We start from the raw sequence: 57,671 nt of genomic DNA on the forward strand, positions 1-57,671 counted from the left end.
AAGTCTTTCGCAGAAGAGCTTGAAAAAGAGGTTTCTGAAAATAAAGACAAGAGCAGTATGCCTCCTGAAGTAAAAAGAAGTCTGATTTTCCTTCTGGTCTCGGTATTTTTCTGGTATACAGCGTATAATGCGGTGACTACGGCTTTTTCGCGATTTGTCGGAGAGGTGTGGAATCTTCATAACAATGATTACGCTACATGTCTTCTTGTTGCGACGGTTGCGGCTACATTAAGTTACATTCCGATTGCCTATATATCTGCAAGGATAGGAAGAAAAAAGACCATTCTTGCCGGAATCCTTTTGATGGGGGCAAGTTTCATAATTACAGGTTTTTATCCGCACTTTTCTTTTTCAATAAATGCCTTTTTTGCATTTGTGGGAATAGGCTGGGCGGCCATCAATGTCAATTCTTATCCGATGGTTGTTGAGATGTGCAAGGCGGATGAGATAGGAAAGTATACCGGAATGTATTATACGTTTTCCATGGCGGCGCAGGTATTTACTCCTGTATTTTCGGGATATCTGCTCGAGCATATTTCTTACAAGACGTTGTTCCCTTATTCGTTCATATTCTCGGGACTTGCGTTTGCCACAATGCTTATGGTAAAGCACGGAGATACGAGACCTTGCAAGAAGGGCAGTATTCTTGAGAACTTTGATGTTGATGATTAGTCTGATTGTCAGTGAAATTCTATACTAAATATAATGTTCAAAAATAAGTCACAAAGGGTTCATACCTTTCTGTTGTTTGGCAGATATAATGGTGATTGTTATTTGGGGATAACAGAAAGGAAGGGTGTATGAAATACTTAAAGGAACATTGGCCGGTCTTGTTGGTGGCGGTCACAACAATTTTTTGTATATTTGAATGGTTTGTATCAGGGACAGTAGACGCAGGTGATGTTATCTTCTTCTTTATTTTGTGCTTTGGATTCATAATTCCTGTAAGCTTACTGATAGCATCTGCGTGGTACGGTTATAAGATCAGGAATGCAAAGAAATGGCTTATGTGTTTGGCTTTTTGTATTCCGGGAGTATTACTGCTTATCATAGCGGCAAAATCACTTCTTATCTTTGCTTCATTACCGTTTATCATACCTTCACTTATAGCATCGCTTATTGGTATGGCAATTGGATGTCTTATATGGAAAGCAAGGAATATGGAGAATAATCCTGCATAATATTAGGGCAGCTTCTCGAAAAAAGAGAAGCTGTTCTTTTTTATATCAAATTGCTTTCCTATGATATAAAAAAGCTATTGAAAAAAAGATTGATATGTGCAATATTTAAGTAAAATACAAACGCGCTATATTTGAGTTAAGTTAATTTAATTAAAATATGGATTGAGTTTTTTTGATAAGAACGGAGGGGAATGCAGATGTTTGGCGCGATAGAAGCAGGTGGAACAAAGATGGTTTTGGCAGTTGGGGACAACAAGTCAAATATTGTAGATATTACAGAGATAAAAACGAGAAGTCCGAGGGAAACAATTCCTGAGATTATGGATTTTTTTGGAAATTATGACATTGAAGGCATGGGAATAGGAGCGTTCGGCCCCGTGTGCCTTGACAAAAACTCGGCGAGTTACGGAAAAATTGGGAAAAGCCCGAAACTGGAATGGGTGGGTTTTTCATGGATGGAAGCTTTAGGTAAAGCAGATTATCCGGTGACAATAGATACCGATGTCAATGCGGCATGTCTGGGCGAAGTCAAATATGGAAACGGAAAAGGGCTGAAAAACGTAATCTACATAACAATAGGTACCGGAATCGGAGTGGGAGTTTATGCTGAAGGCAAGCTCCTCCATGGAGCGCTCCATCCCGAGGCAGGGCATATTCTTTTGCCTGTGAGCGGTAGAGACGATTTTGAAGGAATCTGTCCGTATCATAAGAACTGTTTTGAAGGACTGGCATCGGGACCTGCAATAGAGGCTCACTATGGCAAAAAGCCGCAGCATTTGCTTGATGATATGAGCGTTTGGGAGCAGGAAGCAGACTACATCGGAAAGGCATTGATGCAATATATATGTTGCTATTGCCCTGAGAAGATTATACTCGGAGGTGGTGTCATGCATATAGAAAAGCTCTTTCCCATGATCCGTGAGAAAACTCTTTCCTATCTGAACGGATATATTGATACAAAAGAGATGCAGGATATTGAAAGTTATATAACACCGGCGGGACTTATGGGGCAGCAGGGAATAAAAGGAGCATTATTTTTGGCATCACTTAAATAAGATTAGATGAGAGATGCAGTAAATACGGAGACAATAGATGGAAAAATTTGCAATAAATAACTGGATACTGAAAAGGGTATCCGATGGCAGTAAGTACAGGACAGAGGTTCCGGGGAGCGTTCTCTATACACTTCAGAATAACGGAGTAATTCCGAATCCGTTTGTGGCAGACAATGAGAAATTTGCCCTGAAAATGATGGAAGAGGATTATGAATACGAAGCTAAGTTCGATGCCGGTCATGCTCTCATGTCATCTTTGAAAAAAGAGCTTGTATTCGAAGGAATCGATACCGTTGGGGAGGTGTATCTAAACGGAAGCAAAATCCTATGTGCCTGCAACATGCACAGGACATACAGGATTGATATCACAGATTTATTAAAGGAAAAAGACAATGAATTAAAGGTCTGCATCCACTCACCTCTTAAATATATAAAGGATGCATACGGAAAAAGTGAGTGCGACGGAACGGAAGATGCCATGGAGGGCTTTGTCCACATAAGAAAAGCTCATTACATGTTCGGCTGGGATTGGGGGCCGAGAATTCCTGATGCAGGACTTTTCAGACCTGTATATATTCTTGAAATAAATACTGCGCGTATCGAGAATGTCAGGATTCATCAGAGACACTCAGGCGGTAAAGTCGGGCTACGTATTTTTATAGACAGGGCAGTTTCCGGTGATGATACAGGTCTTTCCTGTGATGTAAGTCTTACAGATCCACATGGAAAAGAGCTTACGTATGAAGATTACAGATCAGGCGATGAAATTTTCGTCGAAGAGCCGTTACTCTGGTGGCCGGCGGGATTCGGAGAACAAAATCTCTATAGCTTAAAAGTGAGTTTAAAACTGGGAAATACGGAGCTTGATTCTTTGACAAAAAGAATCGGCCTAAGAACTCTTACCATAAACAGAAAGAAAGATGAGTGGGGAGAGAGTTTCTCGCACTGCATAAACGGTTTTGATGTATTTGCTTTTGGCGCAGACTATATACCGGAAGATAACTATCTGACAAGAATGACACCCGAAAGAACAAGGAAACTACTTGAAGATTGTAAATTGGCCAACTTCAATTCCATCAGGGTTTGGGGCGGCGGCTTTTTTCCGGATGATGCTTTCTATGATATCTGCGATGAGCTTGGGATCATGGTATGGCAGGATATGATGTTTGCCTGCGGTGTCTATGACCTTACCGAGGAATTTGAAGAGAATATCAGGCTTGAAATAAAAGACAATTTAAGACGAATAGCGGATCATGCGTGCCTTGCTCTTATTTGCGGCAATAATGAAATGGAGATGTTCGTAAAAAACGGAGTATGGGTTAAGACTCATAAGCAAAAAGCAGATTATATCAAGATGTATGAATATCTCTTTCCTAAGTGGGTAAAAGAATATGCACCTGATGCGGTATACTGGCCATCCAGTCCGTCGTCGGGAGAATCTTTTGACGATCCCAACGACTTTGACCGCGGAGATGTTCACTTCTGGCAGGTATGGCATGACGGAAAACCTTTTACCGAGTACAGAAAGTACTTCTTCAGATATCTGTCGGAGTTTGGCTTCCAGGCTCTTCCGTCAAAAAAGACACTGGAAACGGTAATGACAAGCGAAGAAGACTACAATCTTTTTTCCTATAATATGGAAAAGCACCAGAGGAACAAATCTGCCAATTCCAAGATAATGCAGTACATGCAGGCAACTTTCAAGTATCCTACGGATTTTGACACTTTGATTTATGCATCTCAGCTTCTGTCGGGAGAAGCGATACGATACGGTGTTGAGCACTTTAGGAGAAACAGGGGAAGATGCATGGGAACTTTGTATTGGCAGCTAAATGACTGCTGGCCTGTTATAAGCTGGGCTTCTGTTGACTATTACGGAAGATGGAAGGCACTGCACTATTATGCCAAGAGATTTTTTGCGCCCGTGCTTCTTAGCTGTGAGGAGACGAGCACTGTATCCGAAGGCATTGAGATAAATTCCGAAAATAGCAGCTTCATACCTGCGATAAAGCTTAATATCTCCAATGAGACCATGACGGAGCGAAAGCTTACTGTGGAGTGGAAATTTAGAGACGCTTTTGGAAAAGAGATTGATGGAAAAGGACTTGAAATCGAAACTTCGGGTACCGTCGATGTAACTGTTTCTCCGCTTTCTTCAAAGTGGGTGACTGAGCAAAGCTTCCCCGGAATCGACATATATTCCTGTTATGTGTCCTTTAAGGCCATAGAAGAGGGCGAGGTGGTGTCGGAAGGCACGGCTCTTTTTGTGCCGGCGAAATATTTCCGTTTTGAAGATCCGGGGCTCACAGTAAGAATGATCTCGGAAAATGAGATAGAAATAAGTGCAAAGGCTTTTGCCAAAAATGTAGAAATAAGAAATGAGAATGACGATCTGGTGTTCTCTGACAACTTTTTTGACATGAATCCAGGAGTAAAAGTTGTCCGTATTATCAGGGGAGATGCCAATAATCTTACGGTCAGAAGTGTTGCTGATATTCACTGAGTGAAAAATAGACTTATCACGGAATGACCTAAAATGAATTTTTACCGGAGGAATTGTATGAGTGACAAGATTTATGAACCGAGTAACGCGAATATGCAGCAGGGCGCAAGAAATGTGCTCAAATATCTGGCCGAGATCACATATGAAAAGATGATCACCGGGCAGCATACGCAGACGATGGAACAGGAAGAACTTAAGCTTATAGAGGAAAAGACGGGAAAGAAGCCGGCGCTTTTGGGCTTTGAACTTTTGTCTTATTCACCGAATATCAACTATCTCGATACAGATGATGAGTGTATGGATGAGATCGTTCACAACAACGGAACGCTTAAGAAAGCCTGGGAATGGGCTGATGAACATGGACTTATCACATTCACATGGCACTGGTTCTCGCCTCTTTACGGCAGGTCTAAGGCTTTTTATACAGAGAATACTTCTTTTGACCCTGAAAAAGCTGCAACTGAGGGTACGGCTGAATATAATGCATTGCTCTCGGATCTTGACGTAATGGCCGGGATACTGAGGCCGTTTTGCGAAAAAGAAATCCCTATTTTGTGGAGACCGTTCCATGAGAGCGACGGAACATGGTTCTGGTGGGGAGCAAAAGGTGCCGAATCCGTCAAAAAACTGTATAGGATAATGTATGAGCGCTTTGTGGGCGTACATCATCTTAACAATCTTATCTGGGTGTGGAACTCGCATATTAAGGAGTTCTATCCGGGAGACGACGTTGTAGATGTGATATCGGTCGACCTTTATACCGATAAGCATGTCCATACAGCATATTCCGGGCAGTATAATGAACTTAAAGAAATAACCGAGATGAAAAAGCCCATGATTCTTGCGGAAGTAGGTGTTCTTCCGAATCCCGAGGATGTTCACAATGAACATATAGGATGGGCGAGCTTTATGACATGGTCTCTGGATTTTTGCAGAACAGAAGAATATAACACATTTGAATTTTTGAAAGATGTATATAACAGCCCGAATGTTGTAACAAAAGAAAATCTACCTAAATTGTATGAGGTTAAAAAGATATGAATGAAGTAGAAGGAATAAAGCGGATAAAAAAACTGATTGATAGAGCCAAAGCGGGTGAAGAACTGGTGCTTGGGTTCTTTGGTGGCTCGATTACTCAAGGATCTTTGTCATCTGAGCCTAAGCTGTGCTATGCGCACAGAGTTTTTGACTGGTTTAAAAAAGAGTTTCCGAATGCGAAGTTTCATTATGTGAATGCCGGAATAGGCGGAACATCCTCATGTTTTGGAGTGTCCAGAGTTTATAAGGATCTGCTTATGTACAGACCTGACTTTGTGATAGTAGACTTTTCAGTGAATGATGATCCGACAGATCTTTTCAAAGAGACATACGAGGGACTGATCAGGCGGATATGGTACTCGGATACAGAGCCTGCAATGCTGCTGCTTAACAATGTGTACTATGACGATGGCAGAACAGCAGAGGATATACATTTAGAAGTCGGAAAGCACTACGGAATTCCCAACGTGAGTATCAAAGATACAATATACAAGAGGATGATTGAAGGGATATATAGAAGAGATGACATTACACCGGATGGACTACATCCCAATGATCTCGGACACGAACTTTTGGCAAAAGAGATAACGGATAAGATCAGAGAAATATGCGGTATGGATGTACCTGCGGGTGAAAGAGATCAGGGAAAAGAACCTGTAACAGCAAATCGCTTTGAAGCTTCTTTAAGATATACCATTGAAAACAGTAGTCCGATATTATCGGGATTTAGAGCCGATGCGAGAGAAAAAGAAGGACATCTTGACTTTTTTAAAAATGGTTGGATAGCTACCAAAACAGGTGATTCCGTTCACTTTGAGTGTAGCGACGTAAGGACGATTGCCGTTCAATACAGAAAGACAATAAAAAGACCGGCACCCGTTGCATTGGCAGTTTTGGACGGGTGCAGGGAAAAAGCTGTTGTCCTTGATTCAAATTTTGATGAAGACTGGGGCGATTGCCTTTATTTGCAGCAGGTGCTAAATGAAAGCGAAAGAAAAGATCACACATTGGATATAGAAATAGTAAGTGCCTCGGAAGAAGACAAAAACAGTTTTTACCTGTTATCATTAATAGTATCTTAAAGCAGAATCGGCGCGACATCACGATAAAGAGATTGGAGGGAAGATGGCGATAGTGTATAACGACAGCGAGCGTACATGGAAACTTGATACGGAAAATACATCATATGTTCTTGGAGTAGTGGATGGGAAGTATCTTTCACATATCTATTACGGCAAAAAGATAAGAAGCGGCGAGCTTTCGTATCTACTAAGACCTGATGAGATTGTTCCTCCGTCAATCAGGCCTGCGGAGCAGCTTGGCTTCATGGATGCGATACAGCTTGAGTATCCTTGCGGCGGAATCGGTGACTTCAGGGAGTGCTGCATTGCGGTAAAGAATGATGCGGGACAGATAGGGTGTGACCTGTCATACAAGAGTTATGAGATTGTAAAAGGGAAAGCAAAGGTTGCGGGACTTCCCACGTGCTTTGGAGATAATGCCGAAACACTTATTGTTAGGCTGGAAGATGAGATTTGTGGTCTGGTGGTATCTTTGTCTTTTACTGTGTTTGATGATTGTGATGCCGTAATACGTTCTGCACTTATCGAGAATAGGGGCTCGAAAATATTATGTATAGAAAGAGCTATGTCTTCCTGCCTTGACTTTGAGATGAGGGACTGCGAAGTTATAACGCAGTGCGGCGCATGGGCAAGAGAGCACATAATTGAAAGGACGCCTCTTAATCATGCGGCTATTACAGCGGAGTCGACAAGAGGCGAAGAAGGTCATGATTCCATGCCTTTTATGGCTGTCGTATCCAAAAATACCGACCGGAAAAGCGGTGAAGTCTATGCTTCTCAGCTAATTTATTCCGGCAATTTTATGGCGAAGGTAAAGAAAAATGCTCACGACCAGATAAGGATGGTCATTGGAATAAATCCCGAGACATTCTCATGGAAGCTTGAACCCGGAGACTCTTTTCAAACTCCGGAGGCGGCTCTCGTCTATTCATCCTGCGGCCTTGGAAAGATGACAAGAGATTACCATAAGCTTTTTAGAAAACATCTGATAAGACAAGACTGGGTGAGCAAGGAAAGACCTATACTTATCAATAACTGGGAAGCAACATATTTTGATTTTGATAAGGACAAGCTTCTTGATATTGCAAAGACGGCAAGGCAGTGCGGAATAGAACTTCAGGTTCTTGACGACGGCTGGTTTGGATATAACAGAAATCAGCCAAGTGGAGGGCTCGGAGACTGGTATGTCAATGAAGATAAGCTGGAAGGCGGCCTAAAGGGGCTGACCGATGAGTTTAAAAAGATAGATATGAAGTTCGGACTTTGGTTCGAGCCGGAAATGGTCTGTGAAGATACAGATCTATATAAAAAACATCCCGACTGGGTGCTTCATCAAGTTGGAAGAACACCGGCCAGAGCACGTGATCAGTGGGTTTTAGATTATTCCAATCCCGAAGTCAGAAACTATATTTATGAGAGTATGGCCAAAATACTTCGTGAAGTTCCTGTTGTGTACATTAAGTGGGATATGAACAGGTCCCTTTCCGACGTCGGTTCTGAGTATCTTCCATCCGACAGGCAGGGGGAGATATGGCACAGACACGTCCTTGGCGTATATGAGATTCAGGAAAAGATAACCAAGGAATTTCCATATGTTCTGATTGAGAACTGTTCTTCGGGTGGAGCCAGGTTTGATGCGGGAATGCTGTATTACAGCCCTCAGATATGGTGCTCGGATGATATGGATCCTGTTGAACGTCTTTCGATACAGGAAGGTACTGCAATGCTTTATCCGGTATCTGCGATAGGATCTCATGTCGCAAAAAGCCCCAATGATATTTCAGGAAGAGAGGTCTCTTTTGAGTCGAGAGCTGTGGCGGCCATGTTTGGGACTTTTGGATACGAGCTTGATGTAACCAAACTTTCAGAAGATGAACTAAAGCAGATTCCAAAGCAGATTGCCAGATACAAAAGCATAAGAAGACTGATCCTTGACGGAGAGTATTACAGGATAGCGTCATACAGAGAAAATAAAGAATATGATGCATATATGATAGTTTCCGAAGATAAAAAAGAAGCTTTTATGATATATATGCAGGTACTTTCAAAGCCATATTCAAGAAGCAGATTACTTAGGCTTGAAGGGCTTGACTCTGATCGGAAATATGACGTAAACGGAAAAGTTTATGACGGAGATGTGCTGATGAATGCGGGACTTTTGATTCCGGGAAGCAAGGACTTTGAAGCGCAGTTCATCAAAATTACAGCAGTATAAAAATAATTTGGGAAACGCTGATTTTTATTGGTGTTTCCCTATTAAACTATTATGGATTGATTATTAAGTTAATTTAATTCATAATAAAAGCCGGAGGATAACAGATGAGACCAAAACAGAAAGTAAAACTAAAAGATATTGCTGACAGCCTGGGAGTATCTGTTGTTACAGTATCTAATTCACTGGCGGGCAGGCCCGGAGTGAGTGCTGAAATGCGCACGAAGATAAAAGAATGTGCGGCAAAGATGGGGCTTGACTACAGTAAATACGGGAAGACTACGCCTAAAAAGGTTGATAATCCGGAACTTATCGGAAAGACCATAAGCGTTATCGTTTCAGAGAGATATATTTATATAGGCGCTTCTTTTTACTGGGAGATGTATCAGAAGGTCGCTTATGCGGTTTCTGAAAATGAATGCTTTACGTCGCTTAGTATAGTCAAAGATTACGATGATGACGAGATACTTCCGCCCGTAACGGATGCTGACGGAGTGATAATAATAGGACCTATAAAAGAAAAGTTTCTTAGCAGGCTGCTGGCGGCAGTTAAAGTGCCGGTAGTTTTCATGGATCAGCAGATTGAGACAGGTAATTACTCTTCAGTTCTGTCGGGAAATTATTACGGAATGTACAGAGCTACCAAGGAACTGGTTAAAGCGGGGCATAAAGAGATAGGATTTGTCGGAGCGCTTGATTATTCCAGAAATATAATTGACAGATACTATGGATACAAGAAGTGCATGCGTGAGAACGGCCTTAAAGTGAATCGCGATTGGCTGTTGCCGGATAGGAGCGGAAATGACGAAACTCTTATGATAGAGCTACCCAAGAAACTGCCCACAGCATTTGCATGCAGCAGTGATTTTTCTGCCGGATTGTTATATGAGGCGCTTAAAAAGCAGGGAAAACGTGTTCCGGAAGATATATCGATTGTCGGTTATGACAATTACCTGCTTAACAGCGATCTTGAAGGAAAGCTTACAACTTACAACGTCGATCTTGTCAAGATGGCCAGACTCACAGTGGAGCAGGTCATTAACGAGATAGAGGATCCGTCGCTTGCGGGGACGATATTTGAGGTGGATTCTAATGTTGTAAAAAGGACATCAATAAAAGAGTTGAGGGATAATAATGCAAAGTGATGTTACATTGTCTGATATTGCACAAAAGCTTGGCGTAAGCAGCGTTACCGTGTCGAAGGCTCTTGCCGGGAAAAAAGGCGTTAGTGATGAACTGCGTGAAGAGATAATAAATCTTGCTGATGAATTGGGATATGTCAGAAGGGAAAAGAGCCATCATCCAAAAAAGAATACCGTAATAGGCGTGATAGTGGCAGAAAGGTATCTGAATCACAGCAGGTCATTCTACTGGCATATTTATAAAGAATTATCGGTGCAGTCAAATGATAAAAGAATCCTTACTCTTTTAGAGGTTATAAACAGAGAGGCAGAAGAGTCTGAAAGTGTTCCCAATCTCGTTGCACAGGAAAGTGTGGATGGGCTGATAGTTCTTGGAGCATTTAATGTCGGATATCTTCGTATGCTTAGAAGTGAGGCTAAGATACCGATGCTTTCGCTGGATTCCTTATATGAGGAGATAGAAGGTGATGCGGTGATAACCGATAATATTCTCGGAGGATATGAGATCACAAGGTATCTGTTTGATAAAGGGCACAGGAAGATTGGATTTGTCGGTACTTTGAAGGTGACTCCAAGTATTGATGAACGGTATATAGGAATGTGTAAGTTTCTGTCATCTGCAGGTCTGGATGTCGAGTTTAGGGATAATCCATTGGTGATCAATGACAGAGATAAATATGGTAATCTTGACGCAGAGGGGACATTTGCGCTTCCTTCGGCAAAAGAGATGCCGACAGCATTTTTCTGCAATTGTGATGTAGCTGCGCTCTTGCTTATCGAGCATTTGAAAGAAAAAGGATACAAAGTTCCCGAGGATATTTCTGTCATCGGATTTGATAATTATGTACCCGATATGAACAAGAGTATTGAACTTTCAAGTTATGAAATAGATCTGAGTGTAATGATAAGTAAGGCAATGGAACTGCTGACACAGAGACTTCGCAGTCCCAATATGCCTTTCAGCTCCGCGATGATACGCGGAAAGCTGATCGTCGGGGACTCTGTGAGAGCTGTCGGAAAGTAGGAAAAGCGCTCCGCTAAGGATGCGCAGCTCGCGGAGTAGAAAATAATTGCTTCGCAATACCGCTCGCGCGTGGGCATTTCGCGAGCGAATGTTTTAATTAATTTAAGTTAATTTAAGAAGATATGTCTATAAATAATTAACAATATTTAAGGAGCCGTTTTGTTGATGATTAACGAAACGGCTCTTTTTTACTGAATTTTGTAAAAGTACTATTGAAAAATGGTGATGAACAAATATAATATTAATTAACTTAAGAACAATGTATTGGAACCATGGTTTTACTTAAATTAATTAAAGGGGTGAATGAAATGAAATTTAAAAGGACTATTGCACTATTGGCTACTGCAGCTATGGCTGTATCTTTTGTTGCATGCGGCTCTTCGCCGGGCACAGGCGCAGAATCCGGATCGGGAGGCTCCGGAACTGCCGGTGATACGGGGAATGCCGGCAACGGCGGCACAGCAGATGCTCCGGATAACAACTATACAGCTGTTGTTTTGGGCGAGACTGGGAAGGATATCAAAACTAAGATCAAGATTCTGACACATAGAACGGACATGGTTGGTGATGATTATTCGGGAAAAAGTTGGAAAGACTATGTTGCGGAATTTAATAAGATTTATCCCGAAATTACAGTAGAATTTGAAGCTATTACAGATTATGCGGAAGATTCGCTTCTTCGTCTTCAGGGTGGTGACTGGGGCGATATTATGATGATACCGGCGATCGATGCATCTGAGCTCTCGAATTATTTCATGCCGTATGGAACAGTAGATCAGATGAAAGGTGCTATCCGTTTTGCTACGGACAAGCAGTATAACGGAATATGTTACGGGGTTCCGTCTACGGGAAATGCTCAGGGTGTTCTTTATAACAAGGCAGTATTTGAGAAGGCAGGAATCACAACTTTACCCAAGACACCTGAGGAATTTATAAATGACTTAACTCTGATAAAAGAAAAGACGGATGCGATTCCTCTTTACACAAACTATGCAGCAGGCTGGACAATGGGAGCATGGGATGCATATATTGCGGGAACTGCTACAGGTGATGCAACATACATGAATCAGAAGCTTGCTCATACGGCAAATCCTTTCGCAGATCCCGGTGACGGATCACATGCATACAATGTGTACAAAGTCCTTTATGATGCGGTTGCAAAAGGTCTTATCGAGGATGACTATTCAACTACAGACTGGGAAGGCAGCAAGGGCATGCTTAACAGAGGCGAGATCGGAACTATGGTACTTGGCTCATGGGCATATTCTCAGATGCAGGCAGCAGGAGATAAGCCTGAGGACATCGGATATATGAGCTTCCCTATCACGGTTAACGGCAAGCAGTATGCTACAGCAGGTCCTGATTACGCATTCGGAATCAATAAGGATGCAAGCGATGAAAATCGTATGGCGTCACTTCTTTTTGTAAAGTGGATGACAAATGAGTCGGGATACTCATACAACGAAGGCGGTATTCCTATCAATGCCGAAGATGACAAATATCCCGATCTTTATGCGGCATTTGACGGAGTTGAATATGTTTCAGATGAACCGGCACTTGCTGGAGAAGAAGATCTTAAAGATACACTCAATTCCGATTCGGAACTTAGCATTAACAGCGGTGGTGACAAGAAAGTTCAGGCGATCATAGAGCATGCATCCAACGGTGATATGACTTTTGACCAGATTATGGACAGTTGGAATAAAGCGTGGACAGAAGCACAGGAACTTAACGGAGTAGATATAGACGACTAACAGATAATTGACAGACAATTGACACATAAATTTTTTTATGAGTAACGGGGGAGGGGCGGAATTGTACGATTCCGCCTCAACTTATAGAAAGAAAGTGAGATAACCCTATGAACAAAAGAAAGTGGAAACAGGCACAGGTAATATTAACATTTCTCATTATTCCGGTAGGATTACTGATTTTGTTCACATATTATCCTTTTGGCAAAATGGTCCAATTCAGCTTTTATAACATGAAATACATTGGACCTAGGAAATTCGTGGGATTCAAAAACTATATACAGATTTTTAAGCGTGAAGATATTCTGAGAACGCTGCTTTTGTCACTGTATTATATGGCCGGAGCGGTTATTCAGGTATTTCTTGCATTATATCTTGCAACAATATTCTGCTTTAAGGTAAAAGCTGAAAACTTCTGGAAAGGATTTATCTTTTTCCCTTATCTGATAAATGGTATAGCTATCGGATTCATTTTCAAGTTTTTTTACACAAGAGGATTTGTTCTGGACACGGTTCTCCAAGCGATAGGTTTCAATCCGAATGATCTTCCGTATTGGTTAAAAGACCAATCGATAAACAATTGGTCACTTGTATATTCTTCGGTATGGAGATACCTGGGCTCTACAATGGTTCTTTTCCTTGGGGCAATGATGTCGGTGGACAGTACGCTTTATGAAGCAACGTCGATAGATGGTGCAAATAAGTGGCAGACGTTCTGGCATATCATTTTACCAAGCATAAAGACAATAGTAACACTGAATGTAATCTTGGCTATTACAGGATCTCTTTCAGCCTTTGAGCCGCCTTTTGTTATAACAAGCGGTGCAAACGGTACGGGAACATTCTTTGTAGTAATGAATGATATTGCTCATACAAGTCAGAAGGTCGGACTTGCCAGTGCGATGGCAGTATTCCTTCTTGTGATCATCTTCATTGCCAAATTTATTCAGGACGCAATATTTAGGTTCCTGTTCAGAAATGCGGGAACAGATATGGATGAAAGAGCATTCAAGAAACAGCGTAAAAGGGAAGCAAAGGCAAGAATGCAGATGCATAGAGGAGGTAGATAATGTCATCAAATACAGTAATTGCAAGTGTTGTTCCGAAGAAAAAGATGCGTATTGGTGATATTGTTTGGGGAATCATAAAGTATGCTTCTGTTGCACTTTGTGCTTTTTTGGCAGTACTGCCTATAGTATCCTGTGTCATAACTTCGCTGAAAACAGAGGTTGAGTATCAGAGCACCAATGTTATGACACTTCCGGAAAACTTTTTTAATTTTTCCAATTATGTTCAGGCTTTTGCCCAGGCAAATATGGGGCGAGCGTTTATCAACTCCGGTATAATTCTTTTGTTTGTGCTTACGGGATCGACATTGATAGGCTCTCAGCTTGCATATGTCTTAAACCGATTTAGTTTTCCGGGCAATGCGCTTATCAGGAATCTGTTTACTTTTGCGGCACTTCTTCCGGGTATTGCAATGCAGGTTTCAGTATATGAAATAATGGTAAATCTTGGATTTGTAAATACTTTGTACGGATACATCATTATGATGATGGGAACCGATGTAATGTCAATTTACATCTACATTCAGTTTTTTGAAAATCTTCCTGTGTCACTTGATGAAAGCGCATTTTTGGACGGCGCGAATTATTTCCAGATTTATGCAAAGATACTGCTCCCGCTCTTAAAGCCGGCGATTGTCACGAATCTGATTCTTAAGGGCGTTGGCGTTTACAACGAGTATTATTGCGCAAATCTGTATCTTCAGGATAAAAAAAGACTCTGTACGGTAGCTACATCATTGTATACATTCACGGGGCCTATGGGTAATCAGTATCATCTTATCTGTGCCGGCGTGATAATGTCACTTCTTCCAGCTCTGATAATATTCTTGCTTTGTCAGAAACAGATTTATAACGGCGTTGCTGCCGGTGCGGTAAAGGGGTGATAAGTAGTGGTTAATGAAATAAAGGAGCATCTTCTGAATGGGATCATACCGTTTTGGAAAGGCTTAAGAGATGATGAATTCGGCGGATATTACGGTTATATGGGATTTGATCTTGCCGTTGACAAAAAATATGAGAAAGGCTGCATACTAAACAGCAGGATATTATGGTTTTTCTCAAGCGCATACAAAGTTCTCGTAGATAAAACGCTATTAAGCGAGGCAACACATGCGTATGAGTTTTTTAAAAAATATTGCATTGATGATGAATATGGCGGGGTATTCTGGTCGGTATCTTATGACGGAAAGCCTCTTGATACTACAAAACATACATATAATCAGGCTTTTACCATCTACGGACTGTCTGCATATTTTGATGCATCGGGAGATTGGGAAGCACTGAAGATGGCTATTTCGCTCTACGAGCTTATAGAAAAGAAAATGCGTGATGAGCGCGGATATCTTGAAGCATTCGACAGAGAATTCAAGCCTGTATCAAATGAAAAACTGTCGGAAAACGGTACCGATGCGGCAAGGAGTATGAATACTCTTTTGCATGTTATGGAAGGATATACGGAGCTTTACAGGGTATCGGGGGATGGCAGAGTCAGAAAATCTTTATATGAGATTCTGAAAATAGTAAGTACCAAGATATACAATCCAAAGCTTCGCAGACAGGAAGTCTTTTTTGACAAAGATTATAACAGCCTGGTCGATCTTTATTCCTATGGGCATGATATAGAAGCGGCATGGCTGATCAATAGGACTGCTGATATTCTAGGTGACGGCAACCTTTCGGCAAAGATCGGCAGAATGACGGAAGAGATGGCGAGTGAAGTATACAAAGTTGCATTTGACGGAAAATCCATTCCCGCCGAGGGACAGGATTCAGTTGTAAAAGAGGACAGAGTCTGGTGGGTGCAGGCTGAGGGAATCAATGGATTTCTGGACGCCTACGAAAGACATCCTGAGAAAAAAGAGTATCTTGAGGCGGCACGGGCTCTTTGGGATTACATAAAGGAATACATCATCGATAAGAGACCCGGATCTGAGTGGTTCTGGTATGTCGATAAAAACGGCGTACCCGCGAAGGACGAGCCTATAGTTGAACCGTGGAAGTGTCCGTATCATAACGGAAGAATGTGTTTGGAGGTAATAACAAGAAATGTTACATGAGAGATATTACATTGAAAAGGACAGACAGGAAAAGCTCATGTCGCGAAAGAATGAACCTGCGGATTTTTATAACGGAGTATATACAAGATATAAATATCCGGTTCTTACAAGACAGCATATTCCGCTTACGTGGAAATACGATCTTGATATAAAGAGTAATCCGAATTTTCAGGAGAGGCTTGGGATAAATGCAGTTCTAAATTCAGGAGCCATTAAGCTTAATGGGAAGTATTATCTTGTTGCCAGAATAGAAGGCAATGACAGAAAGTCTTTTTTCGGAGTTGCTGAAAGTGATAACGGTATAGATAATTTCAGATTTTGGGATTATCCGATATTGCTTGATGACACTTGCAAGGAGGAGACAAATGTCTATGACATGAGGCTTACGCAGCATGAGGATGGTTGGATATACGGAGTGTTCTGTTCCGAGAGTCACGATGATTCCACAAACGATCTCTCGGCGGCAGTTGCGGCAGCAGGAATAGTAAGGACAAAAGATCTTAAAAAGTGGGAGCGACTTCCGAATCTTGTTACAAAACGCTCACCTCAGCAGAGAAATGTTGTTCTTCATCCTGAGTTTGTTGACGGGAAATATGCTTTTTATACCCGTCCAATGGACAGCTTTATTGATACCGGTAGCGGCGGTGGTATAGGCTTTGGATTGTGTGATGATATTGAACATGCAGTAATAGATGAGGAAAAGATTCTTAGCAGAAGGAGATATCATCAGATCACGGAAGCTAAGAACGGTGAATGCATTGTACCGATAAAGACAGACAAGGGATGGCTTCACATTGCGCACGGCGTAAGAAATACGGCAGCAGGACTAAGATATGTCCTTTATGCCTATGCAACAGATCTATATGACCCGGGAAAAGTTATAGCAGAGCCCGGAGGACTTCTTCTTGGACCGCTTGGATGGGAGAGAGTAGGAGATGTTTCAAACGTTGTATTCTCAAACGGCGCGATTGTAGAAGAAAACGGCGATATTCTTCTTTATTATGCAGGCAGCGATACAAGGGTATATGTTGCAAAAACAAGTATTGAACTTCTTAGTGATTATATCTTCGGAACTCCCGAAGATCCCGGCAGAAGCGTGCTTTGTGTGCAGCAAAGATGCGAGCTTATAAAGAAAAATCTTGAAGTTTTAAAAAATGAGATTTAAGGAGCAAATATGGCAGTATTAAAACTACAGGCTCCCACCAAAGATTATCTGTGGGGAGGAAACCGCCTTGTCGACGAATTCGGTAAAAGACCGGCAGGCGATGTGACCGCGGAAAGCTGGGAGTTGTCGTGCTATCCAGGTTGTGAGTCTGTAATCGAAAACGGTGAGTTTGAGGGGAAGACGCTCACAGATTATATAAATGAAAACGGTAAGAAGGTTCTTGGGAAAAACTGTGAGAAATTTAAGGACTTTCCGATACTTATCAAGCTTATTGATGCAAGGAAAGATCTGTCATTGCAGGTGCATCCGTCAGATGATTACGCCCTGAAAAAAGAAGGACAGTATGGAAAGACGGAGATGTGGTATATAATTGATGCCAAGGATAATGCTTTTTTGTATTATGGTTTTAATCGCGAGATTTCCAAAGAAGAGTTTCGAAAGCGCATAGAAAATCAGGCTCTTACAGAAGTTCTTAATGCTTATCCCGTAAGCAAGGGGGATGTGGTTTTCATTGAGGCGGATACTCTGCATGCAATAGGTGAGGGGATTCTTCTTGCTGAAATTCAGGAAAATTCCGATGTTACTTACAGGGTGTATGACTACGGAAGACGTGATAAAAACGGGAATCTGCGAAAGCTTCATATAGAAAAAGCGCTTGAAGTTACAGATCTTTTTCCTGTAAAAAAAGTTCCGAGACCTGAACCACATATCGGAAACTGCAAATATTTTACGGTTGATAAAGTCAATTTAAGCGGTAAGATCATGAATAAGCTTAGCGGAACGGTTGATGAGACTTCGTTTTTGCATATTCTTTTCCTTTCGGGAGAAGGAGAAATAAAGAATGGCAACGAGGATGTGAGATTTAAAAAGGGCGACAGCTTTTTCATACCGGCAGGTGATGGGAATTATGAAATATGCGGAGAGTGTGAAGCGCTTTTCACATATATTTGAGGGTGAGAATATGCTTAGAGAGTATAAAATTTCAGAAATAGAAAAATTGAAGATTCATGGCAGGAGAACTGCATGTCTTGATCCTTTAACGCTGTTCTGGAATGGTTCGGGAATAGAAATGAATGTACGTGCCACTGTGGTGAAACTTCGCTGTTATGCAGACTATTCAGTTTTTGAGCCGTGGATTGATGTACTTGTTGAAGGTGTAAGATATCAGAAGAGACCGCTTGAAAAGGGAATAAATGAGATCACAATCTGGCAAGGAAATGCGGGACCAGGCGAAAGTGATATTCCGCTCAGAAATATCAAGATTATGCGAGATACACCCGCTATGGCGGCGGATGGTGATACCCTGATACGGATTGAAGCTGTTTTGACCGATGGTACATTTGAAATTGTAGATGAACCGGGGCATAGGATTGAGTTCATAGGAGACAGTATAACATCAGGCGAAGGCTGCATGGGGCCTGTAAGTGAACAGGAGTGGAACAGCGCATGTTTTGATGCTGTCGATAATTATACATATATCACAGCTCAAAAACTGGGGGCTGACTATGAGGTTTTCAGCCAGAGCGGTTATGGCTTTGTGTGGTCCTGGAATGGCAATCCGAAAGAAAATATGCCGTTATTCTATGATGAGGTGTGCGGGCTTGTTCCGGACGGAAAAGCTTGTGAGCTTGGGACTTATGAGAAATATGATTTCTCTCTTTTTGAACCTGATATCGTCATTATTAATTTGGGTACGAATGATGCGGGTGCATATTCCGTAAGTAGTCATGAAGCTGCAAGGAGCATGGGAAGTGATAATATTCACTATCTGAATGAAAAAGGTGAGATCCCGTCGGAGGATGTGGCAGCGCTTAAGAACGGTGCAAAAGCTTTTTTGAAAAAGGTCAGAGAGAAGCGTCCGGGTGCCATAATAATATGGGCTTACGGAATGCTGCTTCAGGATTCTGATATAATTAACACTCAGATGACAAACCTGCTGTCAGCGGCAGTTGCTGAGTATTCCAAGCAGGAAAACGACAGCAAGGTATATTATCATCAGCTTCCGCCGACACTTGCCGGAGAGTTTGGCTCGAGATCGCATCCCGGCCATGCGGCTCACAAAAAGGCAGCAGAATCATTGGTGAAGAAGATAGAGGCGGTATTGGATATTTCGGATGTTTATGCTTGTTAGTCGAATCACAGTCAGCTTACCCTGTCCATTTTGCAGTAAATGCAAGTATGGACAGGGCTTTTTTGATAGGAATTTCCTAAATATGAGGATTTACAAGATTTTTTTTATCTTAAAGAAAATAAGACTTCCGCTCACTATAAGTATGCTCAGGATTATCACAACGGGATAGCCCATTCGGGACTCAAGTTCCGGCATATATTTAAAATTCATTCCGTACCATCCGACGATAAGTGTCAGAGGCATGAAGATAGTGGTAACGACTGTAAGGACGGTCATTATTCTGTTCTGCCTTACATCGAGTTGAGACTGGTAGAGGTCGTTAAGCTGGATGGTATAATCACGAAGATGCGTTGCGGAGTCATACAATCTGTCTACGCGGCTTGAGAACATATGGAAGTAGCGAAGGTTTTCTTCTTTAAAGAATCCGTTTTCATTTTCTTCAAGTTCCTGGCCTAAATCCAAAAGCTGCTCGTAGTGAATGCGCAGATCTCTGATGTCGCCGCGGATATCATTATTGCGCTCCATGTGTGCTGTTTCGGCATTTGACATTATTTCTTTTTCAAGGCTGTCCAGCTCAAGTTCATATTTCTGCATTGTCTGAAGGTCATTATGGATAATGAGTTCCAGAAAATCATATAAGAAACGCTCAAGACAGGGCTTTTTCCATTTCTTGTAACGTCTTATTCTTTGTACAAGGCGAAGAGCGGTATCGCTTTCATCTATAAAAACAATTCCGGTTTCATCAAGTGCAAATGAGAATCGCTGAGGCACAGATGTGTGAGAAGACTGCGTTGGGATAAAGAAAGTTCCTGTAAGCGAATCATAATTGACTTCTGCTTTTGTAGCGAAGATTTCCTCGCTGTTTATATCAAAATCTATTCCCATATCAAAGTTTTCATTTTGTTCAGCCCACTGAGCCTGCGTAAGTACGGCTACATAGGGTGCGGCAGCATCATGGCACTGCTCAGCGCTACATTCTTCCAGTTCGTTTTTTATAAGAAAAAACATATGAATCCTCCGATATATATCAACTGTATATTGATATGATAGCACTAAATTAATATTTGTGGGTTGATTTTAATAAAGGTTAATGATAAAGTAATAATTGTAACAAAAATATTAATAGTTTAGTGTCAGATGAGTTGATAAGAAAAATACGGTATATAGATATATGGGGATATATTTACCGATGAAATTTTTTCTATGTGGCATTTTTATTTACGAGAAAATGTTAATAAAACATTAGCAATAACTCTGTTTTAAATGTTGGTTTTTAAATTGACATTATGTATGGTGGCACTGTGTAAATAGCAATCGGGGGTACAGAAAATGAGAAAAAAAGCACTATTATCTACTTTGACTGCAGTCGGAATGGCGGCGGTACTGGCGGTTTCGCCTCTTCAAAGTATTGATATAAAGGCAGCACCTGTTAATACGATTTCGACAACGCCTGTAGCAGCGTCGAATATAGTGGATCTTACAAGAAATGATGCGTATAAAGTACGTGATGCTTTCTATTCACTTTCGGATAACAGCGTAAACCGTATGGCTTCTGAGCATTTCCAGATCATATGGGGCAAAAGCAATTCTACAAATATCAGAATTGACGAAGAGTTTATCAAAGGAAATCTTACAAATCTTGAAAATATCTATGCTTTCTATACTCAGGAACTTGGGATGAAAGATATCGGTGTATCCGGTAATCAAAAATTTAAAACCAATGTATATATTTCAAATACTGGCCTTAGGGCATTTGAAGATAACTGGGCTTACATGAACAGAGACAGAGAGGGCTTTGGATTTCTTTTTGTTGCTCCCGGAGCAATGGTAGTTTCGGATCCCAATCCAAGCTGGGTTTTACCACATGAGCTGGCGCATGTGTTTACATATTATCAGGGCGGAAATATTGATTATCCATGGTATGAGTCAACCGCCAACTGGTTTAGAGATCAGTTCCTTGGTAGTGAGTATTATTGCTACCACGGAAAGAAGTTCGGACCTTATTCGGATTTCTTTTCACCTTACCTTATTAACGCGGATTACTATGTCCCTCATATGCTTAACTGGTATGATACATGGCCGATATTCCTCTATATTTCCGAGAATCCCGATCACATCGACGGACTTGGAATGGAGCTTATGCATAAGATCCTTGAGAACAAGCAGCAGGATTCTTCTATGTATGCAACAATAGAGAGACTTTCGGGAGTTTCTATTAAGACTATTCTCGGAGGAATGTCAAAGAGACTTGCAACTATGGATTTCAGCAGACAGAAATTCTATCTTGAGCATCTCAACAATGAGACTTTGAGAGAAGCAGGAAACCGCGAGAAGATATATACAACGCTTTCAAGACCCGATAATGAAGGCTATCAGGCCGTTCCTGCAAACAAAGCACCTATGCAGACGGGCTTTAACATTATTCCTCTTAATGTCGATCTCAAGAAGGGCGGAATCCAGGCTGATTTCGTTAACACATCGGGAGTTCAGGGATCTGATTTCAGAGTTACACTTGTTACAAGTACTGCAGATAACAAGACTCGTTATTCAGAGACATTTAGCAGCGGAACAGGATCAATCGCGCTTCACGGTGACGAGAAGTCGGCTTACCTTGTAGTTTGTGCAACACCCGATAATCTCAAGGGATATCATACAGACTGGAATTCAAAGACAACTGAGACTGACACAAGATTTACATATAAAGTTAAGATCTCTGCTACAGACGGAGCACCCGCACCTGTAGAAGAGAAGAAGGAAGAAGCTACTCCCGAGCCTGAAAAGACAACTGAAGATAAGGGCAACACAGAGGCTACTCCCGAACCTGTAAATAACAATGATAAGAATGACAAGAAGGAAGAAGCTACACCTGAACCTGAAAAGACGAGTGATTCAAAAGAAGACAATTCCAAGAAGAACGAGGCGCCTGAGCAGAAAGAAGATAATAAGAAGAAGGACAATTCAGACGTACTTCCTACACCCGATAACGGAGGAAATGCAGGAAATACGGGCAGTACTGTAGATAAAGATACAGCATCTAAGTCTGACAACGGCGGCGAAAGAGTGAGCGAAGCGCTTCCTGCAGATGAATTTTATAAGGATTCAAATAAGAAATCAAATAATAAATCAAATAATAATGATTCTTCTTCAAATGGATCGACAGTTGACGATAGTCAGAGAGATGATAACAGCAGCCAAAATAATAATGATAGTAATAACAATAATGATGATTGGCAGCAGGACAATGGCAACGGAAACTGGCAGCAGAGTGATGGAAATGATTGGTCATGGCCTACACCGGATGACAATTCTAACGGTGGAAACGGACAGTGCGGCGGAAATACAGGATATAATCCGGCACCTAACGGTCCGGGCTACACGCAGGGATGTCCTTATGGAAACGATTGGGGATATGACCAGAATACAAGTGGATACTCAACGGAAGATCTTGATTACTTCCTTGGCGAAGACGAAGATTCCGACACTTCCTTCTGGGGTGTGATCACTCACATATTCAAAAAAATCTTCGGATTCAAATAAAGAGAAAAGGCTACCGCATACGTGGTAGCCTTTAGGTACGCCCGGGGAATTGGCATATATTCAGAAATGTTTGTGTACGGCTGCGCAGTGATTTTCATAAATTTATAGAAGCAGGAACCGCCTCCTTTCACGTTCGTTCAGGGAAGTCGGCGGTTCCTGCTTCTATAAATTTTGAAAATCATCTTGCTCGTCCGAAAACTGCACATTTTCTGAATATATGCCAATTCCCCGGGCTGTTCATTGAAGATTTATCAGGTATGCGATTTTTCAAGTACTTGATTTTTTTATATTTAGTTCTTTATATCATGTATTTGGGCCTTTTTTAACGAGGGGGGCTTTTTATTAAGTATTTGGCACTTTTATCGAGTGTTGGTTCTTTATTTCGAGTGTTTGACTTTTAAGTAGTTGGTTCCGGTTTGGTTAGTGCGTCCAGGAGGCAGAGGCGTTGGGTTTTGGTGGCGAAGTCCCAGGTGTGGAAGGAGCCGCCCATGCAGTATTTGCGACCGGGGCAGGTGGAGCATTTTTCGTTGTCTTCGGATCTGTCGTAGCGGAAAGATTTGAATTCGTTTTTCCAGATATCGGAGAAGCGTCTTTCGTGGATGTTGCCCTGGATGATGCCGGGCTGGGTTCTGTCGATGTCGAGGCATCCGAATACGTCGCCTGTTACTGTGATGCTGGCAACGGTGATTCCTGCCATACAGAAGAAGTACCAGTCGCGGACTTCTCTTTCGTAGTCAAGGCCGAGGTAGTGACAGCAACCGTAGGTGACGGGCTCGTTGTCAGCTCTTTTGCTGCGGATAAATTCCATAATGGTGCGCTGGTCTTCATCTGTGAGAAGAAGCTCGGGATGTTCAAGTGCACGACCAATCGGCTCGATGCCCATAACACGCCAGCTGTCGATATCTATGCCGGCCATTATTTCATAGAGCGGTTCGAGTTCGCCGATGGTATCATGGTTAACAACAGTAGTAACCATGATATGTTCAAAGCATTGAAGGTCAATGAGGTTTTGGATTCCTTCCATAGCTTTTTTGTATGCGCCTTCAAGGCCTCTTACTTTGTCATGAGTTTCGGGGAGGCCGTCGATACTTACGGATATGGTATTCATTCCGCATCTTTGGAGCATCTTGGCAACTTCCGGTGTTATAAGTACCGCGTTGGAAGTCATTCCCCACTTAAAACCAAGTTGGTGAGCGTAGCTCGTTACTTCTTCGAAGCCGCGATATAAGAGTGGTTCACCTCCCGTGATATTGATCTGAGGAAGTGAATCTCCGAAATCCTCTTTTAACTGATCGAGTATATCTTTCCATTCCTGCGGGCTCATTTCCGCAGCGTGTACATCACCACACCTGGATCCGCAGTGCCAGCAGTGTTCGTTGCAATTTAAAGTAAGCTCAAAGAAAAGCTGTTTGAGATACGGCTTTTTAAAGAACTTTTTTCTTACATCGTACTGAAGATCAAGGTGGGATAGCTTCATTTTTTCTTTATTCATGGCTATTTCCTTTAAATACCGATTATTTTGATATTGATTCAGGTGATCCGTACATTACTTCTATAGGCATGTCGAAAGGTTCATCGTCATCTTTAGCCTCGTCTTGTGTTTCATTCGAATCATTCCGGGCATCATCGGTAGCGTCCTGTGAAGCATCGGTAGTGTCCTGTGTATTATCAGTAGCTTCCTGTGCACTTGAGTTTTCTATGCTTGCATCTGAAGTTGTGTTTTCTGTATATGTCTCGTCGTAATTAAAGTCGTTACCTGCAACACCTGAGCCATAGGCGCATGCTGTACCGAGTATCATGGTAGCGACACTTGCTGTAGTAGCGATAACAACTTTCTTTTTCATTTTTTTCATAAGTAACTCCTTTATAATATATTAAGAATATATTAATTCAAAACGAGCTATTTTTCAAATAAAATCTTTTGCGAGGAATATGTCTGAAGTATGTTGAAATAGATGTTTTTTAAGTTTGTATATACGATTAGAATATATTGATATTAAAAACAGGTCATGATAAGATGTTAATGTTTTATTAAATACAGAAGGGCGTTTATTTCTAATATGGAAGAATCTTTTGAAAATTATGAAGTTGAACAAAGTAAAAGAATAGTAAAGACGTTTAAATTGATTTCTTTAATTATATATATTATTGAAGGTGGCTTGATTTTATTGTTTCACTTTAATATATGGACATCACGGAAACTACTGATTTTATTTATGGTTTTATTACCATGGATAAGATACATATATGCTCTCAGATTTTCGGATATTGCATATTGGGATGAAGCAAATAAGAGAAGAGATGATTATGAAGAAAAATCGTCTAAAGAATGGCTTTCTACGCATGTTACTTTTATCTATAACAGTGCGTTTGTACTTCCAACACTGATCTATTTATATGTCTTTAATACATTGCTTGTGTTTGCACATGTACATAAAGGGGAGAGCGTAATTTATCTGTTTTGTGTAGTGGCTTTTTTGGTAATGCTTATAATAGGATATCTATGTGTTGGACGTGGGTTTGAAGACAGAAAGAGACAGCTTTTTTATTATTTTTTTATTATGCTTTTTGTTGTGGGGCTGACTGTTAGTGCTGTTTGTTATTCGCTTAGTTCTCCTGTAGCATATGAGGAGTGCACTTATATTTCGAAATCGACCAGTCATTCACGGAAAGGCGGAACAAGCTATTATGTTGAAGTCAGACTTCAAGATGGTTCCAGCTTCCGAAGTGAAGTGACAAAAGATTTGTATCACAACGCGCAGTATGAGGATCTGTATTTGTGCAGGGAGGAAAATCCTTTTGGAATTGAATATTGGCATGTTTGCGTAGGAAAATAAAATCTAAGAATTTAGAGCGTGTGGATGATTGATAATAATTTTTTTACATGATAAAATGTGAATAATTATTTACACAATTTTCAGGCCGGATGTGAAATCATATAGAATGTTTGGCAAACATATAGTGATGTATGGACGCAAAGTTGTAAATCTTTTAAAGTTATGAAAGATGGTTTGACTGCAAGATAGTAGAGAAATCTGCTGTTTTGCAGTTTTTTTTAAAATAGGAAAAGCGCTCTGCAGTGCGCGAAATGCTTTTTTATATAGAGGGGAGTTATGTTGTCTGATAAGGCTAAGAAGTTAATTAAAATTTGTATTGGGACTATAAGTCTTTTGGCTGTACTTGGAGTTGCTGTTGCTCTTCTTATGTACAACGGATATATACAGGTTAATCATATAAGCAGAAGAAAATATCCTGTTGTCGGAGTTGATGTGTCATCGTATCAGGGAGATATCGATTGGAATGTGCTGGCTTCTCAGAATATTCAGTTTGCGTTTATAAAAGCAACGGAAGGATCGGGATATGTCGATCAGTATTTTAAGACCAATTGGGAGAATGCAGCGGGCACGGATCTGCGCATTGGTGCATATCACTTTTTCAGCTTTGAATCTCCTGGAAAAAATCAGGCAAGTAACTTTATCGGTACTGTCGGAGATAAGGAAGGCATGCTTCCGCCTGTTATAGATGTTGAGTACTACGGAAGTTTTAGGTCTGCGGGCGATATAGATGCAAAGGGGATTGCAAAAGAGCTTCGCGACATGGTGGATGAACTTTTCGCCAACTACGGCGTAAAGCCGATAATATATGTCAGTAAGGAAAGCTATGAGACTATTGTAAAAGACGGTTTCAATGATTGTCCTTTGTGGTACCGAAGTGTCTATTCCAAAGTTCCGAGGGATGTGAACTGGACTTTCTGGCAGTGTTCAAACAGGAAAAGACTTGATGGATACAACGGGGCTGAAACTTATATAGATCTTAATGTATTTAACGGAAGCAAAGATAGTTTTATGTCTTACTGACATAAAGGATTGTTTGGGGAGAAAGTGAATGAGTGACAGGTTATGAAAAACAACCGTAAAGTTGATGAAGTAATTGAGATTGCAATGCCTACAGAGTATGAAGAGGAAAAGGTGTGGGCGAAGAAAAATGTAAATAAGTTTTTGGTGCTAAATCGTGTGACGCATATTCTTTCGATTATTTTACTTATCTCGCTGTATATGCAGACGCGAGGGATGATAGGGGAGTATATATTCGTTCCTATATTATGGGCTTTTTTTATTATTACCTGCATTTATTCGAAGCGCAGAAAGAAATTTATAAATGAACTGACATGTAAAGTACAAAAGGAGTGTAGTCCTGATGAAGGGCTGACACGTTATTGTTATTATCTGCAAAAGATCAGAAAGAAAAAGATAAATTTATCGGGGATATATTTTTATGTCGGCGTGGCATTGGTTCGTTCGGGACAAAATAATGCTGCGGGCAAGATAATAAAGCTTATTGATCTTAACTGTAAGGGTAAAAACAGTATTTTTTTCAGAGAATGTATTCGTTCCCTTGTGGCGGAATACTATATGGATGCGGAGAGTTTGCATGATTGTGCAACTACGGTTCAGAAGCTGAAAATCAGATTCAAAAAAGGAAGCATGGTTGAGAAAGAATATAACAGGCTGTTATTAAATGACAATTTTGCTTTTGGATTTGAAAACGGAAAGTATGAAGAGCTGCGCAAGGAGCTGACGGCTCGTTTTAATGAAGAAAAGATATTACTTGATAAAGTATCGATAGCTTATAAGATATATCTTTTGGCCAAGAAAACAGAAGATACTGATAAAGCTGAAGGATGCAGACGATACATTTTGGAGAACGGCGGAACGACATGGTACAGGAAGGCTGTTGAAGACGGTTTTGCCAGAGAAATGAAAAAGTCTGATTTTCCGGACTATGGGGTGAGCGAGGAGAAGCTTAAAGCCTCGAGCAAGATAAATCCGAGAAGATTCATAATTCTTGCAGTGTATTTTTTCCTGGCATATACGATTGCCGTTAAGCCTTTCATGATCGGATATAGTTTCAGGAAAGCTACCGAGGATGAGATAGAAAACTTTGGCGGAGCTAAGATCTGCAGTATATACAGCCTTGTAGAGTATAAAAACTTTCCGAAGGCATACGGACAGCTTATGACTTTGTTCGGAGATGCGGATTCTGAGACTGAGGATCTTGAAAATCAGTATACATACTTTATATGTGCGATGAAGAAAAACGGCGAGAAACATATTATTATGGCATACAGCGGAGCGACGGGGCCTGCCATCTGCGGGACTGAAGATGATGAAAAGGCAGCTAAGGAGCTAGTAAAGCTGATTCGCAGGACTAAGCCGAAGGATTATGACTACGAAGGTTATTATATGGACGGTCCATGTAAGGAATATATGGGAGTTAAGCATGGCAGACCATATATGCGTGAAGAGGAGCTTAATCTTTCGAATGAAGAGTTTAATGAACTATGGGAGCGCATTTGCGGCGGAGAGAGTGACGGATAAGGGAGCTAATTGTAATTAGAGGTATGAATATTTTTAATGATGCATTATGGGGATAATGCATGTGGGGAGGAAAGAGTTTATGGGGAAGCTTAATTTGGTTATTGAGATTATGGTTTTTGCGATTCCGATCGCGATTACGATTTTTAATTTGATCTGTATGCTTTTTATGTATAAGCAGGATGATATTGATATAGGGCGATTTACCGATCTGAGGAATTTGGTATGGGCAATAACACTGATTGTCGGAAGCATTGCTTCATATCTATGGCTTGATTTAACCGGGGTGAAGTTTTTTTATCGCTGGAATACACAGCTTTATGGTAACGATCTTCATCAACCGGTGTGGTCGGGGGCTCTTTTGACGCTTGCAGTTATAGCTACGCTGGGATTTATTGGGGCGCTTGTTCTAAAAAGCAGTAATGTAAACGGAGTTCCTCCGCTTATTACGGTTTTTTGTATTGCTTCAATGTATCTGGCGCTTACGATAATGGTGATCTTTGCTATTCAGCTGTCAAATGAATTTAATTATGTCTGGCCATGCTATATATTCCTTGCGAATGTTTTGATGATGTCGATCACTATAATCAGGATGAAGATTTCACAGTGGAACAGTGTTGAACAGCACTGCAGTGAGAATTACGGAAAAAATGCTTATATCAAGAAGTTAAACACAATACTTTTAAAGTCTGAGAAATGGCCTGTTTATGCGCTATTGTTTATGATACCGATCTTGGGAATAATTGTTGCGGTGCTGGTACTTTTTGGACAGGAACCGACTGCAATCATAAAGGTGTGGACGGAGACTTCGGATTGGGCATTATCTCAGAGAATTGGGCCACAGAATCTTCCAAGTGACGGACATTATCTGTGCACTGTGGCAGCAGGCGGACATAAGAGAATTGTAAAACCGCTCAGGATGGGTGAAAGACATGGGCATGAGATTGTTGTGAATCGCCAGCTTATGATAGCTAACGCATTTGAGAATGTTCTTGAGGAAAAAACTCCGAGGATGCACAGGGGTATCAGAGATTTTTATGATAAGTACGGATTTCCCATTGCGAACTATATTAGGAATAATAAGATTGCCTGCGACATAACTTATTTTGTGATGAAACCTTTGGAGTGGATTTTCCTTGTGGTTCTGTATCTTGTTGATGTGAATCCCGAGAACAGGATCGCAGTGCAGTATATGCCAAGGAAACAGGCTTGCTGATAAGTTATGCGGGTTTAGAGAAATGATATGAAGATATTTAGAGATAATAAAGAAAAAACGGTCGTGATGATAGGCTTAGGTTCAGTTGCTGTTGCGGCGATGCCATTTATTATAATAGCCATTATTCTAAGCGGAAATCGCAAGGCTATTTATAAATCTCCGGAAGGAACAAACAGGATAACGTTAAAGTATGATTTTGTGAGCAGGCCGTCAGTGATATACAAAGGCGATACGATCTGGGAATACCAGGGCGCAGGCTTTATGGAAGATGTGTCTTTTGATATTGACTGGATTTCAGAGGATTCTTTTTATATAAGATATGAGGATGAAATGCATGATGGAAAGTTTGCGGAGGAGTTTGAGATAACTCTGCCGCAGGGGAAGTGATTGGAATTGGCAATTTGCAATTGAAGCCACAGATAAGAAGGGAATAATGAGTATTAGTTATCTGTGAATTATGGTGGCGTTACTCAATAAGGCTCGAGAAAGTGTTTGGAAATACAGATAAGAAGAGAATGATTTGCATTATTTATCTGTGATTTCTGGACATATTATGCATAAGAAGTACTGAAAATCCAGATAAACAAAGGATAATTGGTATCAGTTATCTGTGTTTTCAGGACTTGCGTTGCATAGAATTGTGAAAAAACACAGATAAAAGTGGTATAAGTGATCTTGATTATCTGGAAATCGGTTATGGATTACATGGAAAGAGGTATATAAACACAGATAAGAGTGACATAAGAGCTAATGGTTATCTGTAAATTATATATTTGGTGTAAAGAGATAAGCATTGAAGCACAGATAAAGGCGACGTAGTTTGATGATCAATCTGTAGAAGCAAGTACATAAACGCAAAATAATACAGGTGCTTGCATGGATATAAGAAAACCATAATATCGCTTGGATAGGATGAATGAATAACATAGAAGAAAAAGCAGATAGAATAGATAGACAGCAAGAATATGAAGATGAAGATAGAGATGACGAGACTCCTTTTATGAGTTCTTTTCCGGGAGTGCTTGTAGCTATGGTTGCAGGAGCAATCTTTGAAACAGTATATCTGATTGTCGGTGATCTTGGGATTGGCTACCTGATAGATCGTTTTGGCGGAGGCGAGATGCTCGTATTGGGCTATGTGGCAATTGTGGCAATAATAGGTTTTTGTATTCTGACCGGATGTGATATAAGTGGCATTAGCTTTGTGGTAGCCGCTTTCTTGACTCATAAATTCTGGGAAATACATGACAGTGTTGTGTACTACAGACTTCATGGTAAGTTTATGCCTATGGCGGATGATATGGGATATTGCTTTTTCTTGATGATGCTTGGGAGCATTTATATTATATGGATTCCTGCGATAATTATCGCTGTAATAATAAAAAGAAAAGATACGGAGAATTGATTAGATATGCTTCTTGGTACTGCGTTTACCTTGGTGAACTTTTTGGGGATGATCCGAAATAGCGACGAATATAAGGATTCAAGGCCTTTTGTTTGGATAGCAACGTTGATCGTGGGAAGGATATATGTTTTTTTGTGGCTGGCATATTTTAATGTTGGCATGGGTGATTGGAATGTTCAGCTATATAACGATGAGTTACATGATTATATATGGTCCGGAGGATGGATTACAATAAAGGTAATATACATTATAGGACTTATTGGCGGGATTATACTATTTAAGAGAGATGTAAATAAAACTCCGCCTCTTGTGACGGTTCTTTGCATCGCATCTATGTATCTTGCACTGGGAGTTTTGGTGGTGCAATGTATACAGATGAACAAGAACGGAATAGCGGCGATGTGTTTTTTATATGTGCTAAATATTTTTATGATGGCAATTACTTTGCTTAAAATAAAGATACAGGAATGGTACAGTGTCAAAGAACATAGTGTCGAAAACTATGGTAAAAATGCTTTTATTATTAAAATGAATAAATTCCTTATGAAGGCATGGGCTTGGCCAATTGTTGCGATTTTATTTATGATGCCTTTACTGGGAATTATAATTGCAGTACTTGTTCTCTTCGGACAGGAGCCTGATGCAATCGTGAAGGCATGGACAGAGACTGCTGACTGGACCTTTTCGCAGAGAGTGGCACCACAGAATCTGTATTATGATGAACATTATCTGTGCACGGTGGCAGCAGGCGGACATAGGAAAATTGTAAAGCCGCTCAGGATGGGCGAAAGACATGGACATAAGGTTATAGTGAACCGCCAGCTTATGATAGCGAATGCGTTTGAAAATGTTCTTGAAGAAAAGACACCGAAGATGCATCGTGTTATAAGGAATTTTTACGATAAGTACGGATTCCCGATTGCAGATTATATAAGAACGAACAAGGTTGCTTGTGACATAACCTATATTGTCATGAAGCCGCTTGAGTGGCTGTTTCTCATCGTGTTATATCTTGTCGATGTAAATCCGGAGAACAGGATTGTAGTGCAGTATATGCACAGGAGTACAGATAAACAGTGATGAGAATTAGTTGATAATGTTGTTTCTATTTTTCTTAAGTGAGTAAAAAATGGAAGATGTAATTTCAAATATATATCAATTGCTGTTCTTTATAGGTATAGTGTTTGTTCCGGTGGCATGCTTTGGGAATTTTGAATATCTTTTTTTCGGATGTAAGAAAAAGAAGATAAGGAATATCATTTGGCTTTTAACTCCTATTGTAGGGCTGTTTGATACATTTAATTGTCTGTGGCTCTGCGAGGTGCAAGTTACCAAATTATGGAGCGAGCAGCTTTATAATAATCAGACACACCAACCTCTTTGGCTTGGCGGTATTGTGACTTTGGGTGTTATATTTGCTGTTGGAATAGCAGGTGCCGTTATTCTTGTAGCTACAGATGTAAATAAGGTTCCCCCTCTTGTGACGGTTCTTTGTATTGCTGCAATGTATCTTACGCTTGCAATCTCATTGGCGTGGAGTGTTCAGGTAATAAGATCACTGGACGGAATGCTTATAATGCTTTGTCACATACTGCCCGGAAATCTCGTCATGATTGCAATCACAATTATCAAGGAAAAGATAAAGCAGTGGAACGGCGCCGAGCATCATGCGGATAATGAATTTGGAAAAAATACTTTTATCAAAAGATTGAATTTGATTCTTATGAAATCAGAAAAATGGCCAATCTATGCGGCTGTACTTATGTTACCTCTACTTGGCGTGATCGTTGCGATACTTGTTTTGTTCGGGCAGGAGCCTGATGCAGTCATCAAAGTATGGACGGAAACGTCGGACTGGACATTGTCGCAAAAGGTTGGACCGCAGAATATATATTATGATGAACATTATCTGTGCACGGTGGCAGCAGGCGGACATAGGAAAATTGTAAAGCCGCTCAGGATGGGCGAAAGACATGGACATAAGGTTATAGTGAATCGCCAGCTTATGATAGCGAATGCGTTTGAAAATGTTCTCGAAGAAAAGACACCGAAGATGCATCGTTTAATAAGAAATTTTTACGATAAGTACGGATTCCCAATTGCAGATTATATAAGAACGAACAAGGTTGCCTGTGACATAACCTATATTGTTATGAAGCCGCTTGAGTGGCTGTTTCTCATTGTGTTATATCTTGTCGATGTAAATCCGGAGAATAGAATTGCAGTACAGTATATGCCAAGCAAAAATTAATAATGATCGAGATAAGCACTATATCGGTAGTTTTGGCAGGTATAGTGCTTATGTTATAATGAAGACCAAGAAGAAATAAATAGTAGGATGAAAACTAAAAGCATTTGACAGATTAAAGGAGCGGGATATGAACGAGACTTTGAAGGTACTTGAGAGTAGACGTAGCTGTAGGAGTTTTAAGCCGGATATGATCAAGAAGGAAGAGCTTGATGCTATTATTAAGGCTGGAACATATGCTGCAAACGGAATGGGGCAGCAGAGCCCGGTGATCATTGCGGTGACAAGCAAGGAACTTCGCGATTCTGTCTCTGAGGAGAATAGGAAGATCGGCGGATGGGATGAGGGATTTGATCCTTTTTACGGAGCGCCGGTCATTTTGATTGTTCTTGCGGATAAGAGTATGCCTACGCATGTTTATGACGGATCGCTGGTCATGGGTAATCTGATGAATGCGGCGGAGAGTCTTGGAGTTGCAAGCATCTGGATTCACAGGGCAAAAGAGGAGTTTGATTCCGATTTTGGTAAGAATCTTCTTAAGAAACTTGGAATCACCGGTGACTACGAGGGAATCGGACATTGTGCACTCGGATATGCCGCACAGCCGCCAAGAGAAGCTGCGCCGAGAAAAGAAGATTATGTTTATTTTGCTTAAGAATAGTCCCATGCACATAAAATTTATAGACCGATAATTCAGCTAAGTCTGATATTATCGGTCTATTTTTTTGCGAGGTAATTAAAAATATATGAAATTATTTCGTTTAACTCATTTAATTGTTGCGAATTATACAATAAGGCAGTAAAATATGTAGCAGACGTGTTAAAAAATTATCAGTAGGAAGTGGATTAATGCTTTTTATTAAGGTTTTGTGCGTAGCAGCACCTATAATGGTCGTTCTTTATTTACTTATGATCATGCCGAGGGTAGTGCATAAACCTGAAAGATTACCTCATGTAGGTGTGCGATATGCGCACCGCGGACTTCATGACAACACATCCGATGCACCTGAGAATACAATGGCGGCTTTTAAGAAAGCGGTGGATGCAGGATACGGAATAGAGTGTGATGTCCAGCTTACCAAGGATGGGATTCCGGTTATTTTTCACGATTTTACACTTGCCAGAGTGGCGAGATATGCTGAGGGGGATATCCCTGCAGATGCAGTGAAGAATAGTGACGGGACATTCGGAGTTAAGGGTAAGGTAATTGACTATACATATGAAGAGCTTCAAAGGTTTCATATTCTTGATTCTGTTGAAAAAATCCCCAAATTCGAAGATTTTTTGGCGCTTGTAAACGGCAAAGTTCCTCTTATTGTGGAACTTAAGATTGAATTTAAAAACTGTTCGGTTTGTTCGAAAGCAGATGCACTTCTTTCATCATATAAGGGAGTTTATTGCATTGAGTCCTTCAATCCGCTTGGAATCCTGTGGTATAGGATACACAGGCCGCAGATAATGCGAGGACAGCTCTCTGATGAGTTTCATAAGGAGTCGCCTTCAGAATTTAACAGTTTTCTTTATTTTGCGCTTACAAATCTTATGCTGAATTTTTTGACCAGACCTGATTTTATAGCATACAATCACAAGTATCCGGGTAACCTGTCTTTATGGCTATGCAGGCACCTGTACAAAAATGTTACCGCGGCCTGGACCCTTAAGAGCGAAGACGATCTTAAGAGAGCAGAGCGGAATTTTGATATTTATATATTTGACAGTTTTGTTCCGCAGAACGGACCAAAAGTGTGATATTAGAGGTTTTTGGGATAATTATCCGCATTTATATACACGGTAAGTGTTTTCAGCGGTAGTTATAAATAATAAGAAATACATGAAAGGTACCGGTTTTTTATTATCCGGTAAGAAAGGTAAGACAAAAATGGCGAACAAGTGGGTTTATATGTTCAACGAAGGTAACATGACAATGCGTAACCTTCTCGGTGGTAAGGGTGCAAACCTTGCTGAGATGACAAGTATTGGCCTTCCTGTACCTCAGGGATTCACAATCACAACAGAGGCATGTACACAGTACTATGAGGATGGTCGTAAGATTAACGACGAGATCATGGCTCAGGCTATGGACGGCGTTAAAAAGATGGAAGAGATCAATGGTAAGAAATTCGGAGACCTTCAGAATCCTCTTCTTGTTTCTGTTCGTTCAGGAGCTCGTGCTTCTATGCCCGGTATGATGGATACAATCCTCAACCTCGGTCTTAACGATGAAGTAGTTGCAGCAATGATCAAGGGAAATCCCGATCCTGCATTCGAGCGTTTCGTATATGATTCATATCGTCGTTTCATCCAGATGTTCTCTGACGTAGTTATGGAGGTTGGTAAGAAGTACTTCGAGCAGCTTATCGACCAGATGAAAGAGAAGAAGGGTGTTAAGTTCGACGTTGACCTTACAGCAGCTGACCTTAAGGAACTTGCAGAGCAGTTCAAGGCTGAGTACAAGAATCAGCTTGGCAAGGACTTCCCTTCAGATCCTGTAGAGCAGCTTAAGCTTGCTATCGAGGCTGTATTCCGTTCATGGGATAACCCTCGTGCTAACGTATATCGTCGTGATAACGATATCCCTTACTCATGGGGAACAGCTGTTAACGTAATGCCTATGGTATTCGGTAACCTTAACAATGAGTCAGGTACAGGTGTTGCATTCACTCGTGATCCTGCTACTGGTGAGAATAAGCTTATGGGTGAGTTCCTTATTAATGCACAGGGTGAGGACGTAGTTGCAGGTGTTCGTACACCTATGCCTATCGCTCAGATGGAGAAGGAGTTCCCTGAGGCATACGCTGAGTTCATCAAAGTATGTGATACTCTTGAGAACCACTACCATGACATGCAGGATATGGAGTTCACTGTTGAGAACAAGAAGCTCTATATGCTCCAGTGCCGTAACGGTAAGAGAACAGCTCCTGCTGCTCTTAAGATTGCTTGCGACCTCGTTGATGAGGGACACAAGACTCCTGAAGAAGCAGTTGCTATGATCGATCCTCGTAATCTTGATACACTTCTTCACCCTCAGTTCGATACTGCTGCTCTTAAGGCTGCAACACCTATCGGAAAAGGTCTTGGTGCATCTCCCGGAGCTGCTTGCGGTAAGGTTGTATTCACAGCTGATGACGCAGTAGAATGGGCTGCAAGAGGCGAGAAGGTTGTTCTTGTTCGTCTTGAGACATCACCTGAAGATATTACAGGTATGAAGGCTGCTCAGGGTATCCTTACAGTTCGTGGTGGTATGACATCACACGCTGCCGTAGTTGCTCGTGGAATGGGTGAGTGCTGCGTATCAGGTTGCGGTGACATCAACATGGACGAAGAAAACAAGAAGTTCACACTTGGTGGAAAGACATTCACAGAGGGAGACTTCATTTCAATCGATGGTACAACAGGTAACATCTATGAAGGACAGATCGCTACTGTAGACGCTCAGATCGCAGGCGAGTTTGGACGTATCATGGCTTGGGCTGATCAGTTCAGAAAGCTTAAGGTTCGTACAAACGCTGATACTCCTGCTGATGCTAAGAAGGCTAGAGAGCTCGGTGCTGAAGGTATCGGTCTTTGCCGTACAGAGCACATGTTCTTCGAGGAAGACAGAATTGCTGCATTCCGTGAGATGATCTGCTCAGATACAGTTGAAGAGAGAGAAGCTGCACTTGATAAGATTCTTCCTTATCAGCAGAATGACTTCAAGGCTCTTTACGAGGCACTTGAAGGAAATCCTGTTACAATCAGATTCCTTGATCCCCCGCTTCACGAGTTCGTTCCTACAACAGAGGACGAGATCAAGAAGCTTGCAGATGCTAAGGGCAAGAGCGTAGAAGATATCAAGGCTATCATCAATTCTCTTCACGAGTTCAACCCTATGATGGGACACAGAGGATGCCGTCTTGCAGTTACATATCCTGAAATTGCTAAGATGCAGACTAAGGCTGTTATCCGTGCTGCTCTTGAAGTTCAGAAGGCACACGCTGACTGGAACGTTAAGCCTGAGATCATGATTCCTCTTGTTTGCGAAGTAAAAGAGCTTAAGAACGTTAAGAAGGTAGTAGTAGAGACAGCTGACGCTGAGATCGCTGCTGCAGGCGCTAAGCTTGAGTACGAAGTTGGTACAATGATCGAGATCCCCAGAGCTGCTCTTACAGCTGATGAGATCGCTAAGGAAGCTGACTTCTTCTGCTTCGGTACAAACGACCTTACACAGATGACATTCGGATTCTCTCGTGATGATGCTGGTAAGTTCCTTGATGCTTACTATGATGCAAAGATCTTCGAGAACGATCCTTTCGCTAAGCTTGACCAGACAGGTGTTGGTAAGCTTATGGAGATGTCACTTAAGCTTGGTAAGCCCGTTAATCCTAGTCTCCACGTTGGTATCTGTGGTGAGCACGGTGGTGATCCTTCATCAGTTGAGTTCTGCCACAAGATCGGTCTTGACTATGTATCATGCTCACCTTTCCGTGTACCTGTTGCAAGACTTGCTGCTGCACAGGCTGCAATCGCTGAGAAGAGCGCATGCTGCGGTTCAAAGACTATCGTAGATGACGAGACAAAGGAAAAGCTTAAGGAAGCTGCTGAGAAAGCTACAGTTATCGCTAAGGAACTTGCTGAGACATCAGCTGAGGTTGCTAAGGCTGGACTTGCTGGACTTAAGGCTGGACTTGAGGAAGCTAAGAAAGTTTACAATAGCTCAAAGAAGAACTAATAGCTTATACAATAGAGGCTGTCGCACCGGAGTGATCTGGTGTGGCAGCCTTTCTTTACACCCGGCCACAAAGGGATATGTTCGGAGATGCGCTGTGTACGTCTGCGGCGTGATTTCCATAAATTCTAAAACAGATAAATGCCTCATTTCATGTTATTCAGAACAATCGGCATTTATCTGTTTTGGAATTTTGGAAATCATCGTCCTCGTCCGAATACAGCGCATCCCCGAACATATACCTTTGTGGCCGGGCTGTCTATGAAATGGCGGTAGACGCAAGAATACGAGCTTCGAGAAGCTCAGTGTTTTGCGAGAAGATGTGTTTGGGGAATAAATTTTTTTACTGTATTAATTCAGATGGCTTTTTCTTTATTGCGGATTTCGTAGAAATATACAACAAAGAGTATTAGATCGGCGAGGATCCAGGCGCTGACTTCGCCGTAGAAGATGCCGGTGTAGCCTATGATTTTTGTCATGACTGTTGCGCATAGAACTCTCATTAATAGTTGTCCTGCGCTGGATATCATGGGGACAAGGGTGTTTCCGATGCCTTGTAATGCGGCTCTTACGATGTAGAGGGTGTAGAGAAGGGGGTAGAAGAGGCCGATTATAAGGAGGTATTGGCGGCCGTATGAAAAGGCCATGGGGGAGGTCTTTTCTGCTTCGACGAATAATTTCATGGAACTTTCGCCGAAGAATATCATGATGAAGGAGCAGATTAGTGCTGTCACTATACCGAGTAAGAGCGCGGATTTTACGCCTGAATGGATGCGGTCGATCTTTTTGGCTCCGTAGTTTTGGGAGACGTATGCAACTATAGCCATTCCGTATGATGAAGCGGCTATTTCGAGAAGGGTGTATGTTTTTCCGCCAATTATATAACCTGATAGGAAATCTATTCCGAACATGTTTACGTTTCGGATTACTATAAGACCTCCTATTGCGGTGATGATGCTTTGAATGGCCATTGGAAGGCCGGTGCTTATAAGTTTGTGGAATATATGCTTTTCTTTGTAAGAGTTTTTGCCAATTTTTTCTTTTATAGATTTAATCTTGAGAACATGATAGCCGCATATGATCATGACAAGGCATTCTGAAAGGATTGTTCCCAGTGCGGCTCCGGCAACGCCTAAGTGCATTATGCATATGAAAAGAAGGTCGAGAACGATGTTACAGAGTGATGATATTGTCATTGCCAATAAAGGAATATGGCTGTTTCCGCGGCTTCTAAGAGTTGCGGCGAAGAACTGATAAAAGATAAGAAAAGGAATTCCTGCGAATATGACGGCGGCATATGTATATGCGTAGTCAAATGCCTCGGGCAGTGTGCCTATCAAATTCAGAAAAGGTCTTAAACATATGAGAAGTATCGGGATGAGTAAAATGGAAATAATGATGCATATGGTTTGAGCCTTTTTGTAGTAATAATAAAAAGCCTGTTCATTCTTTTCGCCGTACTTATTGCCCAAAAGCACTGAGAATCCCTGAATCAGTCCGATCAATGAAGCGGTTACGAGAAAGATGAGCCAATCGGTGCCTCCGATTGAGGTTATTCCAAGAGCACCTATTTTCTTGCCTATGATAATGCTGTCAACGACAGTATATAGCTGCTGGAATATATTTCCCAATATCATGGATGAAGAAAAAGAAAGAATGAGTTTGAAGGGATTGCCTGTTGTCATGTCCTGATCTTTTGCCATTGTGTCTGATTTTCTCCCTGTTTTATTTTGAGTAGATTTGAAATAGATTATCAAATAAAAAGTAGGAGACGAGTATCTGTATATCGCTTCCTACTTTCTGATTTGCTTATTTATAATATACCACAATTTGCGTTAGCCGATCATTCTAATGTTGTTGCATTTAACAGCTCGGCATCATATTCATCGTCAAGGCCTGATGCATCGTAAAGTGAAATGTAGTTATCTTTGACAAGGCATAATATTCTTCTGTTTAACTTGGCGCCGTTGAATGTTCCTGAAATCTTAAGTGAAGGATGTTCTTCGCCTAAGAAAGTGACTTTTTCAACTTCTGCAGTTATACCGGTTAAACCTTGTCCTTCAAAATCTTTTACAACTGTTTCTTTTTCGGCTTCGAGAATGGCTTCTTCAGTATTTGCAGAGCCGATTTTTTTGAGCGTTACGGTAACGTTTCTACCTTTGGTATTGTCGATTGCATATGCAGCTGTTATGGACGCGCCGTCATCAAGAGCTTTTTTTGCGGCTTTATTGTTTTTAAAAATATCTATGTCACCGATTGAGGTGTTTAGAGACTTGATTTCTTCTTCGGTTGCGAAACGGTATCCGTCGCTAAGAGTGAACTTGATGTTATAAACCTTGTTCTCATAAGTGTTTCCGCTTATTGAACCGGCAACAGGATCGCTCGTATCCGGAGTTTCGTCTTCTTCAGATGCTCCTTCTGAAGCTTCGCTGCTTGATCCTTCAGAAGCTCCATCATCGGGAATTGATTCAAATATGTTTGAGTCTCCCGGATTGCCTTCAGAATTATTTTTACCTGCCGAACAAGCGGTAGAACTTGCTGTTAGCGCAAGGGCCAACATTATTATTATAAATTTCTTTTTCATAAAACTTTCTCCCAAAAAATCTATTTTTCAAACAAAAGCAAGTTAATTTTAGCATATGAATTCATGAAATGCTACTATAAAATTAACAAAAACATCTCTTGAGGGGTAAATGTAATAATGATAAAATTATAATAAGATATAGAGAAACAGTTGCTTGTAAATAATCTAAAATATCGGACCGATTGGGAGAAGTGACATCTATGGATGCTCAGGAACTTGGATTAGGACTTGATCTTGAAAATGAAACGATGTCTTACTCCGGTCTCTCTTCACTTAACAAGAACGCACTGGAGAGAGAACTAGAGATGTGCAAGAAACTGGGAGCTGATGCTGAAAAGCTGAGGGCTCTTAATTTTAATGCGCTTCAGCTTTCGGAGATACGAAAAGGTATCATTGACAAAGTTGATGTTGCAAAATATATGGATCCCAGAAAATCATGGACTGAGATGGAAGAGCTTAGACTTGAAATGACTCAGAACATTGATATGAGTTCTTACAGAAAACAGGGATTTGATGTCCAGCAGCTTGCTCAGATACGAAAGGGTATCGCTGCCGGAATTGATGTGTCCGTTTATGCCAAGAAGGAATACTTCGCCGATCAGATGAGAGAATTGCGAATAGGTCTGAGCAGAGGAGAAGGTGTTCCAATCATATTCTTTCAGGACCCTGCGTTCGACAGCCTTCAGATGCGTGAGATCAGAAAAGGGCTGGAAGAGGGTATCGATATTTCCAATTATGCTTCCGTTGATATTCCTTATATGAAGATGAGAGCGATAAGAAAAAGTGCAGAGGATGGACTTTTCTTTAGTGATGCTCATATAAGGAATTTTAATGCAAGTATTCTTGAACAAATGCATGCGGCATATAATGACAAGGTCGATATTATTCCATATATAAAAGAAAAGTATGATGCAGAGCAGATAGAACAGATAAGACTCTGCCTTAAGGAAAAAATCAATATTGATAAATACATCAATCCTGAAATGAGAAGTGATGCGATAAAGGAAATAAGAATTGGTCTTGAAAATGGTGTTGAAGTAGGAAGGTATGCAGATGCGTCTTATGGGTGGCAACAGATGTATGAGATGCGCATAGGACTGGAACATCAGATTGATATAACACCTTATTGCAATCCGCTTTATCAGGCAGATCAGATGAAAGAGCTAAGGCTTGGTATAGAAGAGGGACTTGATATCAGTGCGTACTCCTCAATGATGTATACCGCCCGCGACATGCGTCGTATAAGAGAACGCATAATGGGTGAAGGTTACGGCTTTGTCGATCGCGATAAACATGACAATGAAGCTTTAGACAGAACTGAGGGTGTCCCTAATGAGACAGTGCTTCTTAATTATATGCTTGAGAACAGAGATGAGTTTCTATCTTTTACTTCCGATGAGATGATCTGCTGGATTCAGCTTCCTACAAGAAATGACGGAGCGGCATATACAGAGGATCTTATAATGAGCTTTTTGGTCCAGTGCAGGATAATGGCCGGGATTGACAAAGAAGCTATCGGAAAGATGCTGAGCAAGCTCAACCCGAACGAAAAATATGTCATTGCTGCAGGCAAAGCTCCGGTTGACGGGGTTGACGGTTATTATGAGTTTTTGATAGATCTCGAGCAGGAACAAGAGCCGACAATCCTAAGCGATGGAACGGCCGATCTTTCTAATATAGAGGCGATCAAACAGGTTAAAGCCGGCGATAAGATTGCAATTTATCACAAGGCAAAAAAAGGAGAAGACGGTTATAACGTATACGGAGAAGCACTAAGAGCCAAAAACGGAAAAGAGATTCCTATCCTTAAGGGTGATGGATTCATGATACTAAATGACAGAGTTACTTATGTTGCTAAATATTCGGGTGCCATAAGTATGGTGGATGGTGTGATCAATATCGAGAAGATAATGATCGTTCCTGAGGTTAAGATAACGGACAAGAAGATTGTCTATGACGGAGTTGTTTATGTGACCGGCGATGTGCATTCCGGTAGTGGTATAGATGCATCGGGGGATGTTATCATAGGCGGACATATGGAAAGCTCTGAAATAGTTAGCGGAAGAAATGTTATCATTAAAGGGGGTGCGACATGTCCTATAAGAGGCTCGATAAAAGCTAAAGGAGATGTCTCAGCGAAATTCTTTGAGGGTGTGATAATACATGGAAAGAACATTTCCGCTAACTATTTCATAAATTGTAATGTTGTTGCCACAGGGTTGATAAAGACATACGGAAGAGTAGGTACTATATACGGCGGAAGCTGTCAGAGTCTTTTTGGCATAGAGACCGCATCTGTCGGAAATAAAGCAGGTGCCAAGACGATTGTCACACTTGGAGTCAACAATACCATTCTTACAGAGCTTAGTAATATAAATAAATCTATAAGCAGAGAGGAAGAAGAATTAAACAGTCTGAAGGTTCAGAGAGACAGGCTGGCTGAAGATGCTTCAACCGACAGACAGATAATGCAGTGGAAGATAAAAGTCAATGCGGCTATCGGAATGAAAGAGGGCAAGATAAAAGACCTTATTGAGAAAAAAAATAAGGTGCAGGCCGAGATTGACAAGGGAAGTGAAGCAAGAGCAACGATAACGGAAGTTGCCTATTCGGGAACTGTTTTTGTTATAGACGGAATGGCGCTAAAAATCGAACAAGATCGCAAAACATATGACAAACTGACCATTAAGGCAAGTGCTGACAGAGAGAGTATTGAAGTTATATAGAAAGTAATAATGAATTATAAAAAGAGCTTTTATTATGCTTAAGACACCAAGTTAAGCAAAGTCAGAGCTCTTTTTTTGCATTGCATTATCAAAGCGGATTTTCTATAATTATATGTATATTTTCGGGGAAGGTATACGACATGAAAGATGTACTTAATGAACTTTTAATGGAAGACAAAACGTTCTTGAGGATCCCTTTTGGAGACGGAACCATAGATATTTTCAAATCCGTTGTGATAACGTGGGGAGTTACGGTTTTCTTGCTGATCCTTATGTTGTTTTTGACAAGAGATTTCAGGGTGCATAACATTTCTAAGAGGCAGGCCGCTGTTGAGAGTTTTGTAATCTGGATCAGAAATATGACCGGTGATATGCTTGGAGAAGAGGCGATAAAGTATGCTGATTATATGGCTACAGTGCTTATTTTCATAACTTTTTCAAATATGGTCGGTCTGTTTGGATTTACACCGGCAACAATGGACCTTAATGTCACTATTGCACTTGCGGTTATGAGCATTATTCTCGTTGAAGCGGCAGGGTTCAGAAAAAAGGGAGTAAAGAACTGGTTTAAAGGTTTTGCACAGCCTATGGCAGTAATAGCGCCGATGAATGTTCTGGAAATTGTGATCAAACCATTGTCTCTTTGCATGAGACTTTTTGGTAACGTTCTCGGAGCTACAGTTATTATGGAGCTTATAAAATGTGTTTTGCCGTTTATATTACCGGCATTGTTCAGTGTGTATTTTGACATATTTGACGGAGCAATCCAGGCATATGTCTTTGTCTTTTTGACGTCATTATACATAAAAGAAGCCGTAGAATAATACGGCACAAGGAGGAAAAAAATGGATTTAACAGCAATTGGAGCAGCTATCGCTGCATTTACAGGATTAGGAGCAGGTTTGGGAATCGGTATCGCTACAGCAAAAGCTACTGATGCGGTTGCAAGACAGCCCGAAGCGGACGGAAAGATACTTAAACTTCTTGTTTTGGGATGCGCGCTTGCGGAAGCTACAGCTATTTATGGCTTTGTAGTTGCAATCATGATTATTCTTTTAAAATAATTTTCAGGCAAAAAAAGGGGTTATAACGTGTTAACTATTAGTGTGACAAACATCGTTTGTATTATAATTAATCTTTTGATCATCTATTTTCTGACAAAGAAATTTCTTTTCGGCAGAGTAGATGCTATTCTCGCACAGAGAAGAGAAGAAGTTGAAAGTGCCACAAAACAGGCTGAGGCAGCCAAGCAGGAGGCACTTGATGCAAAAAAAGATTACGAGGACAAGATCGCTCATGTCGATGAGGAGAAGGAGCAGATCCTTGCTGATATAAAGAAGCAGGGATATGCGGAATATGAGCGCATTGTCGGTGATGCCAGGAAAAAAGGCGATCAGATCATTGTTGAAGCTAAGCACAATGCGGAAGTTGAGAATGAGCGTGCCAAAGAGGTTTATGCTGCCCAGCTTACCGATATGGTTATTGATGCGGCATCGAAGATTGCTGCAACAAAGCACAGTGCTGCCGATGACAAAGAGTTATATGACAAATTTATAAACGAAGCCGGAGCAAATAATGAGTGAAATTTTAAAAGCTAAACTGCGCTATGCGGGCATTGCTCCCAGTGAGGATCAGATTTCCAAGATTAAAGGGATTCTCCTTAAGAAGTTTGAGGTTTCCGAAATAGACCTTGAACTTGTGCAGGATACCTCAATCGGCGGAGGTTTTATCGTATCATGCAAGAACTATGAATACGACTGGTCCGATGCGGGAAGAGCAAGGCAGCTTCGAGCAGAATTAAATAATCTGAGCAGGAAGACCGGAGACAGTGAAACAGGCAAGATAATAAGCATGCTCAGCAGTAAAGTTGAGAACTTTGATCTTGCAATAGGCGACAGAGAAGTCGGAACGGTAACCTGGGTCGGTGACGGAATCGCAAATATCGATGGTATCGAGCATGCTTTTTATGGCGAGATTATCGAGTTCGAGGGTGGCACCAAGGGAATGGCTCAGGATATAAGGGAAGACCATATAGGCTGTATCCTTTTTGGAAACGATACGGGAATAAGACAGGGGACCAGAGCTGTCAGAACGTATAAAGAAGCCGGAATACCTGTAGGTGAGGCATTTATTGGAAGAGTAATAGATGCTCTCGGAAATCCTGTCGATGGACTCGGAGATATTAAGGAATCAGGGTACAGGCCTGTTGAGCAGCCTGCTCCCGGTATTGTTGACAGACAGTCTGTAAATGAACCGATGGAAACAGGAATTTTGTCCATTGATACTATGTTCCCCATAGGGCGCGGACAGAGAGAACTTATCATTGGTGACAGACAGACCGGAAAGACATCTATTGCCCTTGATACCATCATTAACCAGAAGGGCAAAAACGTAATATGTATCTATGTTGCGATCGGTCAGAAAGCTTCTACCGTCGCAAAGATCATACAGACACTTAAGAAAACGGGAGCTATGGACTACTCAATAGTTGTAAGTTCAACTGCTTCTGACATGGCACCGCTTCAGTATATTGCGCCTTATTCGGGAACTGCAATGGCTGAGTATTTCATGCATCAGGGAAAAGACTGTCTTATTGTTTATGACGATCTTTCCAAGCATGCGGTGGCATACAGAGCGCTCTCACTTCTTCTTGAGAGATCACCGGGAAGAGAAGCTTATCCCGGAGATGTTTTTTATTTGCATTCAAGACTGCTTGAGAGATCAAGTAAGCTTTCATCTGAGCTTGGCGGAGGTTCAATTACGGCACTTCCCATTATTGAGACACAGGCGGGTGATGTATCGGCATATATTCCCACCAATGTTATTTCTATCACGGACGGACAGATCTTCCTTGAGAGCGATCTGTTCTTTGAAGGAATGAGACCTGCGGTAAACGTCGGACTTTCCGTATCCCGTGTAGGAAGCTCTGCTCAGACCAAGGCTATGAAGAAAGCAGCGGGAAGTATAAGAGTAGATCTTGCACAATACAGAGAAATGGCTGTGTTTACTCAGTTTAGTTCGGATCTTGACGAGACGACAAAGAAACAGCTTGCACACGGTAACGTGCTTATGGAGCTGCTCAAGCAGCCTCTTGAGCATCCTCTTGCCATGCACGAGCAGGTAATTATCCTTGTTGCCGTCGGTGCGGGCAGACTTGATTTGATTCCTGTAAAGAAAGTCAGGGAGTATAAAGAGAAACTTCTTGCGTATTTTGATACGGAACAGGGCGATATCTGCGAAGAACTTATTAAGAGCGGAGATATGTCCGAACAGTTAAAGAAGAGAATTCTCGACGCCGTTGATGAGTTTAACGACAGCGAGAACAAGAGACTTAAGGAAGAATTGGAAAGTGGCAACCATTAAAGAAATCAGGGATCGTATAAACAGCGTAAACGATACCAGAAAAATTACAAATGCGATGTATCTGATCTCTTCTACAAAGCTTCGAAGAGCGAAGAAGATGCTCACCGATACCGAGCCTTTCTTTTTTGCAACTCAGGCGATGATCTCGCGACTTGTAAGACATTTGCCTGAAGGAGTTGACAACATCTTTTTGGAGACAAGGCTCGATATTCCTGAGGATGAGAGAAGAAGAGGCTACATAATCTTCACTGACGACAAGGGACTTGCGGGTTCATATAATCACAATGTCATTAAACTTGCTGAAGAGAAGATAGAGGGTGACAAAGGAGATTGGAAACTCTTTGTCATAGGAGAAGTCGGCCGTTTTCATTTCATTTCCAAGAATGTCGACATTGAAGAATCATTTATGTTTACGTCTCAGAATCCGACTCTTCACAGAGCAAGGAAGATAGCGGCTGAAATTCTTGATTATTATTACTCAAGAAAACTGGATGAGTTCTATATCATCTATACAACCGTTCAGGGCGCTAAGATCGAGACGAGATATGAAAAGCTTCTTCCTCTTGAGATTATTACGGATATCAAAAGAGAGACGCCGGTAGCGGGAACCATGCTGGAAGAATTCCTTATGGAGCCCAGCCCCTCGGCGATTCTTGATAATATAGTGCCGAATTATGTTACGGGATTTATCTACGGTGCTTTGGTAGAAGCATTTTGCAGCGTTCAAAGTGCCAGAATGATGGCGATGGATTCGGCAAACAAAAATGCCGAGAAGATGATCGCCGAACTTCAAAGGACCTATAACAGACAGAGGCAGGCAATGATAACTCAGGAAATAACCGAAGTTGTCAGCGGAGCTAAGGCTCTTAAGAATGCCAAGCTTGCCAAAGAGAGAAAAGATAAGCAGAAAACGAGGAATTACAGTTGAAAAACGGTAAGATTTTACAGGTCATGGGACCTGTTGTAGACGTACAATTTGAGGACAACGATCTTCCTTATATCAGTGATGCGCTTTATGTTATCGTTGAAGAGCAAAAGCGTGTCATGGAAGTTGCCCAGCACATCGGTGACAATGTTGCAAGATGTATTATGTTATCACCAAGTGAGGGACTTAGTAAGGATATGGAAGTTTATCTTACGGGAGGACCTATAAGTGTTCCTGTCGGAGATGAAGTTCTGGGAAGACTTTTTAATGTTCTTGGTGACTCTATTGATAATAAAGGTGAAGTCAAGACTTTAGAGAAATGGAATATTCACAGAGAACCGCCAAGGCTCGTTGATCAGAGCCCTGTTGTCGAGATTCTTGAGACGGGAATAAAAGTTATCGACCTTCTTGCGCCATATGCAAAAGGTGGTAAGATTGGTCTTTTTGGTGGTGCCGGTGTCGGTAAGACTGTCCTTATTCAGGAACTTATCCAGAATATCGCGACGGAGCACGGCGGATATTCAATATTTACGGGAGTTGGCGAAAGATCACGTGAAGGTAATGACCTTTGGAGTGAAATGAACGAGTCGGGCGTTATAAATAAGACAGCGCTTGTCTTCGGACAGATGAACGAGCCACCCGGAGCAAGAATGCGTGTTGCGGAGACCGGACTTACAATGGCTGAGTACTTCAGAGATGTTAAGCATCAGGACGTGCTTCTTTTCATAGATAACATATTCAGATTCGTTCAGGCAGGCTCCGAGGTTTCTTCACTTCTTGGAAGAATGCCTTCAGCGGTAGGTTATCAGCCTACTCTTGCTACGGATCTTGGTATGCTTCAGGAGAGAATCACATCAACAAGACTTGGATCGGTTACATCCGTTCAGGCGGTATATGTTCCGGCGGACGATCTGACTGACCCTGCTCCGGCAACGACTTTTGCGCATCTTGACGCAACTACGGTTCTTTCACGTAAGATAGTTGAACAGGGAATTTATCCCGCTGTTGATCCTCTTGAGTCTTCAAGCAGAATCCTTGAAGAGGATATTGTCGGCAAAGAGCATTACGAGACCGCAATTAAAGTTCAGGAGATTCTCCAGAAGTACAAAGAGCTCCAGGATATCATCGCTATCCTTGGAATGGAAGAACTCAGTGATGAAGATAAGATAACTGTTTACAGAGCCAGAAAGATACAGAGATTTTTGTCTCAGCCTTTCCATGTTGCTGAGCAGTTTACAGGTATAGAAGGAAAGTTTGTACCTCTTGCCGATACTATTAAAGGCTTTAAGGCTATTATTGACGGTGAGATGGATGAGTACCCGGAGGCAGCTTTCTTCAATGTCGGAACTATTGAGGAAGTTGTCGAGAAGGCGAAGCAGATCGAGGCATAAAATATGAATGGTAATAAGGTGATGACCTTTGGATTAAGGGTAATTTCCGTCAACGGAATATTTTATGACGACAGGGCAGAGGAGATCATTTTACCATGTGCGGACGGTGAACTCGCAGTTCTTGCCAATCATGAAGAAATGATACTTGCGTTATCGGATGGTGTTATCAAGATTAAAAAGCCCGGTGGGGAGTGGCTTTATGGAGTAGTAAGTCTTGGTTCTGTTCAGGTTGCAAATAACAGATGCATTGTACTTGTTAATACCGTGGAGAGACCTGAAGATATCGATAAACAAAGAGCTAGGGAGGCTTATGAATTTGCGATGGAGCACCTGCAGCAGAAGCAGTCCATCAAAGAATTCAAGAAATCACAGGCCGGTCTTGCGAGAGCGCTTACAAGACTTAAGGCCGCATCAAAATACAGTGATTGATTATGGAGAAAGTTTTGGAAAAGAAGAGAAAATTCGAAATTGCAAAGATTGTTTTTAGTATATCTTTTTTTATGGTATTTACTGCTTTGACGGGGTGTGGCAAGGAAGAGGACAGCGCTCTTTCGGCTTATAAAGTGAGCATGTCGGAGTTTTATGATAAGCTTGCCGAGTATGACAATTCTATAAACAGCATCAATCCCGATTCGGATTCTGCAAAAGAAGAGCTTTTGGGCTATCTTGATCAGATGAATGATACTTACAAGGCTATGGGGGATCTTAAGGTTCCGAATGAGTTTTCGGGCATTGCGGATCTTGCGACCGAGGCCAAAGATTATATGCAGAAAGCAAACGATTGCTATCATAAGGCATATGACGGTGAGTTTGATGAAGAGAGTTTGTCTCTTGCAAGTCAGTATTATGAGAGAGCAAATAAAAGAGCATTTATCATGCTGCAGGTTCTTCACGGAGAAAATCCTTCAGATGACAGTGTTTCTGTAACAACGGAAGATGCTTATCAATTTGCGACCATAGATGATGATGAAGGAGCGGAAGAGTCAGAAGAAACAGAAGAAATGATAGAGATGGAAAGCACTGAGTAATATCAGTGCTTCTTTTCTGACAAAAGAAAAAATATGAAAGAGAATAATTTTCTACATCTTGTTAGTTTTATAGCATGTATGCTTGTTATCGTTATACATACAAGATTTCCCGGAAATTTCGGAGTTGTTATGGAGGCTGTCAGCAGAATTGCTGTGCCTTATTTCTTTGCTCTTTCCGGAAGGTTTCTTTTAAGAGACGGCGATGACGATACGTGCAAAATTCGTCTCAAATGCGGAAAATATCTTATAAAGATACTGAAGATCACAGGAATCGTGTACGTTGTCTATTTTGTTTTTTCACTGGCAGTTCATATCTATTTGGGAGATGCAATCGGTGAGTGGCTTGTTTCAAAGTATTCGCCCCGGGAGGCGATTTGGTTTTTCTTATTTAACTCGGGCACATTTGTATATGATTCTGCTTTTGTATTCGATCATATGTGGTTTCTTTTTGCGCTTATTTACTCGGTTGGACTGATATATATATTCGCCGGCGTTCTCAGAAAGTGGTACAAAGTGCTTATCGCAGGGCTTCTTTTTATGTTATATTTTGGAGAGGCGCTTCAGACATATTATCCGATAAGGCCTTTTGATATCAGCATTACAACCTGGTATGTCATGAGAAACTGGCTTTTTGTCGGACTTCCGTTTGTACTTCTTGGAATTCTTTTTGCTGATATTTTCAGGAAAAAGAAAGAAGAATACGCAGATTCTTATGCCGAAGTGATGAACGGGAAGAAGCCTTTATTTATTCTTACGATCGCGGCGGGAATCATCATGTCGGTCGCCGAGGCTTTTATCTTTGGGAAAAAAGAAGTCTTTATCGGTTCACTTGTTGCGGTTATCGGAATATTTCTTTTGTCCGAATGTGAAGTGGCGGCCGGAAAATTCTTGTATAAGATCGGTAAAAAAAGTTCCAATGTAATTTACTATTATCATGTACTTGTTATTGCGGTACTTGATAGATTATCATATAGCGGGGTGATACCTTATCCGCCAATGTGGCTTAAGCCTGTTTTGGTGATGGCACTGTGCCTTTTGATTTTTTATTTTGCCCCGGTTTTTTTAAAGAAAAGATTTGAATAATAAAAGGAAAATGTTCTATGACCAGAGAAGAATTTTTGAAGTTTTGTGAAGACAGGGTGATATTTCTTGACGGAGCAACGGGCTCAAATCTTATAAAGGCGGGAATGCCTGTCGGAGTGTGCCCTGAGGATTGGATACTTAATCATAAAGATGTCATGAAAGAACTTCAGAGCGCATACGCAGAAGCGGGCTCTGATATTGTCTATGCGCCCACTTTTACCGGAAACAGGATAAAGCTCGCTGATTACGGCTTTGAAGGTAGAATAGAAGAAATAAATTCAGAACTGGTCAAGCTTTCCAAGGAGGCGGTCGGTGGTAAGGCGCTTGTTGCCGGCGACCTGACTATGACGGGAAAGCAGCTTAAGCCGATAGGTGATCTTGATTTTGAGGAACTTATCGATGTTTACAAAGAACAGATAAAGATACTTGAGAAGGCGGGATGCGATCTCCTTGTTGTTGAGACTATGATGAGTCTTCAGGAATGCAGAGCTGCGCTCATTGCGGCAAAAGAAGTATCGGATCTGGCCGTAATGGTGACTCTTACATTTGAAGCTGACGGAAGAACACTTTTTGGATCTGATGCTTCGGCAAGTGCGATAACTCTAGAGGCGCTCGGTGCATGTGCGATAGGTGCGAACTGTTCGACAGGCCCTGATAAGATGGTTGAGATTATCGGAAATATGGCCTCTGTCACAAGTATCCCGATTATTGCAAAGCCAAACGCGGGACTTCCCTCTGTAGATGAGAACGGAAATACAGAGTATGACATGGACTGCGAGACTTTTGTTATAGAGATGGAGAAACTTGTAAATGCAGGCGCTTCGGTTCTTGGCGGATGCTGCGGAACTACACCTGACTTTATAAGAGGTCTTAAGAACAAATACGGCGAAGTGAAGCCTTCGCAGATAAGGGATAATGAAGGCAATCCCATTCCGAGAAAAAATGTGGCAAAAAGATATCTTTCTTCTGAGAGAAGCAGTCTTTCTTTTGGAATGAACGATCTCTTCATGATAGTCGGTGAGAGGATAAATCCGACAGGTAAGAAGAAGCTTCAGGAACAGCTTCGCGAGGGAAATCTTGATATGGTCATCGATTTCGCCGAGAAGCAGGAAGAGGACGGAGCGTCAATTCTTGATATAAACGTCGGCATGAGCGGAATTGACGAGAAAGCAATGATGCTCACGGTTATGGAGGAAGTTACCTCGATAACGGATCTTCCGCTGTGCCTTGATACGAGTAGTGCGGAGGTTATGGAAGCTGTCCTTAGAAGGTATCCGGGAAGAGCGCTTATGAATTCCATATCGCTTGAGAAGGGCAAAGCTGAGGTGTTTCTTCCAATCGCAAAGAAGTACGGAGCTATGTTCATCCTTCTTCCGCTTAATCCCGAGGGACTTCCCAAGAATACAGAGGAGAAGATAGGCAATATTGAAAAGCTCTACGAGATGGCCAAAGATATGGGCATGACAAAGCAGGATATTGTTGTAGACGGTCTTGTTGCGACGGTTGGAGCAGATCCCGCTGCGGCGCTCAATACTCTTGATACTATTGATTATTGTTATAAGAATGATTTTGCTACAATATGCGGACTTTCAAATATTTCATTCGGACTTCCTCAGAGAAGTAATGTAAATACGGCTTTTTTGACCATGGCGATTGAAAAGGGACTGTCTATGGCTATTGCCAATCCGTCCCAGGAAATGCTGGTAAATGCTGCATTTGCTTCCGACCTTCTTAAGAAGAAAGAGGGCGCGGATCTTCGCTACATTCAGAGGATGCAGAGATATGAAATGAAGAATGAAGGTGGCACCTCAACCGGAAAAGAGGTTAAAATCACCACTAACTCTAACGAGGATATTCTTGATATAATAAAAAAAGATGTGCTTACGGGCTCTAAGCGTAGCATCGTTAAGAATACCGAGAAAGCTGTGAATATGGGGATTGAGCCGAGGGTGATTTTGGACACCGTGCTGATGCCTGCAATCAATGAGGTCGGAGATCTTTTTGACAAAGGAAAATACTTCCTGCCGCAGCTAATTGCCGGCGCTGAAGCGATGAAACTGTCGATCGCATATCTTGAGCCTTTGCTTAAGGGAAGCGACGATGACGGAAAGGAACTTCCATCCATAGTTATTGCCACGGTACACGGAGATATTCACGACATCGGTAAGAACCTGGTTGCGCTTATGCTCAAGAACTACGGATTTAACGTTATCGATCTGGGAAAAGATGTTCCGAAGGAAGAGATAGTTAAAGCAGCAAAAGAAAACAATGCGAGCATAATAGCTCTTTCTGCACTTATGACCACGACGATGAAGGAAATGAGAAACGTTGTGGATCTTGCTCACGAAGAGAACCTTGATTCCAAAATAATAATTGGAGGAGCTGTTGTTACTCCCGATTACGCGGAAGAGATCGGAGCAGACGGATATTCATCCGACGCCGCCGACGCAGTGAGACTTGTAAAGCAGATACTAAGCATAGATTAATAGAATGATTTTGGAGGAACGACATGATAGGAGCTGAGGCTATAGTTAAATGCCTTGAAAAAGAGAAAACAGAAGTTGTATTCGGTTACTCGGGAGTTGCGATCGACCCTTTTTGGAACAAGATTCTCGATACTGATATCAAGAGGGTGCTGATCAGAACCGAGCAAAATGCCGCACATTGCGCGAACGGATATGCAAGAATAAGCGGCAAGGTCGGTGTATGTGCGGTCACATCCGGTCCGGGTGCAACAAATCTTATTACAGGCATTGCAACGGCTTATGCTGACAGTATACCTCTTGTTGCTATCACAGGTCAGGTAAACAGCGATATGATAGGCAGTGATGTGTTCCAGGAAGCTGATATCACAGGCGCTGTGGAGTCTTTTGTAAAATATAGTTATCTTGTAAGGGATGTAAATGACATTCCGAGAGTATTCAAAGAAGCTTTTTATCTTGCGGGAACGGGAAGAAAAGGACCTGTTCTCATAGATATACCTTTTGATGTGCAGAATGCGCAGTTTGAAGGGAAATTTTGCTATCCCGAAACGATTTCAATGAGAACCTATAAGCCTACTGTTAAGGGAAATATGGTTCAGATAAAGAAAGTAATAAAAGAAGTTGAGAAGGCAAAGAAGCCCATTATCTGTGTGGGCGGCGGTGTGCACTTAAGTAAGGCTACCGCTGAGATCAGAAAATTTGCCGAGCTCAACAGTGTGCCCGTTGTATCTACAATGATGGGAATCGGAGTTATGCCTACAGAGCATCCTCTGTATTTTGGAATGGTAGGAAACAACGGTCAGAGTTATGCAAACAGAGCCATGAATGAGTCGGATCTTTTGCTTATGGTCGGTGCGAGAGTGGCTGACAGAGCGGTAAACAGACCGGATCTTATCACTGAAAATAAGGTTATGGTTCACATTGACGTAGATCCCGCGGAGATTGGCAAAAATGTCGGACCGACAATTCCTCTTGTAGGAGATATCAAGCATATTTTTGCGGATTTTCTTGCTCAGGATGAGCATGCCGACGACCATTCGCAGTGGCTTGAGATCTTAAACGGATATAAGAAAGACGCCGCTGTTAAGGCTAAACCTGCGAAAAAAGGCTATGTTAAGCCAAAGGATTTCATAGTAAAGCTTTCCGAGATCATGGATGATGATGCGATTTATGTTGCGGATGTCGGACAGAACCAGATGTGGTCTTGTTCTTATCATATTGTTAAGAACGGCAGATTCATTACATCAGGCGGTATGGGAACCATGGGATATTCAATTCCGGCTGCGATGGGTGCCAAGCTTGTTGATAAGAAAAAGCAGGTAGTTGCTGTTACGGGCGACGGCGCTTTCCAGATGTCCATGATGGAACTTGCGACAATGCGTCAGTACGGAATAAACGTAAAGATTGTTGTTATGAAGAACGGGTTCCTTGGAATGGTAAGAGAACATCAGCATTATACTTATAATGACAATTATTCAATGGTTGAACTTCAGGGTGATCCGGATCTTTCTCTTATTGCGGCAGCATATGGAATGGATTATGCGAAGGTTGACGGGAACAGCGATATTGAAGCCGAGCTTAAGAAGTTCCTTAAGGATGACAAGTCCGCTCTTATGGAAGTCAGCGTAGATCCGATGGAACTTACCAGAGAGAAGTAATAACCGCTGTTACATTAGATATTATAAGAGGAGCCATTATGAAGCGTATATATTCAGTTCTTGTAGAAAACAGAGCCGGTGTTCTTTCTAAAGTATCGGGACTTTTCTCAAGAAGAAATTTCAATATTGATTCACTTGTTGTAGGTGAGACTGCAGATAAAAGCGTATCATGTATGACCATTGTTTCATCGGGAGATGAGCGTACTATTGAGCAGATTGAGAAACAGCTCAATAAGAAGATCGATGTCATCAAAGTGAAGACATTTAAAGAGAGCCTTAGCATAAACAGAGAGCTTATGCTCATCAAGGTTAAATATAACAAAGAAAACAGAAGAGACATCATGGAAAATTGCGAGATCATGAACGCTCAGATCGTCGATATGTCAAAGAACATGATGATCATCCAGATCTGTGATACATCTGAGAGGATAGAGCTTTTCATTGAGATGTTAAGAAGCGTAAGTATTGTCGAGATTGCACGCACAGGAACGGTTGCACTTACAAAATGTAAAGAACAATAACTACCGAATACCGTCAATGCAGTGCTTTATCGAGTTGAATCGGTGAAAGTTTAAAGCAAAAAAGAAAAACTTGTTGAACAAGTGTGTTTGTAGTGCTACAATGCATATAATTGGTTAAAAAACAGGGTGTATATTTATCCTGAAATGATCAAAGGAGCAGTAAGTAAAATGCAGAAAAAAGTATTTCAGCTCCTCGTTGACAATAATCCCGGTGTTCTTTCAAGAATCTCGGGTTTGTTTTCAAGAAGAGGATATAATATCGAGAGTATCACGGCAGGAGTAACGGCAGATCCAAGATATACAAGAATCACGATCGTGGCTGCGGGAGATGACGTAATACTCGATCAGATTGAGAAACAGGTTGCTAAACTGGTGGATGTAAGAGATATTCATGAACTTACTCCTTCAGAAAGTGTTTACAGAGAACTTGCAATGGTCAAGGTTAAGGCAGCTGCAGAGCAGAGACAGAGCATTCTTGCAACAGCCAATGTGTTCAGAGGAAATATCGTAGATGTCAGTATTGATTCGGTTATTGTTGAGATCACCGGTAATCAGTCCAAGATTGATGCTTTCCTTAAGCTTCTTGAGGGCTATGAGATACTTGAACTTGCCAGAACCGGAATTGCGGGACTCGGAAGAGGAACAGACAAGGTCATCTACTTGGATGACTGAGCTTTTTGAATTGATAATATATGATTTTGATCATTCAAAATATATATAAACTTTTAGGATTTTTAAAAAGAAAAAACGGAGGAAAAAGAAATGTCACAGGACGCACGTATTTTTTATCAGGAAGATTGTAACCTTTCATTATTAGAGGGTAAGACTATTGCTATTATCGGTTATGGTTCACAGGGACATGCTCACGCACTTAACCTTAAAGATTCAGGATGCAACGTAATCATCGGTCTCTACGAGGGATCAAAGAGCAAGGCTAAGGCTGAGGCTCAGGGACTTAAAGTTTACAATACAGCAGAGGCTGCTAAGATGGCTGATATCATCATGATCCTTATCAATGATGAGAAGCAGGCTAAGATGTACAAAGAGGACATCGAGCCCAACCTTCAGCCCGGCAACATGCTTATGTTCGCACACGGTTTCAACGTACACTTCGGACTTATCAAGGCTCCTAAGGATGTAGACGTAGCTATGATCGCTCCTAAGGCTCCCGGACACACAGTTCGTTCAGAGTACCAGGCAGGAAAGGGAACACCTTGTCTTGTTGCTGTTGAGCAGGATGCTACAGGTAAGGCACTTGATCTTGCACTTGCTTACGGTGCAGGAATCGGTGGAGCAAGAGCAGGTCTTCTTGAGACTAACTTCAGAACAGAGACAGAGACTGACCTCTTCGGTGAGCAGGCTGTTCTTTGCGGTGGTGTTTGCGCACTTATGCAGTGTGGTTTCGAGACTCTTGTTGAGGCAGGATACGATCCGAGAAATGCATACTTTGAGTGTATCCATGAGATGAAGCTCATCGTAGATCTTATCTATCAGTCAGGTTTCGCAGGAATGAGATATTCAATCTCTAACACAGCTGAGTACGGTGATTACATCACAGGACCTAAGGTTATCACAGCTGAGACAAAGAAGGCTATGAAGCAGATCCTTAAGGACATCCAGGACGGAAGCTTCGCTAAGGAATTCCTTCTTGATATGTCAGAGGCAGGCGGACAGGTTCACTTCAAGGCTATGAGAAAGCTTGCTTCAGAGCATCCTGCTGAGAAGATCGGTGAGGAGATCAGAAAGCTTTACAGCTGGAACAATGAGTCAGATAAGCTCATAAACAACTAATCCTTTAGCATACAATTGAAATTGTTTCAAAATAGGGATAATATAGAAAGAGTGTCGTTTGTTTAAATGGCGACACTCTTTTTTCTTTAGTTTTTTTACAATTTGATGTTATAGAGGAGATTATTTTGGATATTAGTTTGGATAAAACAAGTACAAAGAAAAGTCTTGTGGAAAAGAGCTGGTATGTGCCTGTTATCATGTTTTTGAGCGCATATCTTATGTAT

Annotated in this window: 49 protein-coding genes and 1 riboswitch (2 of these 50 cut by a window edge); of the genes, 44 read left to right on the top strand and 5 right to left on the bottom strand. The window is 41.4% G+C overall.

What is annotated here, in order from left to right:
• From T356_RS0115590 to T356_RS0115665, 16 genes are all read left to right on the top strand, one after another.
• A protein-coding gene (locus T356_RS0115590) for an MFS transporter (protein WP_026515294.1) crosses the window boundary here: on the top strand, positions 1-672 show its 3' portion. Its footprint begins 636 nt before the window's first position; only the last 672 of its 1,308 coding nucleotides appear in the window; its start codon lies off the left edge, out of view; it ends in the stop codon at positions 670-672.
• Positions 673-800: 128 nt separating this feature from the next.
• Positions 801-1,181, top strand: a complete 381-nt coding sequence (locus T356_RS0115595; RefSeq protein WP_026515295.1) for a hypothetical protein — start codon at positions 801-803, stop codon at positions 1,179-1,181.
• Between the two features lie 197 nt (positions 1,182-1,378).
• On the top strand, positions 1,379-2,236 hold the full coding sequence (locus T356_RS0115600) for an ROK family protein (protein WP_197020930.1): 858 nt from the start codon (positions 1,379-1,381) through the stop codon (positions 2,234-2,236).
• A 37-nt stretch (positions 2,237-2,273) separates the two neighbouring features.
• A complete protein-coding gene (locus tag T356_RS0115605) occupies positions 2,274-4,739 on the top strand; it encodes a beta-mannosidase (protein ID WP_026515297.1) in 2,466 nt (821 codons plus the stop codon).
• Between the two features lie 57 nt (positions 4,740-4,796).
• Positions 4,797-5,780, top strand: coding sequence for a glycosyl hydrolase (locus T356_RS0115610; RefSeq protein ID WP_026515298.1), 984 nt, complete (start codon positions 4,797-4,799; stop codon positions 5,778-5,780).
• Positions 5,777-6,859: an SGNH/GDSL hydrolase family protein gene (locus tag T356_RS0115615; protein WP_026515299.1), complete on the top strand. Its 1,083-nt coding sequence runs from the start codon at positions 5,777-5,779 to the stop codon at positions 6,857-6,859. The genes T356_RS0115610 and T356_RS0115615 overlap by 4 nt, the downstream gene beginning before the upstream one ends.
• Positions 6,860-6,902: 43 nt before the next feature.
• Positions 6,903-9,074 carry an alpha-galactosidase gene (locus T356_RS0115620; RefSeq protein ID WP_026515300.1) on the top strand — a complete coding sequence of 724 codons (2,172 nt, stop codon included), beginning with the start codon at positions 6,903-6,905 and terminating at the stop codon, positions 9,072-9,074.
• A 104-nt stretch (positions 9,075-9,178) separates the two neighbouring features.
• Positions 9,179-10,216, top strand: a complete 1,038-nt coding sequence (locus tag T356_RS0115625) for a LacI family DNA-binding transcriptional regulator (RefSeq protein ID WP_026515301.1) — start codon at positions 9,179-9,181, stop codon at positions 10,214-10,216.
• A complete protein-coding gene (locus T356_RS0115630; protein ID WP_026515302.1) occupies positions 10,206-11,237 on the top strand; it encodes a LacI family DNA-binding transcriptional regulator in 1,032 nt (343 codons plus the stop codon). The genes T356_RS0115625 and T356_RS0115630 overlap by 11 nt, the downstream gene beginning before the upstream one ends.
• A gap of 308 nt (positions 11,238-11,545) precedes the next feature.
• On the top strand, positions 11,546-12,991 hold the full coding sequence (locus T356_RS0115635; protein ID WP_026515303.1) for an ABC transporter substrate-binding protein: 1,446 nt from the start codon (positions 11,546-11,548) through the stop codon (positions 12,989-12,991).
• 107 nt (positions 12,992-13,098) lie between these two features.
• The gene (locus tag T356_RS19780) at positions 13,099-14,058 is read left to right on the top strand and encodes a carbohydrate ABC transporter permease (protein WP_051563488.1); all 960 of its coding nucleotides are present in this window, start codon (positions 13,099-13,101) and stop codon (positions 14,056-14,058) included.
• 44 nt (positions 14,059-14,102) lie between these two features.
• The gene (locus tag T356_RS0115645) at positions 14,103-14,939 is read left to right on the top strand and encodes a carbohydrate ABC transporter permease (RefSeq protein ID WP_035781466.1); all 837 of its coding nucleotides are present in this window, start codon (positions 14,103-14,105) and stop codon (positions 14,937-14,939) included.
• Between the two features lie 6 nt (positions 14,940-14,945).
• Positions 14,946-16,112 (top strand): AGE family epimerase/isomerase, encoded by a 1,167-nt coding sequence (locus T356_RS0115650; RefSeq protein WP_026515305.1) that lies wholly within the window; start codon positions 14,946-14,948, stop codon positions 16,110-16,112.
• Positions 16,102-17,277 carry a glycoside hydrolase family 130 protein gene (locus tag T356_RS0115655; protein WP_026515306.1) on the top strand — a complete coding sequence of 392 codons (1,176 nt, stop codon included), beginning with the start codon at positions 16,102-16,104 and terminating at the stop codon, positions 17,275-17,277. The genes T356_RS0115650 and T356_RS0115655 overlap by 11 nt, the downstream gene beginning before the upstream one ends.
• Positions 17,278-17,286: 9 nt before the next feature.
• Complete coding sequence (locus tag T356_RS0115660; protein ID WP_026515307.1) at positions 17,287-18,228, top strand: type I phosphomannose isomerase catalytic subunit; 942 nt, start codon at positions 17,287-17,289, stop codon at positions 18,226-18,228.
• Positions 18,185-19,408 (top strand): SGNH/GDSL hydrolase family protein, encoded by a 1,224-nt coding sequence (locus tag T356_RS0115665; RefSeq protein ID WP_051563489.1) that lies wholly within the window; start codon positions 18,185-18,187, stop codon positions 19,406-19,408. Before T356_RS0115660 ends, T356_RS0115665 begins: the two co-directional genes overlap by 44 nt.
• 90 nt (positions 19,409-19,498) lie before the next feature.
• Here T356_RS0115665 and T356_RS0115670 read toward each other — a convergent pair whose 3' ends face one another.
• Positions 19,499-20,416, bottom strand: coding sequence for a magnesium transporter CorA family protein (locus tag T356_RS0115670; RefSeq protein WP_026515309.1), 918 nt, complete (start codon positions 20,414-20,416; stop codon positions 19,499-19,501).
• A gap of 321 nt (positions 20,417-20,737) precedes the next feature.
• Here T356_RS0115670 and T356_RS20620 point away from each other — a divergent pair, with 321 nt between their 5' ends.
• Positions 20,738-22,945 carry a DUF6055 domain-containing protein gene (locus tag T356_RS20620; protein ID WP_051563490.1) on the top strand — a complete coding sequence of 736 codons (2,208 nt, stop codon included), beginning with the start codon at positions 20,738-20,740 and terminating at the stop codon, positions 22,943-22,945.
• Positions 22,946-23,342: 397 nt separating this feature from the next.
• Here the strand turns inward: T356_RS20620 and T356_RS0115680 are convergent, their stop codons facing one another.
• Together T356_RS0115680 and T356_RS0115685 are read right to left on the bottom strand one after the other, a co-directional pair.
• Complete coding sequence (locus T356_RS0115680; RefSeq protein ID WP_026515310.1) at positions 23,343-24,437, bottom strand: radical SAM/SPASM domain-containing protein; 1,095 nt, start codon at positions 24,435-24,437, stop codon at positions 23,343-23,345.
• A gap of 22 nt (positions 24,438-24,459) precedes the next feature.
• The gene (locus T356_RS0115685; protein ID WP_026515311.1) at positions 24,460-24,798 is read right to left on the bottom strand and encodes a hypothetical protein; all 339 of its coding nucleotides are present in this window, start codon (positions 24,796-24,798) and stop codon (positions 24,460-24,462) included.
• A 363-nt stretch (positions 24,799-25,161) separates the two neighbouring features.
• Here T356_RS0115685 and T356_RS0115690 point away from each other — a divergent pair, with 363 nt between their 5' ends.
• The 11 genes from T356_RS0115690 (at position 25,162) to ppdK (ending at position 37,897) form a co-directional block, all read left to right on the top strand.
• Positions 25,162-25,782 (top strand): hypothetical protein, encoded by a 621-nt coding sequence (locus tag T356_RS0115690; RefSeq protein WP_155839062.1) that lies wholly within the window; start codon positions 25,162-25,164, stop codon positions 25,780-25,782.
• A 102-nt stretch (positions 25,783-25,884) separates the two neighbouring features.
• Positions 25,885-25,968: riboswitch (cyclic di-GMP riboswitch) on the top strand.
• Between the two features lie 90 nt (positions 25,969-26,058).
• Positions 26,059-26,802, top strand: coding sequence for a GH25 family lysozyme (locus T356_RS0115695; RefSeq protein ID WP_035781359.1), 744 nt, complete (start codon positions 26,059-26,061; stop codon positions 26,800-26,802).
• A 42-nt stretch (positions 26,803-26,844) separates the two neighbouring features.
• Positions 26,845-28,323, top strand: coding sequence for a hypothetical protein (locus T356_RS20625; RefSeq protein WP_051563491.1), 1,479 nt, complete (start codon positions 26,845-26,847; stop codon positions 28,321-28,323).
• Between the two features lie 79 nt (positions 28,324-28,402).
• Positions 28,403-29,536 (top strand): DUF6688 domain-containing protein, encoded by a 1,134-nt coding sequence (locus T356_RS19795; RefSeq protein ID WP_051563492.1) that lies wholly within the window; start codon positions 28,403-28,405, stop codon positions 29,534-29,536.
• A gap of 27 nt (positions 29,537-29,563) precedes the next feature.
• Positions 29,564-29,923, top strand: a complete 360-nt coding sequence (locus tag T356_RS0115710; protein WP_026515314.1) for a hypothetical protein — start codon at positions 29,564-29,566, stop codon at positions 29,921-29,923.
• A 529-nt stretch (positions 29,924-30,452) separates the two neighbouring features.
• Complete coding sequence (locus tag T356_RS0115715; RefSeq protein ID WP_026515315.1) at positions 30,453-30,941, top strand: hypothetical protein; 489 nt, start codon at positions 30,453-30,455, stop codon at positions 30,939-30,941.
• A 6-nt stretch (positions 30,942-30,947) separates the two neighbouring features.
• Complete coding sequence (locus T356_RS19800) at positions 30,948-32,021, top strand: DUF6688 domain-containing protein (RefSeq protein WP_051563493.1); 1,074 nt, start codon at positions 30,948-30,950, stop codon at positions 32,019-32,021.
• 49 nt (positions 32,022-32,070) lie between these two features.
• Entirely contained in the window at positions 32,071-33,192 is a 1,122-nt protein-coding gene (locus tag T356_RS19805; RefSeq protein ID WP_051563494.1) for a DUF6688 domain-containing protein, read from the top strand.
• Between the two features lie 127 nt (positions 33,193-33,319).
• Complete coding sequence (locus T356_RS0115730; RefSeq protein ID WP_026515316.1) at positions 33,320-33,844, top strand: nitroreductase; 525 nt, start codon at positions 33,320-33,322, stop codon at positions 33,842-33,844.
• A gap of 194 nt (positions 33,845-34,038) precedes the next feature.
• A complete protein-coding gene (locus tag T356_RS0115735) occupies positions 34,039-34,938 on the top strand; it encodes a glycerophosphodiester phosphodiesterase family protein (RefSeq protein WP_035781362.1) in 900 nt (299 codons plus the stop codon).
• Positions 34,939-35,068: 130 nt separating this feature from the next.
• The gene (gene ppdK / locus T356_RS19810; protein ID WP_035781479.1) at positions 35,069-37,897 is read left to right on the top strand and encodes a pyruvate, phosphate dikinase; all 2,829 of its coding nucleotides are present in this window, start codon (positions 35,069-35,071) and stop codon (positions 37,895-37,897) included.
• Positions 37,898-38,250: 353 nt separating this feature from the next.
• On the opposite strand, the gene T356_RS0115745 is transcribed toward ppdK, so the two are convergent.
• Together T356_RS0115745 and T356_RS0115750 are read right to left on the bottom strand one after the other, a co-directional pair.
• Positions 38,251-39,597, bottom strand: a complete 1,347-nt coding sequence (locus T356_RS0115745) for an MATE family efflux transporter (protein ID WP_026515318.1) — start codon at positions 39,595-39,597, stop codon at positions 38,251-38,253.
• A gap of 140 nt (positions 39,598-39,737) precedes the next feature.
• Positions 39,738-40,478: a hypothetical protein gene (locus T356_RS0115750; RefSeq protein ID WP_026515319.1), complete on the bottom strand. Its 741-nt coding sequence runs from the start codon at positions 40,476-40,478 to the stop codon at positions 39,738-39,740.
• Between the two features lie 200 nt (positions 40,479-40,678).
• Here T356_RS0115750 and T356_RS0115755 point away from each other — a divergent pair, with 200 nt between their 5' ends.
• The 16 genes from T356_RS0115755 to T356_RS0115830 form a co-directional block, all read left to right on the top strand.
• A complete protein-coding gene (locus T356_RS0115755; RefSeq protein ID WP_026515320.1) occupies positions 40,679-43,204 on the top strand; it encodes a DUF342 domain-containing protein in 2,526 nt (841 codons plus the stop codon).
• Between the two features lie 140 nt (positions 43,205-43,344).
• The gene (locus tag T356_RS0115760) at positions 43,345-44,028 is read left to right on the top strand and encodes a F0F1 ATP synthase subunit A (RefSeq protein WP_051563495.1); all 684 of its coding nucleotides are present in this window, start codon (positions 43,345-43,347) and stop codon (positions 44,026-44,028) included.
• 21 nt (positions 44,029-44,049) lie between these two features.
• Positions 44,050-44,268: an ATP synthase F0 subunit C gene (gene atpE / locus T356_RS0115765; protein ID WP_026515322.1), complete on the top strand. Its 219-nt coding sequence runs from the start codon at positions 44,050-44,052 to the stop codon at positions 44,266-44,268.
• A gap of 27 nt (positions 44,269-44,295) precedes the next feature.
• Entirely contained in the window at positions 44,296-44,787 is a 492-nt protein-coding gene (locus tag T356_RS0115770) for a F0F1 ATP synthase subunit B family protein (RefSeq protein WP_026515323.1), read from the top strand.
• A 268-nt stretch (positions 44,788-45,055) separates the two neighbouring features.
• Complete coding sequence (atpA, locus tag T356_RS19815) at positions 45,056-46,567, top strand: F0F1 ATP synthase subunit alpha (protein ID WP_051563512.1); 1,512 nt, start codon at positions 45,056-45,058, stop codon at positions 46,565-46,567.
• A complete protein-coding gene (gene atpG, locus T356_RS0115780) occupies positions 46,554-47,495 on the top strand; it encodes an ATP synthase F1 subunit gamma (protein WP_026515324.1) in 942 nt (313 codons plus the stop codon). Before atpA ends, atpG begins: the two co-directional genes overlap by 14 nt.
• Positions 47,492-48,883 carry a F0F1 ATP synthase subunit beta gene (gene atpD, locus T356_RS0115785; protein WP_026515325.1) on the top strand — a complete coding sequence of 464 codons (1,392 nt, stop codon included), beginning with the start codon at positions 47,492-47,494 and terminating at the stop codon, positions 48,881-48,883. The genes atpG and atpD overlap by 4 nt, the downstream gene beginning before the upstream one ends.
• A gap of 3 nt (positions 48,884-48,886) precedes the next feature.
• The gene (gene atpC, locus T356_RS0115790) at positions 48,887-49,312 is read left to right on the top strand and encodes an ATP synthase F1 subunit epsilon (protein WP_051563496.1); all 426 of its coding nucleotides are present in this window, start codon (positions 48,887-48,889) and stop codon (positions 49,310-49,312) included.
• Between the two features lie 14 nt (positions 49,313-49,326).
• Positions 49,327-49,911 (top strand): hypothetical protein, encoded by a 585-nt coding sequence (locus T356_RS0115795; protein ID WP_026515327.1) that lies wholly within the window; start codon positions 49,327-49,329, stop codon positions 49,909-49,911.
• A 33-nt stretch (positions 49,912-49,944) separates the two neighbouring features.
• Positions 49,945-50,994 (top strand): acyltransferase family protein, encoded by a 1,050-nt coding sequence (locus tag T356_RS0115800; protein WP_026515328.1) that lies wholly within the window; start codon positions 49,945-49,947, stop codon positions 50,992-50,994.
• A 17-nt stretch (positions 50,995-51,011) separates the two neighbouring features.
• A complete protein-coding gene (locus T356_RS0115805) occupies positions 51,012-53,480 on the top strand; it encodes a homocysteine S-methyltransferase family protein (protein WP_026515329.1) in 2,469 nt (822 codons plus the stop codon).
• A 23-nt stretch (positions 53,481-53,503) separates the two neighbouring features.
• A complete protein-coding gene (ilvB, locus tag T356_RS0115810) occupies positions 53,504-55,135 on the top strand; it encodes a biosynthetic-type acetolactate synthase large subunit (protein ID WP_026515330.1) in 1,632 nt (543 codons plus the stop codon).
• Positions 55,136-55,173: 38 nt separating this feature from the next.
• Complete coding sequence (gene ilvN / locus T356_RS0115815; protein ID WP_026515331.1) at positions 55,174-55,656, top strand: acetolactate synthase small subunit; 483 nt, start codon at positions 55,174-55,176, stop codon at positions 55,654-55,656.
• A gap of 168 nt (positions 55,657-55,824) precedes the next feature.
• On the top strand, positions 55,825-56,328 hold the full coding sequence (gene ilvN, locus T356_RS0115820) for an acetolactate synthase small subunit (RefSeq protein WP_026515332.1): 504 nt from the start codon (positions 55,825-55,827) through the stop codon (positions 56,326-56,328).
• A 90-nt stretch (positions 56,329-56,418) separates the two neighbouring features.
• Positions 56,419-57,447 carry a ketol-acid reductoisomerase gene (ilvC, locus tag T356_RS0115825; protein WP_026515333.1) on the top strand — a complete coding sequence of 343 codons (1,029 nt, stop codon included), beginning with the start codon at positions 56,419-56,421 and terminating at the stop codon, positions 57,445-57,447.
• 125 nt (positions 57,448-57,572) lie between these two features.
• A protein-coding gene (locus T356_RS0115830; RefSeq protein ID WP_026515334.1) for a YfhO family protein crosses the window boundary here: on the top strand, positions 57,573-57,671 show its 5' portion. It continues 2,379 nt past the right edge of the window; 99 of the gene's 2,478 nt are visible here — the first part of the coding sequence; its start codon is at positions 57,573-57,575; its stop codon lies beyond the right edge, outside the window.

Source organism: Butyrivibrio sp. LB2008, from assembly GCF_000621565.1.
Classification (GTDB): domain Bacteria; phylum Bacillota; class Clostridia; order Lachnospirales; family Lachnospiraceae; genus Butyrivibrio.

What these genes read in the sequence shown, in the direction of transcription:
- T356_RS0115595 (WP_026515295.1), top strand. Translation starts at nt 801, where the DNA reads ATGAAATACTTAAAGGAACATTGGCCGGTCTTGTTGGTGGCGGTCACA.
- T356_RS0115600 (WP_197020930.1), top strand. Translation starts at nt 1,379, where the DNA reads ATGTTTGGCGCGATAGAAGCAGGTGGAACAAAGATGGTTTTGGCAGTT.
- T356_RS0115605 (WP_026515297.1), top strand. Translation starts at nt 2,274, where the DNA reads ATGGAAAAATTTGCAATAAATAACTGGATACTGAAAAGGGTATCCGAT.
- T356_RS0115610 (WP_026515298.1), top strand. Translation starts at nt 4,797, where the DNA reads ATGAGTGACAAGATTTATGAACCGAGTAACGCGAATATGCAGCAGGGC.
- T356_RS0115615 (WP_026515299.1), top strand. Translation starts at nt 5,777, where the DNA reads ATGAATGAAGTAGAAGGAATAAAGCGGATAAAAAAACTGATTGATAGA.
- T356_RS0115620 (WP_026515300.1), top strand. Translation starts at nt 6,903, where the DNA reads ATGGCGATAGTGTATAACGACAGCGAGCGTACATGGAAACTTGATACG.
- T356_RS0115625 (WP_026515301.1), top strand. Translation starts at nt 9,179, where the DNA reads ATGAGACCAAAACAGAAAGTAAAACTAAAAGATATTGCTGACAGCCTG.
- T356_RS0115630 (WP_026515302.1), top strand. Translation starts at nt 10,206, where the DNA reads ATGCAAAGTGATGTTACATTGTCTGATATTGCACAAAAGCTTGGCGTA.
- T356_RS0115635 (WP_026515303.1), top strand. Translation starts at nt 11,546, where the DNA reads ATGAAATTTAAAAGGACTATTGCACTATTGGCTACTGCAGCTATGGCT.
- T356_RS19780 (WP_051563488.1), top strand. Translation starts at nt 13,099, where the DNA reads ATGAACAAAAGAAAGTGGAAACAGGCACAGGTAATATTAACATTTCTC.
- T356_RS0115645 (WP_035781466.1), top strand. Translation starts at nt 14,103, where the DNA reads ATGCGTATTGGTGATATTGTTTGGGGAATCATAAAGTATGCTTCTGTT.
- T356_RS0115655 (WP_026515306.1), top strand. Translation starts at nt 16,102, where the DNA reads ATGTTACATGAGAGATATTACATTGAAAAGGACAGACAGGAAAAGCTC.
- T356_RS0115660 (WP_026515307.1), top strand. Translation starts at nt 17,287, where the DNA reads ATGGCAGTATTAAAACTACAGGCTCCCACCAAAGATTATCTGTGGGGA.
- T356_RS0115665 (WP_051563489.1), top strand. Translation starts at nt 18,185, where the DNA reads ATGAAATATGCGGAGAGTGTGAAGCGCTTTTCACATATATTTGAGGGT.
- T356_RS0115670 (WP_026515309.1), bottom strand. Translation starts at nt 20,416, where the DNA reads ATGTTTTTTCTTATAAAAAACGAACTGGAAGAATGTAGCGCTGAGCAG.
- T356_RS20620 (WP_051563490.1), top strand. Translation starts at nt 20,738, where the DNA reads ATGAGAAAAAAAGCACTATTATCTACTTTGACTGCAGTCGGAATGGCG.
- T356_RS0115680 (WP_026515310.1), bottom strand. Translation starts at nt 24,437, where the DNA reads ATGAATAAAGAAAAAATGAAGCTATCCCACCTTGATCTTCAGTACGAT.
- T356_RS0115685 (WP_026515311.1), bottom strand. Translation starts at nt 24,798, where the DNA reads ATGAAAAAAATGAAAAAGAAAGTTGTTATCGCTACTACAGCAAGTGTC.
- T356_RS0115690 (WP_155839062.1), top strand. Translation starts at nt 25,162, where the DNA reads ATGGTTTTATTACCATGGATAAGATACATATATGCTCTCAGATTTTCG.
- T356_RS0115695 (WP_035781359.1), top strand. Translation starts at nt 26,059, where the DNA reads ATGTTGTCTGATAAGGCTAAGAAGTTAATTAAAATTTGTATTGGGACT.
- T356_RS20625 (WP_051563491.1), top strand. Translation starts at nt 26,845, where the DNA reads ATGAAAAACAACCGTAAAGTTGATGAAGTAATTGAGATTGCAATGCCT.
- T356_RS19795 (WP_051563492.1), top strand. Translation starts at nt 28,403, where the DNA reads ATGGGGAAGCTTAATTTGGTTATTGAGATTATGGTTTTTGCGATTCCG.
- T356_RS0115710 (WP_026515314.1), top strand. Translation starts at nt 29,564, where the DNA reads ATGAAGATATTTAGAGATAATAAAGAAAAAACGGTCGTGATGATAGGC.
- T356_RS0115715 (WP_026515315.1), top strand. Translation starts at nt 30,453, where the DNA reads ATGAATAACATAGAAGAAAAAGCAGATAGAATAGATAGACAGCAAGAA.
- T356_RS19800 (WP_051563493.1), top strand. Translation starts at nt 30,948, where the DNA reads ATGCTTCTTGGTACTGCGTTTACCTTGGTGAACTTTTTGGGGATGATC.
- T356_RS19805 (WP_051563494.1), top strand. Translation starts at nt 32,071, where the DNA reads ATGGAAGATGTAATTTCAAATATATATCAATTGCTGTTCTTTATAGGT.
- T356_RS0115730 (WP_026515316.1), top strand. Translation starts at nt 33,320, where the DNA reads ATGAACGAGACTTTGAAGGTACTTGAGAGTAGACGTAGCTGTAGGAGT.
- T356_RS0115735 (WP_035781362.1), top strand. Translation starts at nt 34,039, where the DNA reads ATGCTTTTTATTAAGGTTTTGTGCGTAGCAGCACCTATAATGGTCGTT.
- ppdK (WP_035781479.1), top strand. Translation starts at nt 35,069, where the DNA reads ATGGCGAACAAGTGGGTTTATATGTTCAACGAAGGTAACATGACAATG.
- T356_RS0115745 (WP_026515318.1), bottom strand. Translation starts at nt 39,597, where the DNA reads ATGGCAAAAGATCAGGACATGACAACAGGCAATCCCTTCAAACTCATT.
- T356_RS0115750 (WP_026515319.1), bottom strand. Translation starts at nt 40,478, where the DNA reads ATGAAAAAGAAATTTATAATAATAATGTTGGCCCTTGCGCTAACAGCA.
- T356_RS0115755 (WP_026515320.1), top strand. Translation starts at nt 40,679, where the DNA reads ATGGATGCTCAGGAACTTGGATTAGGACTTGATCTTGAAAATGAAACG.
- T356_RS0115760 (WP_051563495.1), top strand. Translation starts at nt 43,345, where the DNA reads ATGAAAGATGTACTTAATGAACTTTTAATGGAAGACAAAACGTTCTTG.
- atpE (WP_026515322.1), top strand. Translation starts at nt 44,050, where the DNA reads ATGGATTTAACAGCAATTGGAGCAGCTATCGCTGCATTTACAGGATTA.
- atpA (WP_051563512.1), top strand. Translation starts at nt 45,056, where the DNA reads ATGCTCAGCAGTAAAGTTGAGAACTTTGATCTTGCAATAGGCGACAGA.
- atpC (WP_051563496.1), top strand. Translation starts at nt 48,887, where the DNA reads ATGAATGGTAATAAGGTGATGACCTTTGGATTAAGGGTAATTTCCGTC.
- T356_RS0115800 (WP_026515328.1), top strand. Translation starts at nt 49,945, where the DNA reads ATGAAAGAGAATAATTTTCTACATCTTGTTAGTTTTATAGCATGTATG.
- T356_RS0115805 (WP_026515329.1), top strand. Translation starts at nt 51,012, where the DNA reads ATGACCAGAGAAGAATTTTTGAAGTTTTGTGAAGACAGGGTGATATTT.
- ilvB (WP_026515330.1), top strand. Translation starts at nt 53,504, where the DNA reads ATGATAGGAGCTGAGGCTATAGTTAAATGCCTTGAAAAAGAGAAAACA.
- ilvN (WP_026515331.1), top strand. Translation starts at nt 55,174, where the DNA reads ATGAAGCGTATATATTCAGTTCTTGTAGAAAACAGAGCCGGTGTTCTT.
- ilvN (WP_026515332.1), top strand. Translation starts at nt 55,825, where the DNA reads ATGCAGAAAAAAGTATTTCAGCTCCTCGTTGACAATAATCCCGGTGTT.
- ilvC (WP_026515333.1), top strand. Translation starts at nt 56,419, where the DNA reads ATGTCACAGGACGCACGTATTTTTTATCAGGAAGATTGTAACCTTTCA.